The organism is Arthrobacter sp. efr-133-TYG-120, from assembly GCF_030209785.1.
Taxonomy (GTDB): domain Bacteria; phylum Actinomycetota; class Actinomycetes; order Actinomycetales; family Micrococcaceae; genus Arthrobacter.
Map to the genome: position 1 here is coordinate 115,344 of NZ_JARVRI010000003.1, position 44,530 is coordinate 159,873.

43 protein-coding genes and 3 tRNA genes (1 of these 46 running past the window's edge) are annotated in these 44,530 nt (G+C 64.1%); 22 read left to right on the forward strand and 24 right to left on the reverse strand.

Annotated features, from left to right (window positions below):
• The 8 genes from QRN51_RS03045 to QRN51_RS03080 all read left to right on the forward strand — a co-directional run.
• Positions 1–405, forward strand: the 3' portion of a protein-coding gene (locus QRN51_RS03045; RefSeq protein WP_284988561.1) for a DciA family protein. The gene continues 150 nt to the left of window position 1, outside the view; only the last 405 of its 555 coding nucleotides appear in the window; its start codon lies off the left edge, out of view; the stop codon is at positions 403–405.
• 397 nt (positions 406–802) lie between these two features.
• Positions 803–2,878 carry a DNA topoisomerase (ATP-hydrolyzing) subunit B gene (gene gyrB / locus QRN51_RS03050; protein WP_284988562.1) on the forward strand — a complete coding sequence of 692 codons (2,076 nt, stop codon included), beginning with the start codon at positions 803–805 and terminating at the stop codon, positions 2,876–2,878.
• Between the two features lie 63 nt (positions 2,879–2,941).
• On the forward strand, positions 2,942–5,677 hold the full coding sequence (gene gyrA, locus QRN51_RS03055) for a DNA gyrase subunit A (protein ID WP_113990660.1): 2,736 nt from the start codon (positions 2,942–2,944) through the stop codon (positions 5,675–5,677).
• The gene (locus QRN51_RS03060; protein WP_284988563.1) at positions 5,674–6,369 is read left to right on the forward strand and encodes a DUF3566 domain-containing protein; all 696 of its coding nucleotides are present in this window, start codon (positions 5,674–5,676) and stop codon (positions 6,367–6,369) included. Before gyrA ends, QRN51_RS03060 begins: the two co-directional genes overlap by 4 nt.
• Before the next feature lie 113 nt (positions 6,370–6,482).
• A tRNA-Ile gene (locus QRN51_RS03065) sits at positions 6,483–6,556 on the forward strand.
• Positions 6,557–6,613: 57 nt separating this feature from the next.
• The gene (locus QRN51_RS03070; protein WP_216363197.1) at positions 6,614–6,730 is read left to right on the forward strand and encodes a DLW-39 family protein; all 117 of its coding nucleotides are present in this window, start codon (positions 6,614–6,616) and stop codon (positions 6,728–6,730) included.
• 73 nt (positions 6,731–6,803) lie between these two features.
• Positions 6,804–6,879 (forward strand) — tRNA-Ala (locus QRN51_RS03075).
• Positions 6,880–6,945: 66 nt separating this feature from the next.
• Complete coding sequence (locus QRN51_RS03080; RefSeq protein WP_284988564.1) at positions 6,946–7,854, forward strand: DMT family transporter; 909 nt, start codon at positions 6,946–6,948, stop codon at positions 7,852–7,854.
• A gap of 4 nt (positions 7,855–7,858) precedes the next feature.
• Here the strand turns inward: QRN51_RS03080 and QRN51_RS03085 are convergent, their stop codons facing one another.
• Positions 7,859–8,743, reverse strand: a complete 885-nt coding sequence (locus QRN51_RS03085) for a glycosyltransferase family 2 protein (protein WP_284988565.1) — start codon at positions 8,741–8,743, stop codon at positions 7,859–7,861.
• Positions 8,744–8,866: 123 nt separating this feature from the next.
• The gene (locus tag QRN51_RS03090; RefSeq protein ID WP_284988566.1) at positions 8,867–9,847 is read right to left on the reverse strand and encodes a hypothetical protein; all 981 of its coding nucleotides are present in this window, start codon (positions 9,845–9,847) and stop codon (positions 8,867–8,869) included.
• Between the two features lie 153 nt (positions 9,848–10,000).
• Here QRN51_RS03090 and QRN51_RS03095 point away from each other — a divergent pair, with 153 nt between their 5' ends.
• Positions 10,001–10,543 carry a peptidylprolyl isomerase gene (locus QRN51_RS03095; RefSeq protein ID WP_059388874.1) on the forward strand — a complete coding sequence of 181 codons (543 nt, stop codon included), beginning with the start codon at positions 10,001–10,003 and terminating at the stop codon, positions 10,541–10,543.
• Positions 10,544–10,564: 21 nt separating this feature from the next.
• Positions 10,565–11,434, forward strand: a complete 870-nt coding sequence (locus QRN51_RS03100; RefSeq protein ID WP_059388875.1) for a rhomboid family intramembrane serine protease — start codon at positions 10,565–10,567, stop codon at positions 11,432–11,434.
• Between the two features lie 13 nt (positions 11,435–11,447).
• Here QRN51_RS03100 and QRN51_RS03105 read toward each other — a convergent pair whose 3' ends face one another.
• The 11 genes from QRN51_RS03105 to QRN51_RS03155 all read right to left on the reverse strand — a co-directional run bounded on the left by QRN51_RS03105 (position 11,448) and on the right by QRN51_RS03155 (position 19,500).
• Positions 11,448–11,918: an SRPBCC family protein gene (locus QRN51_RS03105; protein ID WP_284988567.1), complete on the reverse strand. Its 471-nt coding sequence runs from the start codon at positions 11,916–11,918 to the stop codon at positions 11,448–11,450.
• Entirely contained in the window at positions 11,893–12,297 is a 405-nt protein-coding gene (locus tag QRN51_RS03110; protein ID WP_059388877.1) for an ArsR/SmtB family transcription factor, read from the reverse strand. Before QRN51_RS03110 ends, QRN51_RS03105 begins: the two co-directional genes overlap by 26 nt.
• A 721-nt stretch (positions 12,298–13,018) precedes the next feature.
• A complete protein-coding gene (locus QRN51_RS03115) occupies positions 13,019–14,374 on the reverse strand; it encodes an FtsW/RodA/SpoVE family cell cycle protein (RefSeq protein WP_284988568.1) in 1,356 nt (451 codons plus the stop codon).
• A gap of 139 nt (positions 14,375–14,513) precedes the next feature.
• Entirely contained in the window at positions 14,514–15,557 is a 1,044-nt protein-coding gene (locus QRN51_RS03120) for a cation diffusion facilitator family transporter (RefSeq protein ID WP_284988569.1), read from the reverse strand.
• A complete protein-coding gene (locus QRN51_RS03125) occupies positions 15,554–15,916 on the reverse strand; it encodes an ArsR/SmtB family transcription factor (RefSeq protein WP_059388880.1) in 363 nt (120 codons plus the stop codon). The genes QRN51_RS03120 and QRN51_RS03125 overlap by 4 nt, the downstream gene beginning before the upstream one ends.
• Positions 15,917–16,222: 306 nt before the next feature.
• Positions 16,223–16,825 carry a DNA-3-methyladenine glycosylase I gene (locus QRN51_RS03130; protein WP_284988570.1) on the reverse strand — a complete coding sequence of 201 codons (603 nt, stop codon included), beginning with the start codon at positions 16,823–16,825 and terminating at the stop codon, positions 16,223–16,225.
• Between the two features lie 56 nt (positions 16,826–16,881).
• On the reverse strand, positions 16,882–17,577 hold the full coding sequence (locus QRN51_RS03135) for an alpha-ketoglutarate-dependent dioxygenase AlkB family protein (protein ID WP_284988571.1): 696 nt from the start codon (positions 17,575–17,577) through the stop codon (positions 16,882–16,884).
• Positions 17,574–18,194: a methylated-DNA--[protein]-cysteine S-methyltransferase gene (locus QRN51_RS03140; RefSeq protein ID WP_284988572.1), complete on the reverse strand. Its 621-nt coding sequence runs from the start codon at positions 18,192–18,194 to the stop codon at positions 17,574–17,576. Before QRN51_RS03140 ends, QRN51_RS03135 begins: the two co-directional genes overlap by 4 nt.
• Entirely contained in the window at positions 18,191–18,697 is a 507-nt protein-coding gene (locus QRN51_RS03145) for an RNA polymerase sigma factor (RefSeq protein WP_284988573.1), read from the reverse strand. The genes QRN51_RS03140 and QRN51_RS03145 overlap by 4 nt, the downstream gene beginning before the upstream one ends.
• Positions 18,697–19,206 carry a methylated-DNA--[protein]-cysteine S-methyltransferase gene (locus QRN51_RS03150; RefSeq protein ID WP_284988574.1) on the reverse strand — a complete coding sequence of 170 codons (510 nt, stop codon included), beginning with the start codon at positions 19,204–19,206 and terminating at the stop codon, positions 18,697–18,699. The genes QRN51_RS03145 and QRN51_RS03150 overlap by 1 nt, the downstream gene beginning before the upstream one ends.
• A 42-nt stretch (positions 19,207–19,248) precedes the next feature.
• Entirely contained in the window at positions 19,249–19,500 is a 252-nt protein-coding gene (locus QRN51_RS03155; protein ID WP_059388883.1) for a cell division protein CrgA, read from the reverse strand.
• A gap of 178 nt (positions 19,501–19,678) precedes the next feature.
• Here QRN51_RS03155 and QRN51_RS03160 point away from each other — a divergent pair, with 178 nt between their 5' ends.
• Positions 19,679–20,539, forward strand: coding sequence for a class E sortase (locus QRN51_RS03160; protein WP_502870841.1), 861 nt, complete (start codon positions 19,679–19,681; stop codon positions 20,537–20,539).
• 170 nt (positions 20,540–20,709) lie between these two features.
• On the forward strand, positions 20,710–21,351 hold the full coding sequence (locus QRN51_RS03165; RefSeq protein ID WP_059388885.1) for an aminodeoxychorismate/anthranilate synthase component II: 642 nt from the start codon (positions 20,710–20,712) through the stop codon (positions 21,349–21,351).
• Here QRN51_RS03165 and pknB read toward each other — a convergent pair.
• Genes pknB through QRN51_RS03200 form a run of 7 tightly spaced genes read right to left on the reverse strand, consistent with a single transcriptional unit; the run spans position 21,348 to position 30,916 of the window.
• Positions 21,348–23,312, reverse strand: a complete 1,965-nt coding sequence (pknB, locus tag QRN51_RS03170; protein WP_502870842.1) for a Stk1 family PASTA domain-containing Ser/Thr kinase — start codon at positions 23,310–23,312, stop codon at positions 21,348–21,350. The two genes, QRN51_RS03165 and pknB, sit on opposite strands and share 4 nt — an antisense overlap.
• Before the next feature lie 6 nt (positions 23,313–23,318).
• Positions 23,319–25,130, reverse strand: coding sequence for a protein kinase domain-containing protein (locus tag QRN51_RS03175; RefSeq protein ID WP_284988576.1), 1,812 nt, complete (start codon positions 25,128–25,130; stop codon positions 23,319–23,321).
• Entirely contained in the window at positions 25,127–26,584 is a 1,458-nt protein-coding gene (locus QRN51_RS03180) for a penicillin-binding transpeptidase domain-containing protein (RefSeq protein ID WP_059388886.1), read from the reverse strand. Before QRN51_RS03180 ends, QRN51_RS03175 begins: the two co-directional genes overlap by 4 nt.
• Positions 26,581–27,948, reverse strand: coding sequence for an FtsW/RodA/SpoVE family cell cycle protein (locus QRN51_RS03185; protein ID WP_059388888.1), 1,368 nt, complete (start codon positions 27,946–27,948; stop codon positions 26,581–26,583). Before QRN51_RS03185 ends, QRN51_RS03180 begins: the two co-directional genes overlap by 4 nt.
• Complete coding sequence (locus QRN51_RS03190) at positions 27,945–29,681, reverse strand: PP2C family protein-serine/threonine phosphatase (protein WP_284988578.1); 1,737 nt, start codon at positions 29,679–29,681, stop codon at positions 27,945–27,947. The genes QRN51_RS03185 and QRN51_RS03190 overlap by 4 nt, the downstream gene beginning before the upstream one ends.
• Positions 29,682–29,684: 3 nt before the next feature.
• On the reverse strand, positions 29,685–30,167 hold the full coding sequence (locus QRN51_RS03195; RefSeq protein ID WP_059390255.1) for an FHA domain-containing protein FhaB/FipA: 483 nt from the start codon (positions 30,165–30,167) through the stop codon (positions 29,685–29,687).
• Between the two features lie 5 nt (positions 30,168–30,172).
• A complete protein-coding gene (locus QRN51_RS03200; RefSeq protein WP_284988580.1) occupies positions 30,173–30,916 on the reverse strand; it encodes an FHA domain-containing protein in 744 nt (247 codons plus the stop codon).
• 363 nt (positions 30,917–31,279) lie between these two features.
• Between QRN51_RS03200 and QRN51_RS03205 the strand changes: the two genes are divergently transcribed.
• Positions 31,280–31,362: transfer RNA gene (locus QRN51_RS03205), tRNA-Leu, on the forward strand.
• 150 nt (positions 31,363–31,512) lie between these two features.
• On the opposite strand, the gene QRN51_RS03210 is transcribed toward QRN51_RS03205, so the two are convergent.
• Positions 31,513–32,220, reverse strand: a complete 708-nt coding sequence (locus QRN51_RS03210; protein ID WP_441432818.1) for a TetR/AcrR family transcriptional regulator — start codon at positions 32,218–32,220, stop codon at positions 31,513–31,515.
• Between the two features lie 107 nt (positions 32,221–32,327).
• On the opposite strand from QRN51_RS03210, the gene QRN51_RS03215 reads away from it, so the two are divergent.
• From QRN51_RS03215 to QRN51_RS03235, 5 genes are all read left to right on the forward strand, one after another.
• On the forward strand, positions 32,328–33,719 hold the full coding sequence (locus QRN51_RS03215) for a flavin monoamine oxidase family protein (protein ID WP_284988583.1): 1,392 nt from the start codon (positions 32,328–32,330) through the stop codon (positions 33,717–33,719).
• A 164-nt stretch (positions 33,720–33,883) separates the two neighbouring features.
• A complete protein-coding gene (locus tag QRN51_RS03220) occupies positions 33,884–34,642 on the forward strand; it encodes a LamB/YcsF family protein (RefSeq protein ID WP_284988585.1) in 759 nt (252 codons plus the stop codon).
• Entirely contained in the window at positions 34,639–36,264 is a 1,626-nt protein-coding gene (locus QRN51_RS03225) for a 5-oxoprolinase subunit B/C family protein (protein ID WP_284988587.1), read from the forward strand. The genes QRN51_RS03220 and QRN51_RS03225 overlap by 4 nt, the downstream gene beginning before the upstream one ends.
• Entirely contained in the window at positions 36,261–37,994 is a 1,734-nt protein-coding gene (locus tag QRN51_RS03230; protein WP_284988588.1) for an acetyl/propionyl/methylcrotonyl-CoA carboxylase subunit alpha, read from the forward strand. The genes QRN51_RS03225 and QRN51_RS03230 overlap by 4 nt, the downstream gene beginning before the upstream one ends.
• A gap of 34 nt (positions 37,995–38,028) precedes the next feature.
• Positions 38,029–38,715, forward strand: coding sequence for a GntR family transcriptional regulator (locus tag QRN51_RS03235; protein WP_284988589.1), 687 nt, complete (start codon positions 38,029–38,031; stop codon positions 38,713–38,715).
• Between the two features lie 25 nt (positions 38,716–38,740).
• On the opposite strand, the gene QRN51_RS03240 is transcribed toward QRN51_RS03235, so the two are convergent.
• Together QRN51_RS03240 and QRN51_RS03245 are read right to left on the reverse strand one after the other, a co-directional pair.
• Complete coding sequence (locus QRN51_RS03240; RefSeq protein ID WP_284988590.1) at positions 38,741–39,358, reverse strand: hypothetical protein; 618 nt, start codon at positions 39,356–39,358, stop codon at positions 38,741–38,743.
• Between the two features lie 150 nt (positions 39,359–39,508).
• The gene (locus tag QRN51_RS03245) at positions 39,509–39,958 is read right to left on the reverse strand and encodes a DUF5997 family protein (RefSeq protein WP_059388896.1); all 450 of its coding nucleotides are present in this window, start codon (positions 39,956–39,958) and stop codon (positions 39,509–39,511) included.
• Between the two features lie 133 nt (positions 39,959–40,091).
• On the opposite strand from QRN51_RS03245, the gene QRN51_RS03250 reads away from it, so the two are divergent.
• The 4 genes from QRN51_RS03250 to QRN51_RS03265 all read left to right on the forward strand — a co-directional run bounded on the left by QRN51_RS03250 (position 40,092) and on the right by QRN51_RS03265 (position 43,384).
• Entirely contained in the window at positions 40,092–40,895 is an 804-nt protein-coding gene (locus QRN51_RS03250) for an ABC transporter permease (protein ID WP_284988591.1), read from the forward strand.
• Positions 40,892–41,956, forward strand: coding sequence for a sulfate/molybdate ABC transporter ATP-binding protein (locus QRN51_RS03255; protein ID WP_284988592.1), 1,065 nt, complete (start codon positions 40,892–40,894; stop codon positions 41,954–41,956). Before QRN51_RS03250 ends, QRN51_RS03255 begins: the two co-directional genes overlap by 4 nt.
• A gap of 69 nt (positions 41,957–42,025) precedes the next feature.
• Positions 42,026–42,760, forward strand: a complete 735-nt coding sequence (locus tag QRN51_RS03260; RefSeq protein WP_502870844.1) for a LysR family transcriptional regulator substrate-binding protein — start codon at positions 42,026–42,028, stop codon at positions 42,758–42,760.
• A 3-nt stretch (positions 42,761–42,763) separates the two neighbouring features.
• Complete coding sequence (locus tag QRN51_RS03265; protein WP_284988595.1) at positions 42,764–43,384, forward strand: LacI family DNA-binding transcriptional regulator; 621 nt, start codon at positions 42,764–42,766, stop codon at positions 43,382–43,384.
• Positions 43,385–43,387: 3 nt separating this feature from the next.
• On the opposite strand, the gene QRN51_RS03270 is transcribed toward QRN51_RS03265, so the two are convergent.
• Positions 43,388–44,374, reverse strand: coding sequence for a bile acid:sodium symporter family protein (locus QRN51_RS03270; protein ID WP_059388899.1), 987 nt, complete (start codon positions 44,372–44,374; stop codon positions 43,388–43,390).
• Positions 44,375–44,530: the final 156 nt, after the last annotated feature.

Sequence of the window (44,530 nt, forward strand, 5' to 3'; positions counted from 1 at the left end):
CGCAAGGGCGTCCGCGACACCCGTGGATTCAGCCAATTCCACGGTAGCGGCCGGGATCCGCTTGGCTTGGGGAAAGTCGTCGGGAGGCTCGTGGCTGAACGCGGCTGGACGTCTCCCGTGGCCGTCGGTTCCGTGATGGCCGAATGGGATGCCTTGGTAGGACCGGAGATCTCCGCGCATTGCACTCCGGAGAGCTTCACCGACACCACGCTCCATGTCCGCTGCGATTCCACGGCGTGGGCAACGCAGCTCAGGCTCCTGAGTACCAGCCTCCTGGACATGTTCCGAAAGGAACTCGGAGACGGAGTGGTGACCTCCATTCAGGTGCTCGCCCCCACTGCACCGAGTTGGCGGAAGGGCGGCCGAAGCGTCAATGGGCGGGGCCCTCGGGATACCTACGGGTAACTTCCCCGGCACCCGTATCGGCGCATTTGCTTGAACGGCGCACAGGGGCGAGAAACCTCCCCGGACCGTACAGCTCCCTAGAGGGTGCTCTTTTGGCGGCTTGCAGATGGGGCCAGCGGCCTCCCAGAGCTACTTTCCTGAGCATAAGGGCCGGGTTTTGCAAGGAACTGCGCCCAGTCACGATAGAATCGGCATAGACAACTGGGCGCCGGTGAACGTTGATTGGCTCTGCTGAACAGCACTTGTATAAGCGGATCCGCCATTGACGAAGTAGCCGGCGTTAGCAGTGACGTCCCTGTTGGCGGCTGCCGTATCCCTGTGGTGTGTCCTGACGGACGTGCTTCCTTGGTGCGGTGACGGCCGGCGACCATCGAACACGGAGGAGTCGAAAGCGCCTGTGGCTAACGACAATGCAGAGACCTTGGCAGTAGATCCCGCGAAGGAGAACGCCCATAAGCCTGACACACCCTCGGGGTCCAAGGAGTACGGTGCGAGCGACATTACCGTTCTTGAAGGTCTCGAAGCGGTGCGTAAGCGCCCGGGTATGTACATCGGATCCACAGGCCCGCGCGGCCTCCACCACTTGGTGTACGAAGTGGTGGACAACTCGGTGGACGAGGCCCTTGCCGGGTACTGCAGCCACATCGAGGTGACTCTGCAGGCCGATGGCGGCGTGAAGGTCGTGGACGATGGCCGCGGCATCCCGGTGGACATGCACCCCACGGAGAAGAAGCCAACCGTCGAAGTTGTCATGACCATCCTGCACGCGGGCGGCAAGTTCGGCGGCAGCGGCTATGCCGTATCCGGTGGCCTTCACGGCGTCGGTATTTCCGTCGTCAATGCGCTTTCGCGCAGGGTAGACACCGAGGTGCGTCGCCAGGGCCACGTTTGGCGGATGAGCTTCGCCGACGGCGGCAAGCCGCAGGGTGGACTCGTCCAGGGCGAAGCAACGGACCAGACCGGAACGTCCCAGACGTTCTACCCGGACGGCACCATCTTCGAGAGCACCGATTTCGATTTCGAAACCCTCCGCGCCCGGTTCCAGCAGATGGCCTTCCTCAACAAGGGCCTGCGCATCACCCTCACGGACGAGCGTCCCGTCGCAGGAGTAGGCGACGACGACCTGGATCTTGACGCAGTGGCGACTGAAGGCGAAGTGGCGGCCGAACACCGCACGGTCGTTTATCAATACGACGACGGCCTGCTCGACTACGTGAAGCATCTCAACTCGAACAAGAAGGTCGACGTCGTCCACGAGGACGTCATCGCCTTCGAAACCGAGGACACTGAGCGGCACATCGCCGTCGAGGTCGCGATGCAGTGGACCACGGCCTATTCCGAGAGCGTCCACACGTACGCCAACACCATCAACACCCACGAGGGCGGCACCCACGAAGAAGGTTTCCGTGCCGCGATGACCTCACTCATCAACCGCTACGCGCGCGAAAAGACCATCATCAAGGAAAAGGACGACAACCTGACCGGTGACGACATCAGGGAGGGCCTCACAGCCGTCATCTCCGTGAAATTGTCGGAACCGCAGTTCGAGGGCCAGACCAAGACCAAACTGGGCAACTCGGAGGTCAAGGGCTTCGTCCAACGGGTGGTCACCGACCAGCTTGGCGACTGGCTGGAACGAAACCCGGGCCCGGCGCGAGACGTCATCCGCAAAGCTGTCCAGGCGGCACAGGCCCGCATGGCCGCCCGCAAAGCCCGCGACAACGCACGTCGCAAGAGCCCGTTGGAATCCTTCGGTATGCCGGGCAAGCTGTCCGACTGCTCCTCAAAGGATCCCGCGCGCTGCGAGGTCTACCTCGTGGAGGGTGACTCCGCCGGCGGTTCGGCCAAGCGCGGACGCAACCCCGAGACCCAGGCCATCCTGCCGTTGCGCGGAAAGATCCTGAACGTCGAGCGCGCCCGCCTGGACAAGGCGCTCGGCAACAATGAAGTCCAGTCCATGATCACGGCCTTCGGCACGGGCATCGGCGAGGACTTCGACATCTCCAAGCTGCGGTACCACAAGATCGTCCTGATGGCCGATGCCGACGTGGACGGCCAGCACATCACGACGCTGCTGATGACGTTGCTGTTCCGCTACATGCGTCCGCTGATCGAGAACGGCTATGTCTATCTGGCCCAGCCGCCGCTGTACCGCATCAAATGGTCGAACGCCCCTCACGACTACGTCTACAGCGACCGTGAACGAGACGCCAAGCTGGTCTCCGGCCAGGCCGCCGGCCGCCGGATCCCGAAGGACAACGGCATCCAGCGCTACAAGGGCCTCGGCGAAATGGACTACACCGAACTCTGGGACACCACCATGGACCCGGACCACCGCACGCTCCTGCAAGTCACCATGGACGATGCCTTGGCGGCGGACCAGACCTTCTCCGTGCTGATGGGCGAGGACGTGGAGTCGCGCCGGAACTTCATTCAGCAGAACGCCAAGGACGTCAGGTTCCTGGATATCTAGAGACTTCAAAAGCCCTAGGAATATTCCAGTACTGACATATACCTGAAACGGAAATCATAAACCATGAGTGAAGAAACACCTGAGGTTCCCGCCGAGTCGGCCGGCATTCCGGAACCCGTACTTGAGGGCGACGTGCTGACTGACCGCGTGGACCAGGTGGACCTGCAGACGGAAATGCAGCGTTCCTACCTGGACTATGCCATGGCCGTGATCGTTGGCCGTGCGCTTCCGGACGTCCGCGACGGCCTGAAGCCTGTCCACCGCCGAGTGCTCTACGCGATGTTCGACGGCGGTTACCGCCCGGACCGCTCGTTCAACAAATGCGCCCGCGTGGTGGGCGAGGTCATGGGCCAATACCACCCGCACGGTGACACCGCGATCTACGATGCCTTGGTCCGCCTCATCCAGGACTGGACGATGCGCTATCCGCTCGCTCTTGGGCAGGGTAACTTCGGCTCCCCGGGCAACGACGGCGCCGCGGCTCCGCGTTACACCGAAACCAAGATGGCCCAGCTGGCCATGGAGATGGTGCGCGACATCGACGAAGAAACCGTCGACTTCCAGGACAACTACGACGGCAAGAACCAGGAACCCACCATCCTGCCGGCGCGTTTCCCGAACCTGCTGGTCAACGGTTCCTCCGGCATCGCCGTCGGCATGGCCACTAACATCCCGCCGCACAACCTCCGCGAAGTTGCCGATGGCGTGCAGTGGTACCTGGCCAACCCGACAGCCAGCCGCGAAGAGCTGCTCGAGGCGTTGCTTGTACGCATCAAGGGCCCGGACTTCCCGACCGGCGCCACTATCCTCGGTCACAAGGGCATCGAGGACGCGTACCGGACTGGCCGCGGCTCCATCACCATGCGCGCGGTGGTAAACGTCGAGGAACTCCAGGGCCGCACATGCCTCGTGGTCACCGAACTTCCGTACCAGGCAAACCCGGACAACCTGGCCATCAAGATCGCCGAACTGGTCAAGGACGGCAAGATCCAGGGCATCGCGGACCTCCGCGACGAGACGTCCGGCCGCACAGGCCAGCGGCTCGTAATCGTGCTCAAGCGCGACGCCGTGGCGAAGGTTGTGCTCAACAACCTCTACAAGCACACCCAGCTTCAGGACAATTTCGGCGCCAACATGCTGGCAATTGTCGACGGCGTACCCCGCACGCTGAGCCTGGACGCCTTCATCCGGCACTGGGTGGCCCACCAGATGAGCGTCATTGTCCGCCGGACCCGCTACCGCCTGCGCAAGGCCGAGGAAGAGGCGCACATCCTGCGCGCCCTGCTCAAGGCGCTGGACATGCTGGATGAGGTCATTGCACTCATCCGGGCCTCCAACACCACGGAGGCTGCCCGCGACGGCCTGATGGGTCTGCTGGAGATCGACGAGCTCCAGGCCCGCGCCATCCTCGACATGCAGCTCCGCCGGCTCGCCGCATTGGAACGGCAGAAGATCCAGGACAGGCACGCCGAGCTTGAAGCCATGATCACGGAATTCAACTCGATCCTGGCCTCCGAACAGCGCCAACGCGACATCATCAGCCAGGAACTGGCCGAGATCGTGGCGAAGCACGGTGATGACCGCCGGACCCACATCCTCATGGGCTTCGACGGCGACATGTCCATGGAAGACCTCATCCCCGAGGAAGAAGTGGTGGTCACCATCACCCGCGGCGGATACGTCAAGCGCACGCGCAGCGACAACTATCGTTCGCAGCAGCGGGGCGGCAAGGGGGTCAAGGGTGCTCAGCTTCGCGGCGACGACGTCGTGGAGCACTTCTTCGTCACAACGACGCACCACTGGTTGCTGTTCTTCACCAACCTAGGCCGCGTGTACCGGGCCAAGGCATACGAGCTTGCCGAGGCCGGCCGCGACGCCAAGGGACAGCACGTGGCAAACCTGTTGGCCTTCCAGCCGGACGAGCACATCGCCCAGGTCCTCGACTTGCGCGACTACGAGCAAGCCCCGTACCTGGTGCTCGCCACCAAGAACGGCCTTGTGAAGAAGACGCGCCTGGAAGACTACGACACCAACCGCACGGCCGGCGTCATCGCCATCAACCTTCGGGATGAGGACGAGCTTGTCTCGGCGCAGCTTGTGTCCGAAACGGACGATCTCCTCCTGGTATCCCGCAAGGGCCAGTCGATCCGCTTCACGGCCACCGACGAGGCATTGCGCCCCATGGGTCGCGCCACCTCGGGTGTGACCGGCATGAAGTTCCGCGAAGACGACGAACTCCTCGCGGCCGACGTGGTCCAGGACGGTTCGTTCGTGTTCGTGGTGACCGAAGGCGGGTACGCCAAGCGCACCGCCGTCGAGGAGTACCGGCTCCAGGGACGTGGCGGCCTGGGCATCAAGGTGGCCAAGCTTCAGGAAGAGCGAGGCGACCTTGTTGGTGCGTTGATCGTCAACGAAGAAGACGAAGTCCTGGTGGTCATGGAGGGTGGAAAGATTGTCCGCTCCGCCGTGGCCGGTGTGCCTGCCAAGGGCCGTGACACGATGGGCGTCATCTTCGCGAAGCCTGACAAGAACGACCGCATCATCGAGGTGGCCCGCAACAGCGAACGCGGCCTCGAGGACTCCGACGACGATCAGGGCGAGGGCACCGACGACGCCTCAAGCGTCAATAGCGTCGAAAATCCCGCCGGAGGAACGCCCGAGGCGGACGATGACGTAACGTTGGCTGCAAACGGCGGCGCCGATCAGGCGACCGCGACGGCCGAATCGGGATCGGCCGCAGGATCCGGTAATGGGTCCGGCGTCGAGCTGAACGAAGACAATACCGGAGGTAACGAGTGAGCAATTCGGACTCATATCCCAAGCCACGCACGGGTGTCCCTGGAGGATTGCGGCAGCCGTCGGCTACTCCACGGGTAGACGCACCGGCCCGTCCCCAGCAGCGCCCTGCGGCATCCGCCTCGGGTGCGGCAGGAACTGGCGCGGAAAGGGTCCCAGGCCAGCGCCCGGCGGTTCCCGGTCAGCGTCCCGCCGTTCCTGGCCAGCGTCCCGCGGGAACCCAGCGCCCGGCGGGTCAGCGTCCTGCCGCGCCCGGCCAGCGCCCCGTGCAGGGCCAGCAGCGGCCCGCCGCCGGGGCCCCCGGACTCGTGAAGCCGGCACCTAAGGCGAAGGTTCGCCGCGCGCGCCTGCTCGTCAGCAAGGTTGATCCGTGGTCTGTCCTGAAGATGGCATTCCTGTTGTCCGTTGCCTTGGGCATTGTGACTGTGATTGCCGCAATCGTGCTTTGGACCGTTCTGGACCTCACCGGCATTTTCAACCAGGTGGACAGCCTTCTCGGCACCCTGGCGGGCTCGGAAAGCGGCGGCTTCGAACTCAAGAAGGTCGCATCCCTCGGCCAGGTTGCCTCCTTCGCAACCATCATTGCCGTGGTGAATGTTGTTCTACTGACTGCGTTGTCCATGCTGAGCGCCGTGCTTTATAACATTGCCGCAACACTCGTGGGCGGCATTGGCGTGACCCTCACCGACGACTGACCCAGTCGGTCGGAAATTGGGGGAAACTGCTGGAAAACAGTGGTGAAAATACCTCGATTTGAGATCGGGCCGGGATGTGCTGTAAAGTCATGTCTCGGCCCGAAGAGGTATCGGGGCGTATAGCTCAGGCGGTTAGAGCGCTTCGCTGATAACGAAGAGGTCCCAGGTTCAAGTCCTGGTACGCCCACGGAACCTGCACAGGTTTTGTTAAAGGTTCAGGAAACTGAACCGGAACGGGGTGCATGTGAAGAAGTTGCTCGTAGTTGCAGCTGCGATCGCAGGCGTCCTGCTCTACAAAAAAGTGCAGGAATCCGAAGCCCAGAAGACAGTCTGGAGCAAGGCAACCGACACGGTTGACTAGCGAAAGGCGCCCCGCCTGGAGATGGCGAAAACCATCGAAGGAACTAGGGTAGTATGGACGGGTTGCTTCTTATGGGGGCATGGCGCAATTGGTAGCGCACCTGCTTTGCAAGCAGGGGGTTCGGGGTTCGAGTCCCCGTGCCTCCACCATAGGAAAGAGTCCCGGTCAGAAGTGACCGGGACTCTTTGCGTTAACCGCCCCACTAAGGTTGAAATGTGAACTTCATTGTTGCTGCTTTGGGTGTGCTCGGCGTCGCGTCATCCGGACCCCTCATCGCCGGAACGCTTGGAGCTACTTCCGTCACGGCACTCGCTATCGCCTTTTGGCGCAACGCGATCGCCGCGGTCGTCATGGCCTCGCCGGTCCTGATCCGCGAGCCGCGCCAGTTCCGCAAGATCACCCGGAACGAGTTCACCTGGTCCGCTGTTGCAGCAGTGGCACTGGCCTTCCACTTCGCGTGCTTCATCACCGCGCTCCAACTCACCTCTGTCGCGGCCGCTACCGCCCTGGTGTGCCTGCAGTCCGCCTGGATCGCCGTTTTCCAGCTCCTCCGCGGCACAAAGCACCGCTGGCCGGTCCTCGTGGGCCTGGGTATCGCGCTGGGCGGCGTAGCCGCCATCACGGGCTTCGATATGGGATCCTCCCCGAAAGCCTTTCTTGGTGACATCCTGGCCCTCGCCGGAGGCGCCCTGGCCGGCCTATATACCTTGGCCGGAGGCAAAGCCCGCCAGAGCATGGGCATTGGAACATATACGACGCTTTGCTACGGGATCTGTGCGGCCATCGTCGCTGTGCTCGCCATCACGGGCGGCCAGCCGCTTGTAGGGTTCGACGCCGGCGGCTGGCTGGGGATCGTGGCCATCACCGTGTGTGCACAACTGGTGGGCCACACCGCCTTCAACCATCTCCTGGCGACCATGAGCCCGCTCCTGGTGTCCATGATCATCCTGCTGGAGATTCCGGGCGCAGCCATTCTCGCTGCCGTCTTCTTGCACGAGACCCTGCCGGCCGGTACCTATGCGGGACTCGCCTTGATCCTGGTTGGACTCGCCGTCGTCGTCGCCGGCCAGCGGAGCGGCAAGGGCGACGCCGAGGGCAAGATCGCCGAACTCGGCACTGACTGAGTGGCTAGAGGCCGCCTCGGCGGACGCCTTGGCCGGCATTGGCCGTGTGGATGGCCCGCAGAAGCTTGGCCGGGAAGTAGACCGAGAAGAAAACCACCATGGGGGCCTTCAAGGCCATCTTCTTGACGTTGTGTGCCTTGTAGGTGCGGTCGAAGCGGGTCACGTAATAGCGGTAGTCGCGCGGTGAATCTTCGAGCCGGCGGGCAGACATGCCAGAGACCATCTGCGGCCAGTACTGCACCCTGAGATCGTGGTCGGCAAGGTGCAGGGAGAGATCGATGTCCTCGTGCATCTCGTCCCTTTCATCCAGGCAGGTTTCGTCCCGGATGGTTTCCCATGCGGAGCGGCGAAGCGCCATGTTGGATCCAAAAAGGAAGTGGTACTGGTGCTTCGCAAGCCGAAGCATGAGCTGGCGCATTTTGTCGTCGGCCTTGAGTCCGAATCGACGCATCGGCATGTCGTAGTAGACCACCGGACCCGTGGCCGCCTGCACCGAGGGATCCGCGAAGGCCTTTTGGACCTGCTCAACCCAGTCGGGTTCAACGACGGAGTCGGCATCGATCCGGCCGAGGATGTCCGACGTGGCTCGATTGAGGCCAAAGTTGCGGGTGGGGATGAGTCCCTGCGCTTTGTACTGGCTCAGCAGCATGATGGGGCTTTCCGGGTATTCCTGCTGCATCTGCGTGACGATCTGGGTGGTGCGGTCCGTGGACTTGTTGTCAACGACGATGATCTCGTCCGCAGGTACTGACTGGTAGATGGCCGCGATCAGGCATTGCCGTATGACGCTTTCCTCGTTGTACGCCGGGATGATGATTGAAACGCTCGGCTTCACGGGGGCGACGGCTGCATTGGTGGCTGCATCTACGAAAGATCTATCGGCTGGCATCCCCATAAATCTAACATCAGGGCGGTGTCACGTGAGGAAGCCTCCGGTGACAAGTGGCCAAACAATTGAAGGGACCCCGGCGAACCGGGATCCCTTCAACGTGGAGCGAATATGGCTATTTGCCTAGGCCTCGTGCTTGCCGGCTTCGTCTGTGGCCGGCTGGTCCTTGGCCGCTTCGTCCTTGTGGAGGCTGGCGGCGATGTTCTTTACCGCGGTCTTGGCGTCGGTTGCCACTTTTGCTGCAGTGTCCGTAGCGTCCTCGACTGCGTGCTTTGCCTTCTCGGCTACGGCTTCGGCTTTATCAGCAACGTTGAGTTTCACGTCGTCAATAGTGTCAGCTACCTTGGTGGCGGCCTCGTTCGCCTTGTCAGCGACCTTCTCGGCTGCTGCCGCGGCGGGCACCGGCGACGGCGTTACCGGGGCCGGGGTCTTCCACGGGTCCTCCACCGGACGGCTGGCCTTCCATGCGGCGACGCCGGCCGCGGCAGCTGCTGCAATGACCGTGAAGATCAGGAGACCGCGCTTTTTGGGCTTCCGGGTCTTGGCCAGTTCTTTCGAGACTGTTTTGGACGCTTCCTCGGCCGCGGCTTTCAGCTGGGCCCCTGTGGCTTGTGCTTGCTCCTGCAGATTGTGAACCACTCCCGAGTCCACCAGTTTCTGGGCGACTGCGTCCACCTGCGCGGGTGCATTCTCGAGGGCCTGGTGCACAACCACGGAGGCTTGCCCGAGCTGCTCCGAAAGCTTGGGCAAGTACTCCTCAACAACTTTGTCCCGCGCGTGGCTGAGCGCCGGGGTGGCTTTGTTAAGGGCTTCCTGGATCTTGGGTGAGGCGTCCTCGACGACGTCGTGGATCTTCGGCGCGAGGTTCGCCAGGCCTTCCTGGAGCTTCGGCGTGACGGTTGCAACGCCGTCGGCGAGGTTGTAGGCAGCCGATTTCAGGCCTTCCTGGAGCTTCGGCGACGCGGTGTCGATTCCGTGCTGGATGCGGGGAACAGCCCAGTTCACAGCTGCTTCGACGCGCGGTGTCGCCCAGTCCTTGGCATTTTCGACACCATTCACAACGGTGTGTTCAAGTTCGCGGGCAATCCGGTCCGATTTCTTCACAACTACCTCCCGATCAACATGCTCGTTTGTTGTTAGCCTACGTCGCTTGTTCGGCACCGGCTATTCATCCAGCGGATTCATGGAAGATTTCACCGAGCGCGGAACCGCCCTCCTGGCCGCCCCGGCGTTGACCCTGCGTGAAACAATGGCGATATGACCATCGCAACCGCAAAAGCAACTTTCCACACGAGCCTCGGTGACATCGTGGTTGACCTCTTCGGCAACCACGCGCCCAAGACGGTAGCCAACTTCGTTGGCCTGGCCACCGGCGAAAAGTCCTGGACGCACCCGGAGACCGGTGAAGACAAGACTGGTACCCCGCTGTACAACGGCACGATTTTCCACCGCATCATCAAAGACTTCATGATCCAGGGCGGCGATCCCCTCGGTCGCGGTATCGGCGGTCCGGGCTACAAGTTCGACGACGAGATCCACCCGGAACTCAACTTCAACGCCCCTTACAAGCTGGCCATGGCCAACGCCGGCATCCAGATGGGCAAGGGCACCAACGGCTCCCAGTTCTTCATCACCACGGTCAACACCGACTGGCTTTTCGGCAAGCACTCCATCTTCGGTGAGGTTGCAGACGAAGAGTCCAAGAAAGTTGTAGACGCCATCGAGGCTGTCCGCACCGGCATGGGCGATCGCCCCGTCGAAGACGTCGTCATCAACAGCATCGACATTGTCCAGCTCTGATCCCCGGAGCCTGAACAGCATATGAGTTACGGAATCCCGGCGGCAGAGCCGTCAGCAGACATTCCGGTGTGCCCCAGGCACCCGGACAGGCCCTCCTATGTGCGGTGCCAGCGTTGCGGGCGTCCCGCATGCCCCGAGTGCCAGCGGGCGGCCGCCGTCGGGTTCCAATGCATTGACTGCGTCAATGAAATGAAGCGTTCGACGCCGGCAGTGCGTTCCGCCTATGGCGGCGCCATTGCGACAGGACGTCCTTTGGCGACGTACATACTTATCGGGCTGTGTGCCCTGGTGTACGTGCTGCAATGGTTGATTCCCGGCGGTGTCGTGGAGAATCAACTCGCTTTTGCGTCCGTCTACGCCGCTCCGCAATACGGGGCCTTCGAACCCTGGCGGATGCTGACCAGCGCTTTTGTCCATTCCCAGGGCTTTGTCCTGCACATCGTGCTCAACATGTACATGCTCTGGATTTTCGGCCAGGTGCTGGAGCCGGTCTTGGGGCGCATCCGCTTCCTGGCCGTCTACCTGTTGTCCGCCATTGGCGGCTCTGTCGGTTTCCTACTTCTGACACCTGTTTTGCCTCCCACTGGAGTGGAAGGTGCGTCCGGCGCCATCTTCGGCCTCTTTGGCGCACTGTTGGTAGTTCAAAGCCGGCGCGGCGGAGACACCCGGCAGCTGTGGATCCTCATTGCCATCAACGGCGTGATTGGCTTCGTTGTCCCCGGCATTGCCTGGCAGGCCCATTTGGGCGGCCTGATCACGGGTGGCCTGTGCGCCGCCGTGATTGCCTTTGCTCCGCGTGGACCCCGCCAGGCGCTGTTGCAGACCGCAGGCATGGCCCTGGTGGCCGGGATTCTGGTCCTCGCTACCGTCCTTCGGGCCACAGCGGGCTAACAGCGCCCTGGCTTTACCCCAGGAGTTCCTCCAAGCGGTCCATCGACTCTTTGATGCCCGCATCCATGCCGCTGGCTACTGCCATGTCCCGAGCTTCCACCGAAGGAAACACGGAGTGCTGCACTACGCGCGTGCGGCCTCCGAGGTCTTCAAACCTGGTGGTATCCAGCGTGACTTGCCCCGGGGCGCCGTCGAACTCAAAGGTCTGGATGATCCGCAATGGCTCCTGGACCTCGTGGAAGACCCCGCGGAAACCGAACTCGTTGCCTTGTTCGTCCACATGCGTGTAGCGGTAGCTGCCGCCCGTGCGCGCGTCGTATGACTCCAGGCGCATTTCCAGGCGACGCGGACCCAGCCATTTGACGACGAGTTCGGGGTCCGTGAAAGCCTGGAACACGCGCGAGGGTGCGGCGTCGAAGTCGCGGCTCGTATCGATGAACGGCGTGCCCGCGGCGACGTCAATGGTTGTTGTGTTGGTGCTCATTGTTCTTCTCCTTTTCGGGACTGTCTTTGTCGGTTGTGCTGGCCAATAGTTCGTCCAGCCGGGCGAAACGTTCCTCGGCCTGAAGACGGTAGTTCTCGATCCACTCAGCCAAGGGACCCAGCGCTGTGGTGTTCAAATGGCAGGGACGGCGCTGCGCTTCCCTGCTCCTTGTGATGAGGCCCGCGCCCTCGAGCACTTGAAGGTGCTTGGAGATGGCTTGGAGGGTGACGGTGAAGGGCTGGGCGATCTCGTTGACGGTGGCATCGCCCAAGGCCAACCGCGCGAGTATCTTGCGGCGGACAGGATCGGCGAGGGCCATGAACGCCCTGTTGAGCTGGTCTTCCGGGTCCAGCACCGCTGCAGCAATCGTGCCCGGCATGCTTCTCCCCTGGTGGGTCGGGCCTGAGGATCGCGGATTTCGGGGTCCTCCGCCGTACTCAAGCAGATGGTTTATCAACTAGTTCATTGAATACCGCCAGCTTAGGACTGCGCTTTCAGGTCCGTCAATACTTTTGGATATGTTTTCCACAGGCCTTATCCACAGTGTGCGTAACTTACAAGCTTGTAGTTCGATGGTGAATGGACACTGTAGGGCGAGATGGCAGGGGCTGCGCTTTTCTCTTGCGATTAACGTCCACACCTGTGGATAACTTTTGCCCACACGCCTGTGGGTATGTGGATAAGAAGTGGGTTATCCGGGGGTGTGTGGACAACCTCAGTGTTCGCAGCCAAAAGAGCGCGGTATCAACAGAGTTATCAACATTGTTAATAACTCACATCGCTGTAGTTCGTTGTCTTTGCTGCCCCTTGAGGCCCGCCGTTCCGGGAGTTTTCCACTATGCAGGCACGGTTTTTCCCCAACTGTGGATAACTTGTGGGTAGCTGCCTGTTGTTAAGTGCGTAACTTCGACTTAAGGTGCCGGCGCGCGGCTAACCCAACTAGCTCGGAGTTGTTGTCGTTATGAGGCTCCAAAACGACAACAACTGCGAGGGCCCACGCCGGGAGGGTTCCCTGGCCGCGGGGCCTTGCGAGGCGAGGGTGGCGGTGGGACTAGCTGGGCCGCACGCCACGTGGTAGCTGACCGGTGTCCGTAAGGGTGTCAGACCGGAACGTGTTCGGTCTGGGACGCAACTGTTTGGGGCCTGCGCGCAGCGTCGCTGATCCGCAACAGCAGGGCGACGATGATCCAGTTGGCGAGGAGGGAGGACCCGCCAGCGGAGAGGAACGGCGTCGTGAGCCCCGTGAGGGGAATAAGGCGGGTGACGCCGCCGATAATGATGAAGCACTGAAGGGCCATGGAGAAGGCCAGCCCGCAGGCAAGGAGCTTCCCGAAAGCATCCCGGATGCCCAGGGCGGCCCGGAACCCTCTCGTGAAAAGGAGCAAATAGAGGAGAACGATCGCGAACAGCCCGATCAGGCCGAGTTCTTCACCAAGGGAAGCGATGATCATGTCGCTGTTCGCGAAAGGCACCAGGTCAGGGCTCCCGAGCCCGAGGCCCTTGCCGATCAGGCCGCCGTCGGCCATCCCGAAGAGGCCCTGGACAATCTGGGCGCTGCCTCCGGGGAATCGGGTGAAGACCTGGGGGTCGAAAGCGTTGATCCACGCGTCAATGCGCAAGCCGACATGGGAAAAAATCTTTGCCGCGGCGTATCCGCCCAAAAGCATGAGCACGACGCCGAGGACCAGCCAGCTGGCCCGGCTTGTGGCAACGTAGATCATCACGATAAATAGGCCGAACAGCAGTATGGACATGCCGAGGTCGTGCTGGAAAACCAGTACGCCCACGCTCGCGGCCCACGCGGTGATCATGGGCCCGGTGTCCTTGATCCTGGGGAACTGCAGGCGCCCGAATTTCCTGCCGGCCAGCAGGATCAAGTCCCGGTTGGAGGACAAGTAGCCCGCGAAGAAGACGGCCAGCGTAATCTTCACGATCTCGCCGGGCTGGAACTGCAGTGAACCGAGGCGTATCCAGACATTCGCGCCGTTGATGTCGCCGGCCGAAATGCCGGGCACGAGGGGAAGGATAAGGAGGGCGGCGCTGACCGCAAGTGCAATGAAGGTGTAGCGGCGCAAAAGCCGGTGGTCCTTCAATAGCCACAAAACGGCGGCCGCGACCAGGACCGAAACGATCGTCCAAGTGAGCTGATTAGCCCCGGCAGTCGTACCGTTTGAGGCATCCAAGCGTCGGATCATGGCGATGCCGAGGCCGTTCAAAGCCACCACAATCGGGAGGATCACGGGATCCGCATACCTTGCCTTGAACCGCAGGACGACGTGGAAGATCCCCGCCAGCGCCGTCAAGGTACCGGCCTGAAGCCAGAATCCAACGTCGAGGGCTTCCTTCTTGTCGACACTGGTCATTGCAAGGGCCCCAATGCCGACGCCAAGTGCCAACACCAGCAGCACCATCTCCACGTTTCGGCGAGGCTTCGCCAGAATCGCTTGCTGGCTCATGGGCATCTTCTTTCGTGGACTCCGGCGGCCGGCGGGTCCGGTTCGTTGGCTCAAGATCGGGTCAGTGGCTCAACATAAGGTTCAGTGGGCCATCATAACCGCAGCGGCTGGGGAGCGGTTGGGAACTGGATCCGGTCGATCAGCGGCAAGCGTCCGTAACGGCCTGTATCACCATGTCGTCGAGCTTGGGGAGCGCGTGTTCAAGCCGGTGCCTGGCCTCGCCGACAGTTTCTTCAATCGCTGACAGCGGCGCGTCGGCGACGACGATTGTCGTGGCGCCCTGCAGGCGATGGCCGACCCAACGCAGTTGCAGTTTTGGCACCGAGAATACACCGGGTGTCATTTCCAACGCCGCCTGGGCGCTGTCCAGCACCTCGGGTTCTATACCGTCCATCAGGCGTCGTCCGATGCTGCGAACCGTTCCCCAAAGCAGGACGATGATGGCGGCCGAAATCAGCAGGCCGACAATCGGGTCCGCCAAAGGGAAACCGAGCAGAACGCCGCCGGCTCCAAGCACCACGGCGAGGGAGGTGAATCCGTCAATGCGCGCATGCACGCCGTCGGCAACCAGTGCAGCTGACCCGATCTGCCGGCCGACCCTGATCCTGTAGACGGCCACAATTTCATTGCCCGCAAAGCCTATGATTCCGGCCGCAAGAACCCACCACAGATTGTGCAGGGGTTGGGGATGGAAAAGGCGATCGATGGATTGCCATGCGGCGACCACTGCTGAAAGCGCTACGACGCCGACAATGAACAGCCCGGCAAGATCCTCCGCCCGCCCGTATCCATAGGTGTAGCGACGGGTTGCCGCACGACGTCCCAGTATGAACGCGATCCACAATGGCACTGCGGTGAGCGCGTCCGAGAAGTTGTGGATTGTGTCGGCCAGCAATGCGACGGAGCCGCTGATGAGGACCACAAGAAACTGCAGGACCGTGGTGCCCAGGAGTATGAAAAGGCTGATCTTCAGTGCCCGGACGCCCTGCGTACTCGACTCGAGGGCATCATCGATTGAATCGGCGGAATCGTGGGTGTGCGGGACAAAGAGCTCATACAGCCACCCCTTGAGACCCTTGTGGTGCGTATGGGAGTGTCCGTCGTGGTCGTGGTCGTGGTCGTGGTCGTGGTCGTGGTCGTGCACGTGGTGCTCGTGATGACCAATTTGCGGGTGACCGCTCATGCCGATTCCTGTTCTGCGCGGTGGTGTGCCGGGGTACCGCCCAAGGCGTGCTCCGCCTGGAATATTGCATCCGCGACTAGCTGGCGGGCATGCTCGTTCTCGAGGCGGTACATGACCCTGGTTCCGTCCTGTCGCGTGGAAACCATTCTCGCCAAGCGCATTTTGGCAAGGTGCTGCGACACTGCGGCCGGAGACTTCCCTAGGAGTTCCGCCAGAGCTCCGACGGCCATTTCGCCGTTCCGGAGCGCCAGGACGATCCGGACCCTCGTGGCGTCAGCCAGCATCGCGAATACTTCCACAGCCAATTCAACGTATTGGCTATCGACCCCCAGCGAGCAAGCACTCTTATCTGCATTCATACGCAGATTCTTTCACACATCCCGACTAAACCGATATCGCGGACCCGGGATATCGAACCGGAAGCTGATGGGTCCGTGATGAGCGGGGTCAGAATGAAGTTCTCAATACCTCGGGAGTGAACTCTCCGTGAACCCGCGGACACTATCCACAGCCTTGTGCACACTGGGTAAAACCACGGAACCAAGGCATGGGTGCCCGGCTATCGCCTGAATGTCGGGGATCACGGCTTCATGTACATGGATGTCCACATGAATTGTCCACAGCTGTGGATAAAGTTACGCACTTCTGTGGAAAGAGGGTGGGTATCAGAGCCAAACTCCCGAGCTGCCCCGACGATGGCTGTCCAGAAGGTGGGTATCGATCATCCCGATCGCCTCCATCAGCGCGTACATGGTGGTGGGGCCCACGAACGCGAAGCCCTTCTTCCGCAGCGCCTTGGACAGCGCAATCGATTCCGGCGATTGGGTAGCGACGTCGGCAAAGGTGCGCGGTTCCGGCGTCGTCTTCGGTTGGAACGACCACACGAAGTCCACCAACCCGCCCTCGCTCCGCAAGGCGATCGTCGCCTTGGCGTTGGTGATGGCCGCACGGATCTTGAGGCGGTTGCGGACGATTCCCGAATCCTGCATCAACCGCTCCACGTCCGCCTCCGTGAAAGCCGCGACGCTTTCAGGGTGGAAGTCCAGGAAAGCGGACCGGAATGCCTCCCGCTTGCGCAAGATGGTGGCCCAGGACAGGCCCGCCTGGAAGCCCTCGAGGCTGATGCGCTCATACAAGCCCCGTTCGTCCCTTACAGGCATGCCCCACTCGTGGTCGTAGTACTCCCGCATGAGCGGGTCAACGGATGCCCACGGCGGACGCGCAAGGCCGTCGTCGCCAATGATGGTGCCGTTCTCGGGCGGGTTCATAGCTGTTCCTCCACAGGAAGCCGGGCAGAAGCTGTTGCTGCCATTGTGCCCCGGTCCTACGACATTCCCGTGACGCGCATGGTGATGTTGATCCGCCCCCTCGGCAGCCCGCAACCTTCAGGAGCCGTTCCCGAGAGGACTTTGGTGACTCCGTGGTACGCAAAACGGGAAGCGCCTCCGAACACGAAGAGGTCTCCTGAGGAGAGCCCGACGTCGGTATACGGCTTGGTGCGCGTCTCCGTGTTTCCGAAGCGGAAGAGGCAACTGTCTCCCATGCTGAGGGACACCACGGGGGCCCGGGACTTTTCGTCCTTGTCCTGGTGCATCCCCATCTTGGCGGTCTCGTCGTAGAAATTCACCAGCGCGGTGTCCGGCGTATACCTGGCGGCTTCGGCGGCGTCGCCGTACGCCTCCAACATTGCTTTGCGGCCTAGGCGCACCATCCAGTCAGGAAAGTCGAGGACCCGCCGCCCGTTGACGTCAAAGGCCTCGCGTGTGTATCGATAGGGCTGCCAGTGCCAGCCGAGGCAGACTGTCCGTACGGACATCGGGTGGCCGCCGGGAAGGACGGCGGCACGCAAGGGGACGGGACCCCGCGTCCACTCTTCGAAGCGGGCCACTATCCACCGCTGCTGCTCAAGGCTCAGCCAGCCCGGAACGTGCACCGCGCCGGGCGCGATCACCCGGGGACCGGCGTCGGGCGCGTCCGGCAACTCAAGGGGAAACAGCGGTTCCGTCCACCCGGAACTCATGCTGCCTCGAGAGCCAACAAGGCGCGCTTGGCTTCCGTGCCGCCGAGGTAGTTTCCGAACGATCCATCGGATTTCACCACCCGGTGGCAAGGCACAATCACCGGCAGCGGGTTGGTGGCGCAAGCGGTGCCGACGGCGCGCACGGCTCGCGGGCTTCCGGCCGCCAAGGCCACTTGCGCGTAGCTTTCCGTATGGCCGTAGGCGATCTGCGGCAAATGTTCCAGGACACTGAGCCGGAACCCGCGCGAAAGGCTGAAATCCAGGGGGAGGTCGAATTGGTGCCGGGTCCCGGCAAAATACTCGTCCAGTTCGCGGGCAGCCGGATCCAGGCGGCTCGCCGAGAAAAGGATCCGCGGACTGAGTTTTTCCGCGAGGAGCTGCAGTACGGCGTCGTGGTCTTCCACTTCGAACGCCACGCGCACCATGCCGCGTTCCGTGGCGGCGAGGAGCAGTTTGCCGATCGGGGAATCCACTGTGCGGTAGGCAATATCGAGCGTGTGCTGCTCCGCTGCAGCCGCTGCGAGGCGGTCGTGGAGCCGCTGCATGATGGCCGGTTCTGCGGATTCGAGGGGAGCGAGCAGCTCGGAGACGTCCGGATCGTCGTGGTGGATGGTCATGGGGTTTCTTCTTTCACGTAGCTCAAGGAGCTGTCGAGGAGAATGGTGCGCAACGCCTTGACGCCGTCGGCTCCCGCGCGGCGCGCGGCGTCGGGACTTCCGCCGAGGAGCCCGGCGACTTCTTTGTACGGGAGCCCGGCGAGGTAGTGGTATGCCACAGCTTGGCGCTGTTTCGGCGGAAGCTGCCCGACGGCGTCGAGCACCTCCCGGCGACCGTCGCCGGGGATGCCGAGTCCGGACGGTCGCACAGGCAGTTCGTCCACGGGAACCGGCCGGCGGTTCCTGGAGCGGACGATGTCGATGGACTTGCGGTGGGCGATGGTGACGAGCCAGGCCTGGACGTTGGCACCCGCCGGCAGTTCGGGGTAGGCCTTCAAGGCAGAGAGGAAAGTCTCGGACCAGCCGTCCTCCGCGTCATGGTCGCCGAGCACCGCGCGGCACACGCGCAGGACCGTGGGTCCGTGCTCGCGGACCACCAGCTCGAACGGCTTCTTGGGCTCCATTAGAAGAGCTTGCTTTCCTTTGCCGCCGCTGGTTCTTCCAGTTCCAGGAGGAACCGTTTGTTGTCGAGGCCGCCGGCGTAACCGGTGAGCTTCCCGTCGCGCCCCACAACCCGATGGCACGGGATGATGATGCTCAGCGGATTGCGGCCGACTGCCGAGCCGACGGCCTGGGAAAGGTTGCGATCGCCCAGTTCAGTGGCCAATTCCCCGTAGCTGACGGTTTCCCCGTACGGAATTTCTTCGAGTCTTGCCCAGACCCGCTCCTGGAAAGGATTCCCTGAAGCCTTGAACGGGACATCGAACACGGTCCGCTCGCCAGCCAGGTACTCGCCCAGTTCAAGAGCGGTTTGCTGGAACAAGGGATCCTCAGCCGGTACGGCCTCACCGAAGAACTCCGATGGCGGCATATGCCAATGATCCTCGAAGAAAATGCCGGTCAGCAGATCGTCCTGGGCAGTCAGCGTGAGCCGGCCCAGCGGGGAATCAATGGTTGTGTGCCTGGTGGTCATGTCTGGTAGACGCTGCAGGCGGCCGAAATGTGAGGTCGCCGCTCAGGAGCGCCAGCGCGTGGTCATGAGGAAGCCGACGATCGCGATGCCGAAGCCCGCCACGATGTTCCAGGACGCCCATGCAGGCACGGGAAGCTGGCCGCTGGTGATGTAGAACGTGATGATCCACAGCAGGCCGATGATCATGAGACCGAACATGACTGGCTTGTACCAGATGGGGTTCGGTTTGTACTGCTGCGTGGTGGCCGCTTCGGTGGGGCGGGCGGCCCTCTTGCGGGGCTTGGACTCGGGCACGGTTCCTCCTTGGCCGGCTGAATGAAAGGCCGCGCGCCGGCTTGATATCCTGCAGGAAGGAAAATTCCAGCGGTCAACGCGCACGCGGCAATTCCGGGGTTCGTTCTAGCAGTCAAGTCTAGCCGGATTTCGGGGGCTGCTCGTCGTCGGGCATCCGCGCCTGCAAAGAGGAGATCCAGTGGCGCAGCAGCAGACGCAGCAAGCCGCTGCCGTGCCGGACGACGGCACAGGAACCGGCGCGGAGGGTTCCGGTCCCGCGGGACACAAGCCGCGCCCGGCGAGGCGCAAGGGACGGCCAAGCACGGGGGACATCGTGCGCAAGATCGTCCAGGTCGTGGGCGAGTTGCTCGTCACCGCCGGACTTATCCTGCTGCTCTTTGTGGCGTGGGAACTGTGGTGGACCAACGTCGAAGCCGATGCCAAGCAAAGCCAGGCCGTCCAGGGTTTTGCCAAGAGTTTCGCGGGACCGGTGGCACCCGTTGTCCCTGCCAACCCTGCTGCACGGCCCGACTACGGGAAGCCCGTGGTTGCCGAGGCTCCCGAACACGGCGGCATGATCGGCATCATGTACATCCCTCGATTCGGCGCGGATTATTCGCGGCCCATCATCGAGGGCACCGGTTCCGACATCCTGGATACGCTGGGCCTCGGCCACTACGGAACCACGAGCATGCCCGGAGCCCCTGGCAACTTCGCCGTCGCCGGCCACCGCCAGACCCACGGCGCAGTGCTGGACAACATCCACCTCCTGGTTCCGGGCGACAAAATCTACGTGCAGACCAAAGACGGCTACTACACGTATGTCTTCCGCAACAACCAGATCGTGCTGCCCTCGCGGACGGACGTCCTTCTGCCGGTCCCCGCACAACCAGGTGCGACGCCCACCGAAAGCTACCTGACCATGACGAGCTGCAATCCGCGCTTCGGTGCGCAAGAACGCATCATCGCCTACTCCTTGTTGGAAAGCTGGCAGCCGGCATCAGCCGGGCCGCCGCAGGACATCGCCAAGCAAGTCGCCCAGACGGCCGGAAAGGGCTAAGCCATGTACGGATGGATCTTCCGCCACCTCCCGGGACCCCTCTGGGTGCGTATCCTGACATCAGCGGCACTCGTGGCATGCGCGCTTGTCCTGATGGTCCAGTTCCTCTTCCCCTGGATGTCACAATTCACTACCTTCACCGACTCAACGATTGGTTCAGCACAGCAGCCATGAGCACAACAAAAATCCTCGTCGTGGACAACTACGACAGCTTCGTCTACACCCTGGTCGGCTACCTGCAGGAGCTCGGCGCGGAAACCACAGTGGTCCGGAACGACGACGTCACTCTCGCCGAAGCGATCGAGCTGGCGGACGCGCGCGACGGCGTGCTGATCTCCCCCGGCCCCGGGACTCCCGCCGAAGCCGGCGTCTGCATTGAATTGATCAAATGGTGCGGAGACAACAACAAGCCGATGTTCGGGGTCTGCCTTGGGCACCAGGCGCTGGCCGAGGCCTACGGCGGGACTGTCACTCATGCCCCGGAGCTGATGCACGGCAAGACCTCACCTGTGCAGCACGACGGCAAGAGCGTTTTCGCCGGTCTGCCCTCGCCGGTGACGGCCACCCGGTACCACTCCCTCGCGGCTGTCCGGGAAAGCATCCCCGACGTCCTGGAAATCACGGCCGAAACCGCCAGCGGGGTTGTCATGGGCCTGCAGCATCGTTCGGCGCCGTTGTGCGGGGTGCAGTTCCACCCGGAATCGGTGCTCACCGAAGGCGGCTACCTCATGCTGGGCAACTGGCTTGAATCACTCGGAATGTCCGGGGCGGCCGCCCGTGCTGCCACCCTGAGTCCGCTGATCCAGCGCTAGCCGCCTAGTCCGCCCAGGCCTCCGCCGCCCTTGGTGTCGCTAGGCGACGGCGTGGGGGTCGGGGTGGGACTCGGGGGCGGGGCTGGAGCCTTAGCGACAATCACGCTGATGGTCTTGCCCTGCTCTACCAGGGAATTGAAGGCATCGCCCTGGCCCGTCACCTTTCCAGGGGTTACTTGCGAGTTCTCCTGTTCGGTGACCGCGATGGCCAGGCCGTTCGCCTTGAGCAGCGCTTCTGCATCAGCCTCGCTCAAACCGACGAGTTGAGGCACGGCTACCTTGCCCGTGGACACCACCAGGTCGACGGTGCTGCCCACGCCCACTACAGCTCCCGAAGCCGGCTTGGTGCTGATGACGGAGCCCGCGGGAACGGTGGCACTATTGGCCAAGGTACTCGACCCACCCACGAGTCCGGCCTGGCGCAGGAGGTCGCGTGCAGCGGCCTCGGTGAGCCCGCTCAGGCCTGCAGGGACAGTCGCCGAGACCGGCCCGTCAGAAACGTTCAGCATGACTTGCGATTTCGGCGCCACTTGGGACCCCACGCCAGGGTCGGTGCTGATCACAGTCCCCTTGGGGACCTTGTCATCCGGGACATGGTGCGACTCCGGGCTGAGATTGGCGCCGTACAGCGTCTGCAACGCCGTGGCCTCGCTCATGCCGGCCACCGCCGGTACCGCGATCAACGGGGGCGGGGTCGGCTTCTGGTTCACCGTGCTGTACACCCAGAATCCGCCGCCGGCCAAGACCAGTAGCACCAAAATAACAACCACTGCGGTCCACGCACGACGGCGGGACTTCTGCCGGGCGGTCCGCTCGCGTTCAGGGGCGAACCCAAGCGGCATGGCGCCGTCGTGCTCTGCCTCAGACTCCGCCGCCTCCCGGGCCAGCATGTCCTGGCCGCCGGCGGCCAGGCCGTTTTCCGGCCCTCCGCTCAGGGTGCTGTCCAGGACTTCGGCGCCCACCAGGCCGCGCGCCAAGCCGCCTTCCGGAATCGGCTGCGTCAACGGCACCGCCTCCGTGACGTCCGTTGGGGTGCCGGCGGCCAGGGCCGGGACCGCAACGCCGTTCTTGGCCGCACGCAAGGCCCGCCGGAAGGCAGCCGCATCCTGGAAACGATCGGCGCGATTCTTCTGCAGGCCCTTGGCCAGAACACTGTCGAGTGCCTCTGAAACGGCTGGATTGAAGGTGCTGGCGGGCTCCGGGATCTCGCGGACATGCTGGTAGGCCACCGAGACAGGGCTGTCTCCCGTGAACGGAGGACGGGACGTCAGCATTTCAAACAGGAGGCACGCCGCGGAATACAGATCACTGCGGGCGTCCACGGTCTCGCCGAGGGCCTGCTCGGGCGACAGGTACTGGGCAGTACCAACCACGGCCTGCGTCTGGGTCATGGTTGCCGCGGAATCGGCCATCGCCCGTGCGATTCCGAAGTCCATGACCTTCACGTCGTTTGACTCTCCGGTCACCATGACGTTGGCCGGCTTGATATCGCGATGGACGATCCCGGCCTTGTGGCTGTACTCCAGGGCGGCAAGGACCCCAAGGATGAACTCGATGGCCTGATCGATGTCCAGTTCCTTGGCACGGATCAGGTCGCGGACAGTCCGGCCGGACACGTATTCCATGACGATGTATGGGACCCGGACGTCCTCGCCCGGCCCGCCGGACACCGTGTACTCGCCCGTGTCGTAGATAGCGACGATCGAGGAATGGTTCAAGGCCGCCACCGCCTGCGCCTCGCGCTTGAAACGGGCGTGGAACTGCGGATCACGGGCGAGATCGGCGCGGAGCAGTTTTACCGCCACGGTTCGTCCAAGAACAGTGTCGACGCCCTTGTAGACATCGGCCATGCCACCACGGCCGAGCAATTCACCGAGTTCGTACCGCCCGTTGAGGACGCGCTGGGATGTCATTGGAGTGCTGTCCTCTCTGTGGGCAGGTGTAGAGCGTCCGGTTGGCATGGTGTCCTACGGGGTGGTCTTAGTGGAAGGAGACGGGTTCGAGTTCGGCTTGGACAAGTGATAGGTCACGACGGACCCGGCGGGTACTTTCTGCCCGGCCGCGGGATCGGAACTGACGAATGTTCCCGGCGCCTGGCCGGTTGCTCCGTCAACGGTGGCTCCAGTGACCCAGCGCAGGCCCGCACCTTCGATAGCGGCCTGTACTTGTGATTCGGTGGCTCCCTTGCCGATGGTCGGCACGGTGACCATCTGCGGTCCCTTGGAGTAGCTGACGGTGATGGTCGATCCCTTGGCCACCGGGCCGGAAGGATTGATGTCGATGACAGTGCCGGGCGTGGATGGATCGAAGACCTGGACTCCGTTGACCGCGAGGCCGAGTGCATTGAGGTCCGAGCGCACCTTGTCGTACGGCTGTCCCTTGTACTGCTCCGGGATCAGGTTGATGGTATCCGGGGTGGACGTAGTGGGCGTCGGGGTGGCCGAGGTTTCCGTGGGGCTCGGACTTGCCGAGGTTGGCGGTGCGCTCGAGACCCGGGACGGAGGAGTGGTGCTAGCCGGTGCTGGACTGCTCGGCGAGAACAACCCTGACTGGGTCAGGAGCGCCCCCACCAGGGCGAGCAACACGAGCACGATCAGCGCGATGAGCGGCCACGTCCACGGGCTGCGTTTCTTCCGCGGCGGCTCTTGCTCCTGGTACTCCTCTTCTTCATGGATGTACGCGTTGTGCTCGTCGGCCTGATCCAAGCTGCGTTCGGCGGCCAGGGCATTGGCACGGGCCAGCGGATTTCCACCTTCGGCGGCAGCCCCCACCGCAGCGGCTCCCGCGGCGGCGGCGCCAATCACCGGGAGCGCCGACGTCGACGTCGACCGTGCTTCCCTGCCGTAGGGCGAGGTGACGATGCCGGTGGGCGCGGTGGCAATGTCCGTAGGGGCAGTGATAGGGCCCGTGGCGGATTCGAACAGCAACATCCCCGGGACGGCCGCGTGTGCCGTTGCGATATCGCCAGCGCGGATCGCTTCCGCGGCTTCGGCCAGCTTGATGGCATCCGCGGGACGGTTCTTCGGATCCTTGGCGAGCATGGACATCAGCAGGGCGCGAATGGGGGTGGGCAGGCTTTCAGGCAGCGGCGGCGGGGCGTCGTTGACCTGGGCCAGCGCAATCGCGATCTGGGATTCTCCCGAAAAAGGACGGTGCCCTGTAAGGCACTCGTAGCCGATGATCCCCAGGGAATAGATGTCCGAGGCGCCTGTGGCTGTTTGTCCCGTGGCCTGCTCCGGAGCCAGGTATTGCGCCGTACCCATGACCTGGCCGGTCTGCGTGAGCGGAACCTGGTCGGCGAGGCGGGCGATACCGAAGTCGGTGATCTTGACACGGAAATCCGGCGTGATCAGGAGGTTGCCCGGTTTGATGTCCCGGTGTACCAGCCCTTGGGCATGTGCAGGGGCCAGCGCCCGGGCGGTTTGGGAAATGATGGACAGGGTGCGGTCCGGTGAAAGGACCTGCTCGTGCTCCAGGATGCTGCTCAGCGGCTGACCCGGCACCAATTCCATGACCAGGTAGGCGGAGCCGTCTTCCTCTCCGTAATCGAAGACGTTGGCGATCCCCACGTGATTGAGCAACGCGGTGTGGCGGGCCTCGGCGCGGAAACGTTGGAGGAACCCGGGGTCGCCCGTGTATTCCTCTTTGAGTACCTTGATGGCGACGATCCGGCCAAGGATCTGGTCCTTGGCCCTCCAGACCTCTCCCATGCCGCCAATCGCTATGCGACTGGTCAGCTGGAACCTGCCGCCGAGGGTGATTCCTGACGTAGGCCTCACTTGTTCAACACCGCCTCAAAAATCTTCTTCGCGTTCGGACTGGTTAGCTTTGCGCCGGTAGACACATCAACGCCTTCCATGACAATGGTGACGGCTACCTGCGGGTCGTTGGCCGGGGCGAACCCGGTAAACCATGAGTTGTTCAAGCCTGAATCGCCGAGTTGCGCGGTACCGGTCTTGCCGGCCACCTGGACTCCCGGCACTGCGGCGCCGCTCGCAATGCCCTGGGACACGACGTCGGTCATCCACTGCGTGATCTGGTTGGCGATATCGGGCGTGGTGGAAGTACGCAGCGCCTCGGCCTTGGGCTCGCTGATGACACGCAGGTCAGGTGCCCGCACAGTCTTGATGAGGTTCGGCTTCATCTGGACGCCCTTATTGGCAATAGCGGCGGTCATCATGGCGATTTGCAGCGGAGTGGCCCTGACGTCACGCTGCCCGACGGCGGACTGGGCCAGCGCTGCTTGGTCCAGGTTCTTGGGGAAGACGCTGACCGCGGACTGCAGCTTGAGCTGGTCCCCGAAATCCTGTCCGAAGCCGAACTTGCTGGCCTGGTCCGCGATCGCGTTTTGGCCCAGGTCCAGGGCAATGCTGGCGAAGGGCGTGTTGCATGACTGTTCCAGGGCGAAAGCGAAATCGGCGGTGTTGCGGGTGGAGCAGTTGCCCCCGGCATAGTTGGGCAGCGAGGCGCTGGAACCGGGCAACGGCAGACTGTCCGGGTTCGGCAGGACGCTGTCCTTGTTGTACTTCCCGGAGCTCAATGCTGCCGCCGTATCGACGAGCTTGAACACTGAACCGGGCGCCAACAGCTCGCCGGTGGGTCCGCTCACGGACTGGTTCAGGTTGATGCCGGGGACCTGGTTGATTTGGTCGTAACCGGCCTTCTCCTTGGCAGGATCGTGCGTGGCGATCAGGTTGGGGTTATAGGACGGCTTGGAGACCATCGCGATGATGGCGCCCGTCTTCGGATTGGTGACGACGATCGAGCCGCGCTGGCCGTCAGGAATGAGGTCGTAGGCGAGCTTCTGTATCACGGGATCAAGGGTCAATTCCACCGAGGCGCCCTTCGGCTGGCTCCCAAGGAAAATCTGGCTCACACGGTCCAGGAAGAGTTGGTCGGAGCTGCCAGCCAGTTCATCCCGGAGCTGTTGCTCAAGCCCGGTGGACCCATAGGTCCTGGAGAAGTATCCCGTGATCCCCGCATAAAGCTCCGGCTGGGCGTAACTGCGCTGGTACTTGCAGGTTTCGTCTCCGGCAACGGATTCGGCGATTGGCTTGCCGCCCACGATGATGGCACCGCGGTCGTTGCAGTAGTTCGCCAGGACAGCGCGCTGGTTCCACGGATTGTCGTTGAGGTCGCCGGCGCCAATGACCTGGACATAACTGATCGCGCCAAAGAGGAGGGCGAACATGGCAACTGCCGCCATCCACGCATTGCGTATGGAATGGTTCATGAGGTCTGCACCGCCTCTGTGGGGGCATGGGTAATGGGCGTAGTGTCCACCGGGCCGCGCGCGGTGTTCGAAATCATGAGCAGCAAGCCCACGATGATCCAGTTGGCAAGCAAGGAGGAACCGCCTGCCGCAAGGAATGGAGTGGTGAGTCCGGTCAGCGGGATCAGCCGGGTGACGCCGCCGATCACCACGAAGCACTGCAGCGCTATGGCAAAGGACAGGCCACAAGCCAAGAGTTTGCCGAACGCGTCCCGCGCGCCAAGAGCAGCGCGGAACCCCCGGGTGAAGAGCAGCATATAGAGCATCACGACGGCAAAGAGACCGATCAGTCCCAGTTCCTCACCGATGAGGGCCACGATCATGTCGCTGTTGGCGAACGGCACCAGATCCGGCCGGCCTTGTCCGAGCCCTGTGCCTCCGAGGCCGCCGTCGGCCATGCCGAAGAGGCCCTGGACGATCTGTCCACTGCCGCCCGGGGACCGGTCGAAGACTTCCGGGGTGAAGGCGTTCCACCAGCTGTCCAGGCGGAACGCGACGTGCGAGAAGAACCTGGACGCCAGGAATCCGCCACCCAGGATCAGTGCGACGCCGATGACTACCCAGCTGATCCGGCTTGTTGCCACATAGATGATGACGATGAACAAGCCGAAGAAAAGGATCGAGGTGCCGAGGTCCCGCTGGAACACGAGGATGCCGATGCTCACGAGCCAAGCCGTGATCATGGGGCCAAGATCCTTGAAGCGCGGCAATTGCATGGGACCGATTTTGCGGCCGGCAAGCAGGATGAGGTCCCGGTTGGAGGAAAGATAGCCTGCGAAGAATATAGCCAGGGTAATCTTGGCGATTTCGCCTGGCTGGAAAGTCATGGGACCGATCCGGATCCAGACGCTCGCGCCCAGCACCTCGCCGGCGGAGATTCCGGGAACCAGCGGCAATACAAGGAGAACCGCGCTGGCCGCCAGCGAGATGAAGGTGAAGCGGCGAAGGATGCGGTGGTCCTTGAGGAACCAGATCACAACGATTGACACGGCCATGGCCAGGAGGGTCCAGCGCAACTGGTTGTTTCCCGTGTCCTCGCCAGGCTGGTCCATGCGATGGATCAGGGCCAGTCCCAAGCCGTTGAGTGCAACCACGATCGGAAGGATGATCGGATCGGCATATTTCGCGCGGAACCTGAGGATCATGTGGAAAGCGAATGCCGCCACGATCAAGAGACTCGACTGGAACCAGAAATCGGCGTCGAACGCGGCCGGACTGTTGAGCCCGACCATGGCGCTGGCGCCGATTCCCACAGCAAGGGCAAGGACCAGCAGGACGAGCTCGACGTTGCGGCGCGGCCTGGGTGTGGTGGTGGCCAGGATCATGGGGACACCGCGCACGTAGGGACCGCCGTGGACGTCGGCGACGATGTTGGCCGGTTCGAGGGACTCGGGCTCGCCGGCGTGGGGCCTGTTGTGGGCGAGGGACTCGCCGTCGGTTTGGCCGTGCCTGTGGGGCATGTGACTGGAAGCCCGGTGGTGCCCTTTTCCTGAAGGTTTTTCACAATCTGCTGGGCATCGGCCAGATCCCGCGCCGGAACGGTCTGGCGAACGACTTGTTGCGTGAATTCAGGCAAGGAATCCATGCGGATGTTCGTCGTGGCCTCGACTTTCGAGAGCTGGAACGGGCCCAGGCTCTGCGAAATGCCGTTGAATATTGCGACGTGCTGATTGAATTCACCGACGTAGTAGCGAGTCTGCGTCCACGCATAGCCGAGCCACAGCCCGGCGACCACGAAGATGGCCAAGACGGCGGCAATGGCCGGCGTCAACCAGCGCCGCTTCCGGGCGACAAGCGGTTGCGGATCCTGGCGGTCCTGTTCGGCCTTGTGGGTCAGCACCGTGGCAGCCCGGCGTGCAACGCTGCGTCCGGCTATGGTCGGGATCGAACCCGTATCGGCCGCGGTCGCGGCGGCCCCGACCAGCTCGTGCGGACGGCTTGCGAGCTCTTCGCGGAGGATCTCCGCCGACAGGTGCTCGCCAAGGTGCGGGTCTGTCGCCGTCGGAGGCTCGGTGGTCCCGGCAGGTTTTGCGGAACCCGCTACAGGACGCGGCGCTGCGGGCTCCGCGGCGGCGGATGGCCCGGCGTCGGACGTTGTTTCCGGCGGCGCTACGGCAGGCGTGACCCCGCCGGCCGCGGGGCTGTTGGCTCCGGATTTTTTGGCCGGGGCCGCCGCATCGCTGCCGTGCGAGCTGTCCTTGCTCGGTGCGGACTTCGCGGGATCGGCCGCTTTCGGCGGCACCTGCGCTTCCGGGACGACGTCGACGGCGGCCGTGCTGAGGTTATCGCGGGTCTCTTCCACGATTTCCAACAGCACCACGGTGACATTGTCCGGAGCCCCGTTGGCGAGAGTGAGCTCAATGAGGAGCTCGGCGCATTCGGCGAGGTCCTTGGTTTCGCGGACTACTTGCTCCACGACTGCGCCTTGGACGTAGTTCAGGCCGTCGGAGCAGAGGAGCCAGCGTTCGCCCGGTTCGACGTCGAGCTCGTCGAGGTCCAGCTCGGGGCTGGCGTCCACGTCGCCCAGGACGCGCATGAGGACGTTCTTGTGCGGGTGGGTTTCGGCTTCCTCGGGGCGCAGCCGGCCTTCGTCGATCAGCCTCTGCACGAAAGTGTGGTCCACGCTGATTTGCTCGAATTTGCCATTGCGCAGGCGGTAGGCGCGGGAATCGCCGATGTGCGCGAAGTGCAGCCGCCTGCCTTCGAGCAGCAGGGCGGTGACCGTGGTGCCCATGCCCGCGAGCTTCGGGTCTACGTGGACGAGTTCGGAGAGGAGGGAATTGGCAGTCTGGATTTCGTCCGCGAGGACTGTTTCCGCGCCGTCCGGGTAGGAATCGTGATCGAGGTGGATCATGTCCAGCACGGTGGATGCCGAGGCGACGTCCCCGCCCGCGTGCCCGCCCATGCCGTCCGCGACGACGGCAAGATGCCGGCCGGCATATGCGGAGTCGTCATTCTTCGAGCGGACACGCCCGACGTCGGACCGCGCCGCGTAACGCATGATGAGGGGGAGCTCCGGAGGCAGCGCCTTGCCTTCGGAAGGCTGGGGGGAAGCCATGGGCTACGCCCTCAATTCGATGACCGTCTTGCCGATCCTCACGGGGACGCCAAGCTCCACCGGCAGGGCTCGGGTCAGTTGCTGATCGGCGAGGTAGGTGCCGTTGGTGGAGCCAAGATCTTCGATGAACCATCGGCTGCCCTGGGGGAACAAGCGCGCGTGCCTGCCCGAAGCATAATCATCCTCGAGGACCAAGGTGGCCTCTTGTGCGCGGCCCAGCAGAATGGGGCTCGCGGCCAAAGGAAGCGTGGTGCCCTTGAGCGGGCCCTCGACGACGACGAGCTGGTGCGCCTGCTGCTTCACGGGCTGGGGCGGCGCCGGGGCGAGCTCCGGATGCTTGCGTACTTCGCGCGCCGTCGGAGTTCCCATGGCTGCCTTGCGGCCGATCACGAGATCGCGACGCATGGTCGAGACGATGCTGAAGATCAGTATCCAGAGCAACAGCAGGAAGCCGAAGCGGAGTGCGGTGATGGTCAGTTCGCTGATGTCGCTCACGGGCGCCCACCAGAGGGCTGGGGGAGAAGTCTGAAGATGATCTTGGTCCGTCCCATGGTGATGGTGGATCCGTCAGTAAGTTCTACACTGCCGTCCACTTTATGGCCGTTGACGTAACTTCCGTTGGTGGAACCGAGGTCGACGGCGCGGATGACTCCGTCTGCCGTCTGGATTTCCAAGTGCTTGCGGGAGACGCCGGTATCGTCCACCAGGATGTCGGCTTCGGATGACCTGCCCAGCACGATGGAAGGCGCGTTGAGGGAATAGCGTTGTCCGCCGATGTCCAGGACAGGCTGGAGCCGTGTGGGCTCGCGGCTCGGAGCGGCGGGCACAACGGGCCGGGGAGCAACGGGCGCGGCAGCCCCGCCGGATTTCTCGGTGCGGGACGTGATCTCGAAATGGCCTTCGCGCTGGGCATCGTCGTGACGGAAGGAGATCCGTACGGGACCCTGCAGAATGTAACCTTGGCTGCGCACGTGCTGGATGACGACGTCGCACAATTCTTCGGCCAGGGGAGTTCCCCAGTCCTGGGCGCGCGCGAAGTCTTCATCGCTCAAGAGAACGTCGAAAACGTTGGGTGCCAATGTTCGGCCGGCTGAAATGGTGATGGACTTGTTGTCCAGTTCACGGCGAAGCTTGCTGGCGATTTCCACCGGCTCCACCCGCGCCCGCGACCCGGTGGAGAAGACGCCTCGGACGGCCTTTTCGATGCCACGCTCAACCCTGTCAAGCAAGCCCATGGTCCTTCTCCTTCCGCTTCGTTGACCCGGCAGTATCAGTAGCCAAGACGAATCCCCGCAGTGGCCGGAGCGCACGCAGGAAGCCTGTCTTCAACCCCGATACTACTGGGCAAGACTGTGAATGGCCTTATTCCACAACGGCCGGAACGCTGGAAAAGTTCGCCGGGCTGCATCATTCCGGGATGCTTCTCGCGTGATTTCCGCATCATCTGGGGGACCGGCAATCCGTGGCGTCCCAGGGTTTTACGGCCCCGTCCCGGGTCGATTGGCGTTTTCAACAGGTTGTCCGTTATGCTTGATCTCGCTGCTTTCGCAGGGGTGAGGCCGGGGAAACCTGGTACGGCCCGGGCGAAAGAAAGTTGCGCGCGAGTGGCGGAACGGCAGACGCGCTGGCTTCAGGTGCCAGTATCCGAAAGGGTGTGGGGGTTCAAATCCCCCCTCGCGCACGCAATTCAAAGGAACCCCGGTCTCTGACCGGGGTTCCTTTGTTTAACTCACCGAACTCCCTCGCAACTCCCAACTAGCTCGCAGTCGTTGTCGTTTTGGGGGGCCGGCGGGGACTTGCGAGGCGAGGGTGGCGGTGGGGATCAGTTGGGCTACGCCCGGAGCGCCCCAAGCCCGGTGATCAGCGCATCCAGGCCCATGCTGAACGCGAGGTCGGACGGGTAGTTGTTCCGCTCGGGTCCCAGGCTGCGGACAGCTGAGGTGAAGTGCGGCGTGGAGTCGGCCAAGCGGCCGGAATCGAAAATGTCCGCCGGCGCGTTAGCGTCGAAAGCGGCGCCGAAGATATAGGCCTCGAGGGCCACGATGCTCGGGATGATCTGCTTCTCCGGGAAACCCGCGCGGAGGAATCCCTCCGTCACAGCTTCGTACATGGCGAGCGTCTGCGGGGCGTCCGTCACGGGCAGGACCGCGATCACCGAGATCAGCGGGGTGTGCCTCGCGAAGATACCGCGGTAGGAATATGCCCATTGCCGGACGGCTTCCTCCCAGGGAAGCGTGCTGAAACCGCCGAAGTCGACCTTGGACATCAGGTCCTCTTCCACGAGCTTGAGCACTTCGTCCTTGGAGGACACGTGGTTGTAAAGGGCCGACGGCGCGACACCCAGGGAGCGGGCGAGGGCCGCCATGGTGAGGCCGTCGTAACCCTTCTTGCTGATCAGTTCCAGCGCCGCCGCAGTGATGCCGTCCTGGTCCAGGACCGCCGCCATCGGCCGGCCTGCCCTGCGGCGCGCTTTGGTCTCGCCGGGAGCGGGGGTGGGTTCAGGCATCGCTGACCTTTCTGGAGGCTGTGTCCTCAGCATTATTCCATTTGGGTCTTCACAGCCGGGGCCAAGGCAGCTACAGTTGAGATAAATGAACGTCATTCATTTATTGGTCAGCCAACGGGGACGGCCACAGAAAGGACATCATGTTGAATCTTGATCGCGACGTCGTCATTGTCGGTGCCGGTCCGTCGGGGTTGACGGCCGCCCGCGAATTGAAGAAGGCCGGACTCAGCGTTGCCGTGCTCGAAGCGCGCGACCGCGTCGGTGGCCGTACGTGGACCGACACCATTGACGGGGCCATGCTGGAAATCGGCGGACAATGGGTGTCCCCTGACCAGACCGCCCTGATGGGGCTCCTGGACGAACTGGGCTTGAAGATGTACGCGCGCTACCGCGACGGCGAGTCTGTCTACCTGGCGCCGGACGGCAGCCGCACCCGTTACACCGGGGCTTCCTTCCCGGTGAGCGAAACCACCGCAGCCGAGATGGACAAGCTCACCGCCATCCTGGATGGCCTCGCCGCCGAGATCGGCCCTGAGGAACCCTGGGCCCACCCCAAAGCCCGCGAACTGGACACCATTTCCTTCCACCACTGGCTGCGCCAGAACTCCACGGACGAGGAAGCCTGCAATAATATCGGCCTCTTCATCGCCGGAGGCATGCTCACCAAGCCGGCCCATGCCTTCTCCGCGCTGCAAGCGGTCCTGATGGCGGCTTCCGCAGGTTCGTTCTCCAACCTGACGGACGAAGACTTCATCCTGGACAAGCGGGTTATCGGCGGCATGCAGCAGGTCTCCCTGCTGATCGCCGCGGAACTGGGCGACGACGTCGTACTTAACAGCCCGGTCCGCACCATCAATTGGGAGCCGGCGGGTGAAGGCCACCGCGTCACTGTTGAGTCCGAGCGCGCAACCGTCAATGCGCGATTCGTGATCATGGCAGTCCCGCCGAACCTGTACTCCCGCGTTTCCTACAACCCGCCGCTGCCGCGCCGCCAACACCAGATGCACCAGCACCAGTCCCTGGGCCTGGTCATCAAGGTCCACGCTGTCTACAGCACGCCGTTCTGGCGCGAAGACGGCCTGTCCGGCACGGGCTTCGGCGCCGACGCCCTGGTCCAGGAGGTCTACGACAACACCAACCACGGAGACACCCGCGGAACCCTGGTGGGCTTCATCTCGGACGAAAAAGCGGACGCCGTCTTCGAGCTCAGCGCCGGGGACCGCAAGAAGAAGGTCCTTGAGTCCATCGCGAGCTTCCTGGGCGACAAGGCCCTGGATGCCGAGGTCTACTACGAATCCGACTGGGGTTCCGAGGAATGGACCCGCGGAGCCTACGCGGCCAGCTACGACCTGGGTGGTTTGCACCGCTACGGCAAGGACCAGCACGCCAACGTTGGACCCATCTTCTGGTCCTCCTCCGATCTGGCCGCGGAAGGCTACCAGCACGTGGACGGAGCGGTCCGGATGGGCCAGGCAACGGCTGCCAGGATCGTCGCCGCCAACAGCCGCGTCGCTGCGGTACCGGTGGCCTAGGAACAGGTACTAATCCAAAAGTGAGGTCTCGTCCCTTTCGCTCGCTGAAAGGGTCGAGACCTCACGTGTGGAACCCGGGCAGTTGGCCCCGCAACCAAGATTGTTGAACAATCTTGGCATTTCAGGCATGATGGTGAGGTATTCAACCTGAGACGGGGATCACAATGCCTTTTATTGACCTCAACAGCGACGTCGGAGAATCGTTCGGCAACTGGACCATGGGGGACGACGCCGCAGTCTTCCGCTACGTGTCGAGTGCCAACGTGGCCTGCGGATTCCACGCCGGAGATCCCAGCACCATCGCCCGCACCTGCCGGGACGCCGCAGCCGCCGGAGTGACCATTGGCGCCCACGTGGGCTATCGGGACCTCGCGGGTTTCGGCCGCCGGTTCCTCGACTGCTCCGCATCGGAACTCGCCGACGACGTTCTCTACCAACTCGGCGCACTCCAAGCCCTGGCCCGTGCTGCCGGTTCCGAGATCAAGTACGTCAAGCCGCACGGTGCCCTCTACAACACGATCGTCCACCACGAGGTCCACGCCCGGGCAGTGGCCGACGCCGTCCATGCCTTCAGTCCCGGACTCCCGCTCCTTCTCCTGCCGGGCTCCGTCGCTCTCGCCAAGGCGGAAGCGAGGGGGCTCCGGGGAGTAGCCGAGGCGTTCGCCGACCGCGCCTATAACGCGGACGGCACCCTCGTATCGCGCCGCGAAGAAGGTGCCGTGCTCCACGATCACGCCGCCATCACGGAAAACATGGTCCGCCTGGCAACGGAGGGCAAAATCGTGGCCCGCGACGGTTCCATCCTGGACGTCCATGCAGAAAGCATCTGCGTCCACGGAGACACTCCCGGCGCCGTGGCCATGGCAGCCGCCGTCCGCGCGGGGCTCGAAGCCGCCGGCGTGACCGTGCGGAGCTTCGCGTGAGCCTCACGGGAATACGCTGGTCCGGCTCGCGTGCCCTCCTGGTGGAGCTTTCCGATCTCCCTTCCGTGCTGGCGTTTCATTCCCGGCTGCTTGCCGAGCCCCTGCCCGGCCAGCTCGATGCGGTCGCCGCGGCAGCCACCGTACTGATTAAGTTCGGCACGCATGCCGAGGCACTCGCGGCGCGCGCCGCCGTCGGGCATGTTGATCGAGGCGGGGTGCCGCGCGACGGTTCCCGCGACGTCACTATCGAAGTGGTGTACGACGGCGAGGACCTCACCGAGGTGGGCATGCTCACCGGTCTGGGCCGGGACGGCGTGGTGGCCGCGCACACGGGCCAGCTCTGGACCGCGGCTTTCGGCGGCTTCGCCCCGGGCTTCACGTACTTACTCGGCGAGAACCGCAGCCTCGACGTTCCCCGCCGCAGCTCGCCCCGTACCTCCGTTCCCGCCGGTTCCGTGGCGCTCGGCGGAACGTTCTCCGCCGTCTACCCGCGGCAATCCCCGGGCGGCTGGCAGCTGATCGGACGTACGACGGCGGTCCTCTGGGATCTCGAGCGGGAGTCGCCGGCGCTTGTCCGCCCAGGAGATAGGGTCCGGTATGTCGCTGTCCGCGAGGCCATCGCGTTGACTCCGGCACCACATGCCGCCCGCGAATTCACCGGACCCGCCCTCGTGGTGGACTCACCCGGACTGCAATCGCTGGTCCAGGACCTCGGCCGCCCTGGACTGGGGGACTTGGGAGTCTCAGCGGCGGGCGCCGTGGACCAGCAATCGATGCGTCAGGCCAATCGCCTGGTGGGCAACGAACCCGGTACCGCGGTTGTGGAAACGGTGCTAGGCGGACTCACGGTCCGGGCCGCCGGCGACCAGGTACTCGCGGTTGCCGGGGCGGTGGTCCCCATGGAAATCTTCGATGCCTCCGGGGCGCCGGGCCGCCGCGCCGCGATGTGCGCGCCCTTCGCTCTCCTGGACGGCGAATCCCTCAGCCTGGGCGATCCGACCCTCGGGGCCCGCAGCTACCTTGCCGTCCGCGGCGGGATTGATGTTGATCCGGTGCTCGGCAGCCGCTCAAGCGACTCGATGTCCGGAATCGGTCCCGCGCCACTGTCGGCCGGGACCAGCCTCCCCGTGGGAAGAGCGCCGCTTTTCCAGATGGTCGGCGCCTCCGAGGAATCCACGCTCCGGCTAGGAGCGGTCTCTTCGGAGCTGCGGATCACCTTGGGCCCGCGGGACGACTGGTTTGATTCCCGGGCCCTGGAGGCGCTCACGCAGGAGGACTGGCTCACCACCGAACAGTCCAACAGGATCGGTGTCCGGCTCAGGCCGGGAAGCAACCGTCCGCTCGAACGGAACCCCGACCGCGGCGCCGGCGAGCTCCCGAGTGAAGGTACGGTTGCCGGCGCCCTCCAAGTTCCCCCCAGCGGACACCCGGTCCTCTTCCTGGCCGACCACCCGGTGACCGGCGGGTATCCGGTGATTGCCGTCGTCGTACCCGAAGACCTGCCGACGGCGGCGCAATTGCCGCCCGGCCATACCGTGCGGTTCACGATCGTGGACCCCGCAACCCTTGAACCACTTGAACCTGCCGTTGCCGGCGCTGTCTCCGAAGGAACCCAGCCATGAAAAAGGTCCTGATCGCCAACCGCGGCGAGATCGCCGTGCGGATTGCCCGCGCCTGCTCAGACGAGGGCTTGCAGTCTGTTGCCGTGTACTCGGACCCCGACGCCGATGCCCTCCACGTGCGGTTCGCCGACGAGGCCTACGCGCTGCGCGGTTCCACCGGCGCCGAGACGTACTTGGACATCGCCAAGCTGATCGACGTCGCCCGCCGTGCCGGTGCCGACGCCGTGCATCCCGGATATGGGTTCCTGTCCGAGAACGCCGACTTCGCTCAGGCCGTCATTGACGCCGGCCTCACGTGGATCGGCCCCGCGCCGCAGTCGATCCGGGAGTTGGGCTATAAAGTGACGGCCCGCGAGATCGCCGTCCGCGCAGGGGCTCCGCTTGTGCCGGGCAGCGACGGTCCTGTGGCCAACGCCGCTGAAGTACTTGCCTTCGCCTTGGAACACGGCATGCCGGTGGCGATCAAAGCTGCTTTTGGCGGGGGAGGCCGCGGGCTCAAGATTGCGCGGCGCCTGGAGGACATCGAGGACTCCTTCGAATCCGCCGTGCGTGAATCCAAGGCGGCCTTCGGACGTGACGAATGCTTCGTGGAACGCTTCCTGGACCAACCGCGGCACGTTGAGGCGCAGATCCTGGCCGATATGCACGGCAACGTGGTGGTCCTCGGAACCCGTGATTGCTCCCTGCAGCGTCGCAACCAGAAGCTCGTGGAAGAGGCGCCCGCACCCTTCCTAAGCCCTGAACAGCGCACGCTCATCCACGAATCGGCGAAAGCCATTTGCCGTGAGGCGGGATACTACGGCGCCGGAACCGTGGAATACCTCGTGGCCGTGGATGGCACCATCTCCTTCCTCGAGGTCAACACGCGCCTGCAGGTAGAGCATCCCGTCACCGAAGAAACCTCCGGGGTGGACCTGGTCCGCGAACAGTTTCGGATCGCCGCAGGCGGCATCCTCTCCCTGACCGAGGACCCTGAGCCCACAGGACACGCCTTCGAGTTCCGTCTCAACGCCGAAGATCCGGCACGCGGCTTCCTTCCCGGCCCCGGTACCGTGGAAGTCTTCGAAGCGCCCACCGGTCCGGGCATCCGCGTGGACTCGGGAGTTCGCTCCGGATCAGTGGTTCCCGGGGAATATGACTCCCTCCTGGCCAAGCTGATTGTCCGAGGCGAGGACCGGCAGCAGGCCCTGCGCCGCGCCCGGGTTGCCCTGGACGAGATGCAGATCAAGGGTTTGCCCACCGTGCTTCCCTTCCATCGGGCCGTGGTCCGCCACGAGGCCTTCACCTCGGAGGACAAGCTCGGCGTTTACACCACGTGGATCGAGACCGAGTTCGCCGAGGATCTGGCCGCCTCTCCCGAGATCGCCCGCGTGGTCCCCGGCTCCGAACGCAGCACGTTCACGGTGGAGCTGGACGGCAAAGCGGTGCAGCTTGGGCTCCCCCTCCGCTTGTTCGAAGCGCTGATGAGCGGCGGTGGCGGGTCCGTCGTTGCTGCCCCTTCGCCTGTTGCGGCCGACGACGCCGGGCTCGCCTCGCCGATGTCCGGCTCGCTGGTGAAGTGGCTGGTTGAGGACGGTGCGGCAGTGGAAGTCGGACAGCCCGTGGCAGTGTTGGAAGCCATGAAGATGGAAACCACCGTCCCGGCGCACCGATCCGGCACCGTGGCGCGCGGTCCGCACGAGCCGGGCACCGCCGTCGGGCGCGGAGAAGTGCTCGCGAGCATCGGCTGAGGTTGGCACGGTCGCCGTTCGGTAGATTTGGGGCATGCCCATGAACGCTGCGCTCCAAGGAATCGCCGACGCCGGCCACGCCACCCACGCCCACACCGGGGCTTGGGTTGCCGCCCAGCTTCGCCAGCGCATCTCCGACGGCCTGTTGCCGCCCGGCACGAAGCTCTCCGAACAAGCCCTGTCCGAGGCGCTCGGCGTTTCCCGGAACACCCTGCGGGAGGCCTTTACGGTGCTGGCCGGTGAATCCGTGGTCCAGCGCATCCCCAACCGCGGCGTGTTCGTAGCCGCCCCGGGAGCGGACGACGTCCGCGAAATCTACCGGGTGCGCCGCCTGATTGAGCCGGCGGCCGTGTTGTGGGGCGAGGTCCCGGCCGGAGCCCTCGACGCTATGGACGTGATCGTCGACAAAGCCCGGGCCGCCCTTGCCGAGGGATCGGTGGCCGGCATGGCGGACGCCAACCAGGAGTTGCACAAGGCCTTGGTGTCGCTGTCCGGAAGCGCCTCCCTGGACGCATTGATGGAGAAAGTGCTGGCCGAGATGCGATTGGTCTTCCACGCAATGGCCACCACTCCCGACTTCCACGGGCATTATGTGGAACGGAACGCCGCCTTGGTTGCCCAGATCCGCAACGGACAGCGGGAAGAGGCCGCAGCCGAGTTGCGCCGCTACCTCGACGGTGCCGAGCACGAACTCCTGGTGCACATCGGGGCAATTCCGTAGGCAGCGGGCACTCGACGCCAGCCAGTTACGGTGCGGAAACGCCAGCCGCCGCTTCGGCTTCGGCCATCGCCACATCCAACCGCTCGACGGCGCGGGCATAGTCCGTCCCCGCGGTGAGGCGGCAGCGTTGGGCTTCCTGCAGCGCACGGACCAACGCGGCGGTTTGCGGAACGTTGACATCGCTCATGCCGGGGAAGTCGATGCCCTTGGCGGGATCCAGCTCATACCGTTGCCAGCGGGCCAAGAGAGCGTCGTGACGGGCTGCCGCCTCCGTGAAACCGCTCCGATTTTGACGCTTCTGCTCCAGTTTCCGGCCGACAGCAAAGGCGGTGGCAGCGGCACCCATGGCGAGGAAGAGCATCAAGAGCCCGACGGCGGGCGAGCCCAACGCGGGGATGACGACTGCGGGGACAATCACCACGAGTCCGGCGAAGATGTTCCAGAAGGTGGCGTCCGGCTCTTTGACGGGTTCCCGATCGCGTTGGCCGAGGGGCGCCTGCAAGGCGAGGCGGCCGCCGTCGGGGGCTGCGTGGATGACCGCTTTCCGGACGGTGTTGACGGTGAAGGCCACCGCGCACGTGAGCAAGACCGCCCACAGCCCGATCTCCCAGACCGTCAGCTGGATTCCAGTTGTGGCGGGCAATCGGACCACCTCCACGCGAATGCGCACCTCTTTGAAATCAGTATGCGCCGAGGAAGGCCCGGAGGCGAGAGCCCGAATCGGGCTTAAGAGCAGCAAGGCAGGGCACCCTGGCCCGGGTGCCCTGCCTTGCTGCGGAAGTCCGGCTGGAGCTTAAGCGTGGTCCCGCTTGGATGCCTTGGGCGCGTCCCGCTTGGCAGCGGCGTTCGTCTTGGCGTCCTTCGTGGCTTCTTTTTTGGCAGCTTCTTCCTTGATGCGCTTTGCCTCGGAGCGCACGGCTGCGTGCGTGGCGCGCTCGACGACGAGCCACTGCGGGGGAGCTGCCAGCAGTTCGGTGATTTCCGCCGTCGTTAGGGGCTCGGTGATTCCGCCGCGGGCGAGGCCGCTGATGGAGACATTCAGCTTCTGTGCCACCACGGGACGCGGGTGCGGACCCGTCCGGCGGAGCTCGGCGAGCCACTCCGGGGCGTTGGCCTGGAGCTCGGCGAAATCGGCGCGGGTGATTTCCGAATCTTGGAACTCCTGGGGTGTTGCAGGCAGGTAGATGCCAAGTTTCTTGGCAACGGTGGCCGGCTTCATGGACTGGGAGTTTGCAGAGGTCATGGTTCAAGGGTATCCGCCCCCGCAGCGAAGTGGCACAGCCGCTGTTCTAGGATGAATCCATGCCGCACATACGAGTCGCCGGGGGCGCCCGGAAAGTCCTGGTGACGCAAGCCCCGGCGTACCGTAGGCGCAGATGAACTTCAGCGGGATTCCACGGTGGGTGTATGGCCTTGCGGTAGTGGGCGGCTTGTTCGTCCTGTTGCCGCTGGCCGCCATGGTCGCAAAGGTCAATTGGGCGCAATTCATCCCGCTGGTGACCTCCGATTCCTCGCTCACGGCGTTGGGCCTCAGCCTCCGCACTTCAGCAGCGAGCACCGCGCTCTGCGTCGTTTTCGGAATCCCCTTGGCACTTGTCCTTGCCCGCCGGCCCTTCCGCGGGCAGCGGCTCCTCCGTGCCTTCGTCCTCCTGCCCCTGGTGTTGCCGCCGGTAGTGGGCGGCATCGCGCTGCTCTACACGTTCGGGCGGCAGGGTCTCTTGGGCAAGAGCCTTGAGCTCGCGGGCATCCAGATCGCCTTTTCGACGACGGCGGTGGTCCTGGCCCAGACGTTCGTCGCCTTGCCGTTCCTGGTGGTGAGCCTCGAGGGTGCCTTGCGGACGGCCGGCAACCGATACGAAGCCGTTGCCGCGACGCTCGGCGCCCGCCCCACCACCATCCTGCGCCGCGTGACCGTACCCATGGTCCTCCCCGGTCTTGCGTCGGGGGCGGTATTGTCCTTTGCCCGCAGCCTGGGCGAGTTTGGGGCTACGCTGACTTTCGCGGGGAGCCTGCAAGGTGTCACTCGGACATTGCCTCTCGAAATCTACCTGCAGCGCGAGACCGACGCGGACGCCGCCGTCGCCCTTTCACTCGTGCTTGTCGCCGTGGCGGTGATCGTCGTCGGACTGTCTTACCGGCGTCCCCACCGCGCAGACATACCCGCGGAGGCCGCCGCGTGAGTTTCCACATCGACGCCACCGTTCGGGCCCGAAACCTCGACGTGTCATTGAGCCTCGGACAGGCGGAAACCGTGGCGATCCTCGGACCCAACGGCGCCGGAAAGTCGACGCTTTTGTCCGTCGCCGCGGGACTCGTACGGCCCGACGCCGGCTCTGCCCGCCTGGGTGAGCAGGTTCTCTTCAACCTCGACGGCGGCAGCCGGGTATGGACCCCTCCGCACCTTCGCGGTACGGCGCTGTTGGCCCAGGAACCGTTGCTTTTCCCGCACCTGAGCGTCCTGGACAACGTGGCTTTCGGCCCGCGCAGCGCAGGGGCTTCCCGGGCGGAATCACGCGAGACTGCGCGGCACTGGCTTGCCGAAGTCGACGTCATGGAGTTTGCCGGGCGGAAGCCCGGGCAGTTGTCCGGGGGACAAGCCCAGCGTGTTGCGGTGGCCCGCGCACTGGCGGCCAGTCCCGAGTTGCTGCTCCTTGACGAGCCGATGTCCGCCCTGGACATCCACGCCGCTCCGCACTTGCGCCGGCTCCTCAAACGCGTCCTGTCCGGACGTCGCGCCCTGATCATCACCCACGACGTCCTGGATGCCCTCATGCTCGCGGACCGCGTGATCGTCATGGAAAAGGGCAGGATTGTGGAGGAAGGCGCCACCCGTGAGGTATTCCGGCGTCCACGAAGCCAATTCGCTGCGGGCCTGGCCGGGGTGAACCTCATGGCGGGCACCGTCACGGAGGACGGACTCAGGACATTCGTCACCGACGAGCTTCCCGGCCTGCACGTGGCGGGACACCTCGATGACGAAGCGGAACCGGGCGAGCCCGGCGTCGCAGCCTTCCCGCCGTCGGCCGTTTCCATCTTCCTGGACGCCGCCCACGGCAGCCCGCGCAACTCTTTCCCGGTGGCAATCACGGATCTCGAACCGCACGGGGACCACATCAGGGTCCGGGCCGGCGATCTGGCAGCGGACATCACGCCCTCCGCGTCCGCCGAGCTGGGACTGGAACCCGGCTCGCGCGTCTACTTCGTGGTCAAGGCCACGGCAGTCCAGGTGTACGCGGCGTAGCTTGCGCCGGCGCTGCACTGGCTACGGCACGCGCGGTACTGTGAACTGGTGCCATCCGATCAAGAATCCTTGCCCGCCGTCGGCGTCCCCGACGCCTCCGACGCTGAAACAAGCGGCCCCCAGGGGCTAACTTTCGCCTACGTCGCCGGCGTGACACCCGGGAAATGGATCCGGCGCTGGGAAGAGCGCATGCCCGATGTCCCGCTGCACTCGTTCATGTCCGACGACGGCGCGCAGCTGGAGGTTCTGCGCGATGGTTCCGCGGATCTCAGCTTTGTGCGCTTGCCGGTGGATCGCGATGGACTCCACGTCATTCCGCTCTACGAAGAGCAGCCCGTGGTGGTGGCCCCGAAAGGCCACGAAATCTCGGTGTTCGAAGAGGTGGCGCTGGAGGATCTCGCGGAGGAGAACTTCCTGGACGTCGCCGGGATGGGCGGGCCGGAGATGGCCATGCAGGTAGTGGCCTCGGGTGCCGGTCTGGTGATCCTGCCGATGTCCGTTGCCCGGCATTTCAACGTCAAGGACACGGTGGCGCGCCGCCTGACCGGGGCCGAAGGGACGCAGATCGCCCTTGCGTGGCCGAGCGACTCCACCAGCGAGGTCATCGAGGAATTCATTGGTATTGTCCGGGGCCGGACCGCGCAGAGCTCGCGGCAGCCGTCGGCACAGCAAGAGAAGCCCAAGAAGGCACCCAAGCCGGACCGGCGCGGCACCGGCGCCAAAAAACCTGCAGTGGCTCAGCGCTATGCGCCGAACCCCGACAAGGGTCGGGGCAAGGGCTCCCGCAAGAAAGGAAAGCGGTAGGCGATGGGACTTGGAGCGAAGCCGACCATCCGGGACGTCGCCAAGAGCGCCGGCGTTTCCCTCACCACCGTGTCCTATGTCTTGTCCGGGCGCCTCGGTGGCACCACCCGCATCAGTGAATCAACGCAGGAGCGTGTCCAGGCCGCGGCCAAGGAGCTGGGTTACGTACCGAATCAGGCGGCCCGCGGAATGCGCCGCGGCAAGACCGACCTCGTGGCGATTGCGATTGGCGACCTGGAATGGCCGTGGGACCGGGCCTTGGCAACGGCCGCTGCACGCATTTTGCCCCAGCACGGATACCTGCCCGTGATCCTCATCGGCGAAGGGTGGCGGCGGTTCATGCTCTCCGGCGGTGCCGACGGCGCCATCATCGGGGCTCTCCCGCCCGGCACCCTTCTTGACCTCACGGTGGGGGAGTTGGCCAGGCGCGGAGTAGCCCAGGTCATCATTTCGGACACGATGCAGCCTGCCGGGTTCGATGTCCTGGCCCCCGGATCCGCGGGCGGGACTCCGGAACCGGAAGCGCTCGAAGGAGCCATCACACTGCTCCTTGACCGGCTCGCAGGACGCACCATCGGCGCGGGAACCACCAAGGCGGCGCCTTGGGAGTTCAAGACGCCGTAGCTGTCAGCCCTCCTTGAGCGGCTTCCGGGCCAGCCAGGCCGCGACGATGGCACCGGAAACGTTGTGCCACAGGGAGAATACGGCCGACGGCAACGCTGCCAGGGGCGTGAAGTGCGCGGTCGCAAGAGTGGCGGCAAGACCGGAATTCTGCATGCCCACCTCGAACGCGAGGGCCCGCCGCGCCTTGTCATCGAGGCGGCCCAGCTTGCCCGCCAGGTAGCCCAGGCCGAGGCCGAAGCCATTGTGGAGAACCACGGCGAGGAAGACGATGCCGCCCGCGGCAACGATCTTGCCGGCGCTACCCGCCACCACCACGGCGACGATCAATGAGATCACGACGGCGGATGCCCAGGGAAGTGCCGGCAGCACCTTGCGCACGAGCTTCTTGAGGAAGAGTCGGGCCGCCAGCCCCCCGATGACCGGGAGGAGGACCGTCTTGACGATGTCCAGGACCATGGAGCCGGCATCGATGTTCAGGAAGGAACCCGCGAGGAAAAACACCAACAAAGGGGTCACGATCGGGGCAATGAGGGTGGAAACGGAGGCGACGGCCACCGACAGCGCAACGTCACCCTTCGCCAGGAAAGCCATCACGTTGGAGGCCGTGCCCGACGGCGCGCAGCCCACCAGGATCAAGCCCACTGCCAGCTGGGGTTCCAGGTTGAGCGCGACCGCGATCAGCCAACCAGCACCCGGCATGATGACGTAGTGGGCCACGATGCCCAGAACCACAGCCCAAGGGCGCTTCGCCACCGACGCGAAGTCCGGAGGGGTAAGGGTCAGGCCCATGCAGAACATGATGATGCCCAGCAAGAACGGAACGCTTGGTGCCAGTGGTTTGAAGGCGTCGGGAAGCAGGAAACCGGCCACTCCGGCGAGGACCACGAGGACGGGAAAGACCGTGACCGCGATCCTGGCGATTTTGGCTTCCGCGGCCAGTGCCGGATTCAGGACGGGGGCTTCTGCGGGGTTGGTTGTTGCCTCAAGCATCGTTCTATCGTGGCACTGTGGTTGAACGTGCGCCCAATCCGTGACCCGGATCGGGCCAATATGTCAGATGACCGTCGTTTCCCAGCCCAACTGACTCGCATTTGTTGACCCTTCTATAGTTGTCAAGCGTTGCAGGGGGCTGGGCTTGTGGCGTTG

Bases quoted from the DNA above. Each gene is read 5' to 3' on its own strand.
- QRN51_RS03165 (WP_059388885.1), top strand. From the start codon at position 20,710: ATGAGCACAACAAAAATCCTCGTCGTGGACAACTACGACAGCTTCGTC.
- QRN51_RS03125 (WP_059388880.1), bottom strand. From the start codon at position 15,916: ATGAATGCAGATAAGAGTGCTTGCTCGCTGGGGGTCGATAGCCAATAC.
- QRN51_RS03230 (WP_284988588.1), top strand. From the start codon at position 36,261: ATGAAAAAGGTCCTGATCGCCAACCGCGGCGAGATCGCCGTGCGGATT.
- QRN51_RS03210 (WP_441432818.1), bottom strand. From the start codon at position 32,220: ATGCTGAGGACACAGCCTCCAGAAAGGTCAGCGATGCCTGAACCCACC.
- QRN51_RS03245 (WP_059388896.1), bottom strand. From the start codon at position 39,958: ATGACCTCTGCAAACTCCCAGTCCATGAAGCCGGCCACCGTTGCCAAG.
- QRN51_RS03220 (WP_284988585.1), top strand. From the start codon at position 33,884: ATGCCTTTTATTGACCTCAACAGCGACGTCGGAGAATCGTTCGGCAAC.
- QRN51_RS03265 (WP_284988595.1), top strand. From the start codon at position 42,764: ATGGGACTTGGAGCGAAGCCGACCATCCGGGACGTCGCCAAGAGCGCC.
- QRN51_RS03215 (WP_284988583.1), top strand. From the start codon at position 32,328: ATGTTGAATCTTGATCGCGACGTCGTCATTGTCGGTGCCGGTCCGTCG.
- QRN51_RS03235 (WP_284988589.1), top strand. From the start codon at position 38,029: ATGCCCATGAACGCTGCGCTCCAAGGAATCGCCGACGCCGGCCACGCC.
- QRN51_RS03115 (WP_284988568.1), bottom strand. From the start codon at position 14,374: ATGAGCCAGCAAGCGATTCTGGCGAAGCCTCGCCGAAACGTGGAGATG.
- QRN51_RS03180 (WP_059388886.1), bottom strand. From the start codon at position 26,584: ATGAACCATTCCATACGCAATGCGTGGATGGCGGCAGTTGCCATGTTC.
- pknB (WP_502870842.1), bottom strand. From the start codon at position 23,312: ATGCCAACCGGACGCTCTACACCTGCCCACAGAGAGGACAGCACTCCA.
- QRN51_RS03150 (WP_284988574.1), bottom strand. From the start codon at position 19,206: ATGACCACCAGGCACACAACCATTGATTCCCCGCTGGGCCGGCTCACG.
- QRN51_RS03095 (WP_059388874.1), top strand. From the start codon at position 10,001: ATGACCATCGCAACCGCAAAAGCAACTTTCCACACGAGCCTCGGTGAC.
- QRN51_RS03200 (WP_284988580.1), bottom strand. From the start codon at position 30,916: ATGGGCTTGCTTGACAGGGTTGAGCGTGGCATCGAAAAGGCCGTCCGA.
- QRN51_RS03185 (WP_059388888.1), bottom strand. From the start codon at position 27,948: ATGATCCTGGCCACCACCACACCCAGGCCGCGCCGCAACGTCGAGCTC.
- QRN51_RS03135 (WP_284988571.1), bottom strand. From the start codon at position 17,577: ATGAGTTCCGGGTGGACGGAACCGCTGTTTCCCCTTGAGTTGCCGGAC.
- QRN51_RS03190 (WP_284988578.1), bottom strand. From the start codon at position 29,681: ATGGCTTCCCCCCAGCCTTCCGAAGGCAAGGCGCTGCCTCCGGAGCTC.
- QRN51_RS03105 (WP_284988567.1), bottom strand. From the start codon at position 11,918: ATGAGCACCAACACAACAACCATTGACGTCGCCGCGGGCACGCCGTTC.
- QRN51_RS03110 (WP_059388877.1), bottom strand. From the start codon at position 12,297: ATGCCGGGCACGATTGCTGCAGCGGTGCTGGACCCGGAAGACCAGCTC.
- QRN51_RS03130 (WP_284988570.1), bottom strand. From the start codon at position 16,825: ATGAACCCGCCCGAGAACGGCACCATCATTGGCGACGACGGCCTTGCG.
- QRN51_RS03140 (WP_284988572.1), bottom strand. From the start codon at position 18,194: ATGACCATCCACCACGACGATCCGGACGTCTCCGAGCTGCTCGCTCCC.
- QRN51_RS03085 (WP_284988565.1), bottom strand. From the start codon at position 8,743: ATGCCAGCCGATAGATCTTTCGTAGATGCAGCCACCAATGCAGCCGTC.
- QRN51_RS03270 (WP_059388899.1), bottom strand. From the start codon at position 44,374: ATGCTTGAGGCAACAACCAACCCCGCAGAAGCCCCCGTCCTGAATCCG.
- QRN51_RS03145 (WP_284988573.1), bottom strand. From the start codon at position 18,697: ATGGAGCCCAAGAAGCCGTTCGAGCTGGTGGTCCGCGAGCACGGACCC.
- QRN51_RS03100 (WP_059388875.1), top strand. From the start codon at position 10,565: ATGAGTTACGGAATCCCGGCGGCAGAGCCGTCAGCAGACATTCCGGTG.
- QRN51_RS03250 (WP_284988591.1), top strand. From the start codon at position 40,092: ATGAACTTCAGCGGGATTCCACGGTGGGTGTATGGCCTTGCGGTAGTG.
- QRN51_RS03120 (WP_284988569.1), bottom strand. From the start codon at position 15,557: ATGAGCGGTCACCCGCAAATTGGTCATCACGAGCACCACGTGCACGAC.
- gyrA (WP_113990660.1), top strand. From the start codon at position 2,942: ATGAGTGAAGAAACACCTGAGGTTCCCGCCGAGTCGGCCGGCATTCCG.